Annotated in this window: 43 protein-coding genes and 2 riboswitches (2 of these 45 cut by a window edge); of the genes, 18 read left to right on the top strand and 25 right to left on the bottom strand. The window is 71.2% G+C overall.

Features of this window, described 5'->3' with window-relative positions:
- Positions 1-701 carry the 5' portion of an extracellular solute-binding protein gene (locus ABZU91_RS17700; RefSeq protein WP_355241092.1) on the bottom strand. It extends 658 nt beyond the left edge of the window, so the window shows 701 of its 1,359 coding nt (coding positions 1-701); it begins with the start codon at positions 699-701; its stop codon lies beyond the left edge, outside the window.
- A 361-nt stretch (positions 702-1,062) separates the two neighbouring features.
- On the opposite strand from ABZU91_RS17700, the gene ABZU91_RS17695 reads away from it, so the two are divergent.
- A complete protein-coding gene (locus ABZU91_RS17695; RefSeq protein WP_355241089.1) occupies positions 1,063-2,088 on the top strand; it encodes a LacI family DNA-binding transcriptional regulator in 1,026 nt (341 codons plus the stop codon).
- Between the two features lie 119 nt (positions 2,089-2,207).
- Here the strand turns inward: ABZU91_RS17695 and ABZU91_RS17690 are convergent, their stop codons facing one another.
- Positions 2,208-3,887, bottom strand: coding sequence for a ricin-type beta-trefoil lectin domain protein (locus ABZU91_RS17690; RefSeq protein ID WP_355241086.1), 1,680 nt, complete (start codon positions 3,885-3,887; stop codon positions 2,208-2,210).
- A 176-nt stretch (positions 3,888-4,063) separates the two neighbouring features.
- Between ABZU91_RS17690 and ABZU91_RS17685 the strand changes: the two genes are divergently transcribed.
- Entirely contained in the window at positions 4,064-4,216 is a 153-nt protein-coding gene (locus ABZU91_RS17685; RefSeq protein ID WP_355241083.1) for a hypothetical protein, read from the top strand.
- A 124-nt stretch (positions 4,217-4,340) separates the two neighbouring features.
- Here the strand turns inward: ABZU91_RS17685 and ABZU91_RS17680 are convergent, their stop codons facing one another.
- From ABZU91_RS17680 to ABZU91_RS17655, 6 genes are all read right to left on the bottom strand, one after another.
- Positions 4,341-6,737, bottom strand: a complete 2,397-nt coding sequence (locus tag ABZU91_RS17680; protein ID WP_355241080.1) for an RICIN domain-containing protein — start codon at positions 6,735-6,737, stop codon at positions 4,341-4,343.
- Between the two features lie 82 nt (positions 6,738-6,819).
- Positions 6,820-7,671: a sugar phosphate isomerase/epimerase family protein gene (locus ABZU91_RS17675; protein WP_355241077.1), complete on the bottom strand. Its 852-nt coding sequence runs from the start codon at positions 7,669-7,671 to the stop codon at positions 6,820-6,822.
- Between the two features lie 6 nt (positions 7,672-7,677).
- Positions 7,678-8,868 (bottom strand): substrate-binding domain-containing protein, encoded by a 1,191-nt coding sequence (locus ABZU91_RS17670; protein WP_355241074.1) that lies wholly within the window; start codon positions 8,866-8,868, stop codon positions 7,678-7,680.
- Positions 8,869-8,878: 10 nt separating this feature from the next.
- Positions 8,879-9,856 carry an ABC transporter permease gene (locus ABZU91_RS17665; RefSeq protein ID WP_355241071.1) on the bottom strand — a complete coding sequence of 326 codons (978 nt, stop codon included), beginning with the start codon at positions 9,854-9,856 and terminating at the stop codon, positions 8,879-8,881.
- A gap of 2 nt (positions 9,857-9,858) precedes the next feature.
- A complete protein-coding gene (locus tag ABZU91_RS17660) occupies positions 9,859-10,833 on the bottom strand; it encodes an ABC transporter permease (protein WP_355241068.1) in 975 nt (324 codons plus the stop codon).
- A 58-nt stretch (positions 10,834-10,891) separates the two neighbouring features.
- Complete coding sequence (locus tag ABZU91_RS17655) at positions 10,892-12,403, bottom strand: sugar ABC transporter ATP-binding protein (protein ID WP_355241065.1); 1,512 nt, start codon at positions 12,401-12,403, stop codon at positions 10,892-10,894.
- A gap of 523 nt (positions 12,404-12,926) precedes the next feature.
- Here ABZU91_RS17655 and ABZU91_RS17650 point away from each other — a divergent pair.
- A complete protein-coding gene (locus ABZU91_RS17650) occupies positions 12,927-16,481 on the top strand; it encodes a ThuA domain-containing protein (RefSeq protein ID WP_355241062.1) in 3,555 nt (1,184 codons plus the stop codon).
- 86 nt (positions 16,482-16,567) lie between these two features.
- Here the strand turns inward: ABZU91_RS17650 and ABZU91_RS17645 are convergent, their stop codons facing one another.
- From ABZU91_RS17645 to ABZU91_RS17610, 8 genes are all read right to left on the bottom strand, one after another.
- Positions 16,568-17,539, bottom strand: coding sequence for an aldo/keto reductase (locus ABZU91_RS17645; protein ID WP_355241059.1), 972 nt, complete (start codon positions 17,537-17,539; stop codon positions 16,568-16,570).
- A complete protein-coding gene (locus ABZU91_RS17640; RefSeq protein ID WP_355241056.1) occupies positions 17,536-18,414 on the bottom strand; it encodes an amidohydrolase family protein in 879 nt (292 codons plus the stop codon). Before ABZU91_RS17640 ends, ABZU91_RS17645 begins: the two co-directional genes overlap by 4 nt.
- A complete protein-coding gene (locus ABZU91_RS17635) occupies positions 18,411-19,172 on the bottom strand; it encodes an SDR family NAD(P)-dependent oxidoreductase (protein WP_355241053.1) in 762 nt (253 codons plus the stop codon). The genes ABZU91_RS17640 and ABZU91_RS17635 overlap by 4 nt, the downstream gene beginning before the upstream one ends.
- A complete protein-coding gene (locus ABZU91_RS17630; RefSeq protein ID WP_355241050.1) occupies positions 19,169-20,197 on the bottom strand; it encodes an alcohol dehydrogenase catalytic domain-containing protein in 1,029 nt (342 codons plus the stop codon). Before ABZU91_RS17630 ends, ABZU91_RS17635 begins: the two co-directional genes overlap by 4 nt.
- A 138-nt stretch (positions 20,198-20,335) precedes the next feature.
- Positions 20,336-21,571: a mandelate racemase/muconate lactonizing enzyme family protein gene (locus tag ABZU91_RS17625; RefSeq protein ID WP_355241047.1), complete on the bottom strand. Its 1,236-nt coding sequence runs from the start codon at positions 21,569-21,571 to the stop codon at positions 20,336-20,338.
- 1 nt (position 21,572) lies between these two features.
- Positions 21,573-22,400, bottom strand: a complete 828-nt coding sequence (locus tag ABZU91_RS17620; protein ID WP_355241044.1) for a carbohydrate ABC transporter permease — start codon at positions 22,398-22,400, stop codon at positions 21,573-21,575.
- Complete coding sequence (locus ABZU91_RS17615; protein ID WP_355241041.1) at positions 22,400-23,380, bottom strand: sugar ABC transporter permease; 981 nt, start codon at positions 23,378-23,380, stop codon at positions 22,400-22,402. The genes ABZU91_RS17620 and ABZU91_RS17615 overlap by 1 nt, the downstream gene beginning before the upstream one ends.
- Positions 23,381-23,384: 4 nt before the next feature.
- Positions 23,385-24,653, bottom strand: coding sequence for an extracellular solute-binding protein (locus tag ABZU91_RS17610; protein ID WP_355241038.1), 1,269 nt, complete (start codon positions 24,651-24,653; stop codon positions 23,385-23,387).
- 150 nt (positions 24,654-24,803) lie between these two features.
- Here ABZU91_RS17610 and ABZU91_RS17605 point away from each other — a divergent pair, with 150 nt between their 5' ends.
- Positions 24,804-25,574, top strand: a complete 771-nt coding sequence (locus ABZU91_RS17605; RefSeq protein ID WP_355241035.1) for a FadR/GntR family transcriptional regulator — start codon at positions 24,804-24,806, stop codon at positions 25,572-25,574.
- A gap of 491 nt (positions 25,575-26,065) precedes the next feature.
- Positions 26,066-27,805, top strand: coding sequence for a family 43 glycosylhydrolase (locus tag ABZU91_RS17600; protein ID WP_355241116.1), 1,740 nt, complete (start codon positions 26,066-26,068; stop codon positions 27,803-27,805).
- A 147-nt stretch (positions 27,806-27,952) separates the two neighbouring features.
- Here ABZU91_RS17600 and ABZU91_RS17595 read toward each other — a convergent pair whose 3' ends face one another.
- Together ABZU91_RS17595 and ABZU91_RS17590 are read right to left on the bottom strand one after the other, a co-directional pair.
- Entirely contained in the window at positions 27,953-28,948 is a 996-nt protein-coding gene (locus tag ABZU91_RS17595; protein WP_355241113.1) for a ribonucleotide-diphosphate reductase subunit beta, read from the bottom strand.
- A 50-nt stretch (positions 28,949-28,998) separates the two neighbouring features.
- Positions 28,999-31,317: a ribonucleoside-diphosphate reductase subunit alpha gene (locus ABZU91_RS17590; protein ID WP_355241110.1), complete on the bottom strand. Its 2,319-nt coding sequence runs from the start codon at positions 31,315-31,317 to the stop codon at positions 28,999-29,001.
- A 191-nt stretch (positions 31,318-31,508) separates the two neighbouring features.
- Positions 31,509-31,727: riboswitch (cobalamin riboswitch) on the bottom strand.
- Between the two features lie 154 nt (positions 31,728-31,881).
- A riboswitch (cobalamin riboswitch) is annotated at positions 31,882-32,021 on the top strand.
- Between the two features lie 34 nt (positions 32,022-32,055).
- Here ABZU91_RS17590 and ABZU91_RS17585 point away from each other — a divergent pair.
- Genes ABZU91_RS17585 through ABZU91_RS17575 form a run of 3 tightly spaced genes read left to right on the top strand, consistent with a single transcriptional unit; the run spans position 32,056 to position 33,652 of the window.
- Positions 32,056-32,259 (top strand): CbtB domain-containing protein, encoded by a 204-nt coding sequence (locus ABZU91_RS17585; protein WP_355241032.1) that lies wholly within the window; start codon positions 32,056-32,058, stop codon positions 32,257-32,259.
- Positions 32,250-33,026, top strand: coding sequence for a CbtA family protein (locus ABZU91_RS17580; RefSeq protein WP_355241029.1), 777 nt, complete (start codon positions 32,250-32,252; stop codon positions 33,024-33,026). Before ABZU91_RS17585 ends, ABZU91_RS17580 begins: the two co-directional genes overlap by 10 nt.
- Entirely contained in the window at positions 33,023-33,652 is a 630-nt protein-coding gene (locus tag ABZU91_RS17575; protein ID WP_355241026.1) for a histidine phosphatase family protein, read from the top strand. The genes ABZU91_RS17580 and ABZU91_RS17575 overlap by 4 nt, the downstream gene beginning before the upstream one ends.
- A 185-nt stretch (positions 33,653-33,837) precedes the next feature.
- On the opposite strand, the gene ABZU91_RS17570 is transcribed toward ABZU91_RS17575, so the two are convergent.
- From ABZU91_RS17570 to ABZU91_RS17555, 4 genes are all read right to left on the bottom strand, one after another.
- On the bottom strand, positions 33,838-39,459 hold the full coding sequence (locus tag ABZU91_RS17570) for a GH92 family glycosyl hydrolase (RefSeq protein ID WP_355241023.1): 5,622 nt from the start codon (positions 39,457-39,459) through the stop codon (positions 33,838-33,840).
- Positions 39,460-39,690: 231 nt separating this feature from the next.
- Positions 39,691-41,151: a hypothetical protein gene (locus ABZU91_RS17565; protein ID WP_355241020.1), complete on the bottom strand. Its 1,461-nt coding sequence runs from the start codon at positions 41,149-41,151 to the stop codon at positions 39,691-39,693.
- Complete coding sequence (locus tag ABZU91_RS17560; protein ID WP_355241107.1) at positions 41,148-43,001, bottom strand: dynamin family protein; 1,854 nt, start codon at positions 42,999-43,001, stop codon at positions 41,148-41,150. Before ABZU91_RS17560 ends, ABZU91_RS17565 begins: the two co-directional genes overlap by 4 nt.
- 115 nt (positions 43,002-43,116) lie before the next feature.
- On the bottom strand, positions 43,117-44,019 hold the full coding sequence (locus ABZU91_RS17555) for an IniB N-terminal domain-containing protein (protein ID WP_355241018.1): 903 nt from the start codon (positions 44,017-44,019) through the stop codon (positions 43,117-43,119).
- Between the two features lie 297 nt (positions 44,020-44,316).
- Here ABZU91_RS17555 and ABZU91_RS17550 point away from each other — a divergent pair, with 297 nt between their 5' ends.
- The 8 genes from ABZU91_RS17550 (at position 44,317) to ABZU91_RS17515 (ending at position 53,217) form a co-directional block, all read left to right on the top strand.
- A complete protein-coding gene (locus ABZU91_RS17550; protein ID WP_355241016.1) occupies positions 44,317-45,588 on the top strand; it encodes an Hsp70 family protein in 1,272 nt (423 codons plus the stop codon).
- Between the two features lie 5 nt (positions 45,589-45,593).
- Positions 45,594-48,167: a LuxR C-terminal-related transcriptional regulator gene (locus ABZU91_RS17545; RefSeq protein WP_355241013.1), complete on the top strand. Its 2,574-nt coding sequence runs from the start codon at positions 45,594-45,596 to the stop codon at positions 48,165-48,167.
- A 25-nt stretch (positions 48,168-48,192) separates the two neighbouring features.
- The gene (locus ABZU91_RS17540) at positions 48,193-50,193 is read left to right on the top strand and encodes a nitrate- and nitrite sensing domain-containing protein (protein ID WP_355241010.1); all 2,001 of its coding nucleotides are present in this window, start codon (positions 48,193-48,195) and stop codon (positions 50,191-50,193) included.
- Positions 50,190-50,639 (top strand): roadblock/LC7 domain-containing protein, encoded by a 450-nt coding sequence (locus tag ABZU91_RS17535; RefSeq protein WP_355241008.1) that lies wholly within the window; start codon positions 50,190-50,192, stop codon positions 50,637-50,639. Before ABZU91_RS17540 ends, ABZU91_RS17535 begins: the two co-directional genes overlap by 4 nt.
- Complete coding sequence (locus ABZU91_RS17530; RefSeq protein WP_355241005.1) at positions 50,617-50,997, top strand: DUF742 domain-containing protein; 381 nt, start codon at positions 50,617-50,619, stop codon at positions 50,995-50,997. Before ABZU91_RS17535 ends, ABZU91_RS17530 begins: the two co-directional genes overlap by 23 nt.
- A 104-nt stretch (positions 50,998-51,101) precedes the next feature.
- Positions 51,102-51,803 (top strand): cellulose binding domain-containing protein, encoded by a 702-nt coding sequence (locus tag ABZU91_RS17525; protein ID WP_355241002.1) that lies wholly within the window; start codon positions 51,102-51,104, stop codon positions 51,801-51,803.
- A 124-nt stretch (positions 51,804-51,927) separates the two neighbouring features.
- On the top strand, positions 51,928-52,308 hold the full coding sequence (locus tag ABZU91_RS17520; RefSeq protein WP_355240999.1) for a YccF domain-containing protein: 381 nt from the start codon (positions 51,928-51,930) through the stop codon (positions 52,306-52,308).
- A 111-nt stretch (positions 52,309-52,419) separates the two neighbouring features.
- Positions 52,420-53,217 (top strand): SAM-dependent methyltransferase, encoded by a 798-nt coding sequence (locus ABZU91_RS17515; protein ID WP_355240996.1) that lies wholly within the window; start codon positions 52,420-52,422, stop codon positions 53,215-53,217.
- Between the two features lie 31 nt (positions 53,218-53,248).
- Here ABZU91_RS17515 and ABZU91_RS17510 read toward each other — a convergent pair whose 3' ends face one another.
- A complete protein-coding gene (locus tag ABZU91_RS17510; protein ID WP_355240993.1) occupies positions 53,249-53,983 on the bottom strand; it encodes a cellulose binding domain-containing protein in 735 nt (244 codons plus the stop codon).
- Between the two features lie 363 nt (positions 53,984-54,346).
- Between ABZU91_RS17510 and ABZU91_RS17505 the strand changes: the two genes are divergently transcribed.
- Together ABZU91_RS17505 and ABZU91_RS17500 are read left to right on the top strand one after the other, a co-directional pair.
- Positions 54,347-55,414 (top strand): hypothetical protein, encoded by a 1,068-nt coding sequence (locus tag ABZU91_RS17505; protein WP_355240990.1) that lies wholly within the window; start codon positions 54,347-54,349, stop codon positions 55,412-55,414.
- Positions 55,415-55,509: 95 nt separating this feature from the next.
- Positions 55,510-56,436, top strand: a complete 927-nt coding sequence (locus ABZU91_RS17500) for an acetamidase/formamidase family protein (RefSeq protein ID WP_355240987.1) — start codon at positions 55,510-55,512, stop codon at positions 56,434-56,436.
- A 25-nt stretch (positions 56,437-56,461) separates the two neighbouring features.
- On the opposite strand, the gene pdxY is transcribed toward ABZU91_RS17500, so the two are convergent.
- Entirely contained in the window at positions 56,462-57,313 is an 852-nt protein-coding gene (gene pdxY / locus ABZU91_RS17495) for a pyridoxal kinase PdxY (RefSeq protein WP_355240985.1), read from the bottom strand.
- Between the two features lie 160 nt (positions 57,314-57,473).
- A protein-coding gene (locus ABZU91_RS17490) for a serine protease (protein ID WP_355240982.1) crosses the window boundary here: on the bottom strand, positions 57,474-57,671 show its 3' end. 588 nt of this gene lie beyond the right edge of the window; 198 of the gene's 786 nt are visible here — the last part of the coding sequence; the start codon falls outside the window, past its right edge; its stop codon occupies positions 57,474-57,476.

The raw sequence follows: 57,671 nt of genomic DNA, 5'->3' as shown, positions 1-57,671 counted from the left end.
GGGTCGCCGAACTGGTTCTGCAGCGCCTGGTGCGGGAAGTTGATGCCGGCGGTGTTCTTGTTGAACTGCATGATCGGCTGGATCCCGCTGGTCTTCGCCTTCGCGAGCAACTGCTCGAACTCCGCGACCGTGGCCGGCGGCTGGGTCATGCCGACCTGGCTGGCCAGCTTCTTGTTGTAGAACACGCCGGTGACGCTGTAACCGAGCCCCATGCCGTAGAGCGATCCGGTCCCCCGGGTCTTCTGGTCGCCGACGCGCAACTGCACGAGCTGCGACGCGGGGAACCTGTCCCAGCCGTACGCGGTGACGTACGGGTCGAGGTTCTTGAGCAGGTCGTCCTTCACGAGGTCGACCATCGTGGGGAGCCGGATGATGTCAGGCGCGTTGTCCGAGGCCATCACGCGCGGCGCGTTCTCCACGATGACCGTGAACTGGTCCTCGCGGATGGTGAACGTGACGTTCGGGTGCTGCTTGGAGAACTCGTCGGCCAGCGCCTTGGCCAGGGGGAAACCGGTCTCCGCGTACATCTGGAGGGTGACCGGCCCGGTGCCCAGGTCCGTCTTGACGGCGGCGTCGGGCCCGGCGGTCGACGAACGGTCGGCCCCCGGCGCGCTGCACGCCGTCGCGGCGAGCCCGAGCACCAGCAGCGGCGCGAGGACCAGCGCGCCGCGTCGCGGGAATGTCGTCAGGGTTTCTGCCATGTCATGACTCCTATGTTCCTCCGCGCGTCGGGCGGCCCATGGCCGCGCGACGGCTCCACCGGGGCCCTCGCGCCGGGCGAGAGACCACGACACCAGGGCCGCGACCGTCGCGCCGCCGCGCACGTGTACGGACGTTCAGCGCGGCGACCGGCAGTGTCTCCCGACGCGCCAAAAGTGGTCGCTAAACTGATTTAGCAGAGCATGCGCGTGACACTGGAGGCTGTCAAGGACAACCTGGCAACGGTCCGGAAACATCGGGTTCACACCGCGCCCGACCCGACCGGGGGCCGGGCTCCGGGTGCCGACGCATCATGATGAGCAGGAGCGGAGCCCGTGGCACCGCGCCTGATTCGGAGGACTGATGGGCCGCAACAGAGCAACCCTGGCCGACGTCGCGCGGCGAGCAGGGCTGTCCAAGACCGCCGCGTCGATGGTGCTCAACGGCAGAGAGGGCACGCGGCTCTCGGCCGAGGCACACCAGCGCGTGTTCGCCGCCGCCGAGGAGCTGGGCTACCGGCCGAACCTCGCGGCGCGCAGCCTTCGTACCCGCAAGACCGCGACCATCGCGTTCGTCTCCGACATCGTCGCCACCACCCGCTTCGCCGGCGGTCTCATCCGCGGCGCGCTGGACGCGGCCCGGGAACGCGACCACGTGCTGCTCATCACCGAGACGCAGGGCGACGCCACGTTCGAGCAGTACGCCATCGAGGCCATGCTCGACCGGCAGGTCGACGGGGTGATCTACGCGGCGATGGCCACCCGGCGGCTGATGGTGCCGCCGGCCATCCTCGGCGGCCCCGTGGTGCTGCTCAACGCCACCAGCTCCGACGGCCTGCCCTGCGTGCTTCCCGACGACGACCGGGCCGGCCGCGCCGTCGCCACCGCCCTGTTGGAGCACGGTCACCGCGACGCCATCGCGCTCATCGGGCGCAACCGGCTCAAGGAGGGCGACCCGGAGATCTCCCTCGCCGCCCGGGCCCGCCTGCGCGGCATCCAGCAGGCGCTGGGCGACGCGGGCGTCACGCTCCTCACGGAGTCCTTCTGCACCGAGTGGCTGCCCGAGCACGGCTATGCCGCCACCCGGGCGCTCCTGAACAGGCCGCAGCGACCGAGCGCGATCATCTGCATGAACGACCGGCTGGCGTTCGGCGCCTACCAGGCACTCGGCGAGGCAGGCCTCAGCGTCCCGGACGACATCTCGGTGATCTCGTTCGACGACGACCCGATCGCGGCCTGGTTGCGCCCGAGCCTGGCGACCACAGCGCTGCCACACGAGCTGATGGGCCGGCGCGCGGTCGAGCTGCTCCTCGACGGTGGCGCCGCCGAACCGTCGTTCGTCGCCATGCCGCTGCGCCGCCGCCGGTCCCTGGCGCCTCCCGCCCGCTGACCCCGCCTCGCCCCGGCCGAGGCGGACGAACGACAGGCCCGGCCCGGGACGCTGTCGCCCCGGACCGGACCTGTCGGTACTGCTGTCAACGCCTACATCGGAGCCCCTGACCAGACCGGCTAGCGCTGCGTCCAGCGTTGGTTGGCGGCGCCGTTGCAGGTCCACAGGAGCACCGTCGTGCCGTTGGCGGTTCCGTTGTTGTTCACGTCGAGACACAGGCCGGACTGCGCCCCGCTGATCGTGCCGTTCGAGTTGAACGTCCACCGCTGGTTGGCGCCGCCGTTGCAGTCCCAGATCTGGGCCTTGCTGCCGGCTGTGGCGTTGGTGGGAGCGTCCAGGCACTTGCCGAGCGACTGGAGGGTCTGCCCGCTGGACGTCCAGCGCTGGTTGGCCGCCCCGTTGCAGTCCCAGATCACCGGCTGGGTGCCGTTGGTGGTGTTGCTCTGCGGAACGTCCAGGCAGCGTCCGGAGGCCGCGCTGGCCAGCGCGAAGGAGGTCGTCGACGGCGGCGGCGTGGTCGGCGGGGCCGTGGTCGGCGGCGGGGTGCTGGTGTCGCCGCCGCTGACCCGGTACACCACCGTGCCGTGCGCCGGGACGCTGGCGGAGATGGAGCCGGTGCTCGTGCTGGTGCTGTTGCTCCAGGCGTCCACCAGGGTGAAGGAGCTGCCGGACTTGCCGACGGCGGCGGCCGAGGTGGAGATCGTCGTCGTCGAACCGCCCTGGTTGAACAGGGCGACGGCGACGTCGCCGTTGGCCAGCCGCTTGGCCAGCACGCGGCGGGTGCCGTCGAACGACACCTGGCTGGCCTGCAACCCGAGGGCGTCCTGGTTGATGGCGATCAGGTACGGGTTCTTGAGGATCGTCTGCGTCGCGGAGTTCATGTTGCGGACGTCGTTGCCGGCGATCAGCGGCGACGCCATGATCGCCCACATCGCGAAGTGGCTGCGCATCTCGGTGTCGTTCATGCCACCGCGGCCGACCTCCATCATGTCCGGGTCGTTGAACCCACCCGGACGCGCGTACGAGGCCATCGGAACGGTCACGTTGATGATGTTCTGGATGCCCATCGGGTAACCGTTGGTCTGCCCGGTGTCCCACGCGTTGGTGATGTCCTCGGTGGTCCGCCACATGTTCGCCACGTCGCCCCAGTTGCGCTGCGGGCCGGTCTTGGCGTGGATGCTGTTGGAGTTGATGCTGTAGACGATGGGCCGGCCGGTCGCGGCCAGCGCGTCCCGCATCTTCGCGAACGTGGTGACCTGGTCGTTGATGCTGCCGTTCGGCGAGCACCAGTCGTACTTGAGGAAGTCGACACCCCAGGCGGCGAACTGCCGGGCGTCCTGCGCCTCGTGGCCCTGGCTGCCGGTCGCGCCGGGATAGCTGTTGAAGTACTGGGCGCAGGTCTTGTCGACCGGCACCTGGTAGAGGCCGAACTTCAGCCCCCGCGCGTGCAGATAGTCGCCGAGCGCCTTCATCCCGCTGGGGAAGCGGGTGGGGTCGCCCTGGAGGTTGCCGGCGCTGTCACGGTTCGGGTTGAACCAACAGTCGTCGACCACGACGTACTGGTAGCCGAGATCGCGCATTCCGTTGCTGACCATCGCATCGGCGGTCTGCCGGATCAGCCCCTCGCTGATGTTGCAGCCGAACGAGTTCCAGCTGTTCCACCCCATCGGGGGTGTCCGGGCGACGCCGTTCTCCAGCGCCTGCGCCCCGGGCGCACGTAGACCGACGAGGGCGGCGGCCACGAGCAGACCGGCCGCCGCGGCCCGCCCCCAGTAGCGGGCTCGGACGTTTCGCTTCATACGGGAGCGTCCTTTCGATAGTGCCGTCCACGGAGGACGGCCGCCCGGATGAGGCGGGCACCGTCTTGCCACTGTTAGCGTTAACAGCAGACGCCGGTCATATTACGGAGCCGTTTCGTCGAATTCAACTACTTCCATGTCTTGGCGCACCGCCGCCCGAGGTTTCGCTCTGCGCGGTGCACCCGCTGGTTCGCACGAGGGCGTCCCTCGACGACCGACCCGAGGAGGTGGTGAGCACCGAGGCGCCGATACCGTGCAGGCCGACGTACGCGGCGGGCTGGCTGCCGGCGCTGCACCCGCTGAGCTGGGTGCCGCCGCTGAAGACGTGACCTCTACGGGTTAGCGTTAACACATCCACCGGTGGATGGCCGGCATCGATGGGGGGCCGCATTCTCGCGGTTGCCGCCACCGGGGAGCCCCGGCCGGGGTGCGGCCGGCCGGGGCGAGCCCATGTCAGCTGCGCAACTGCCACTGCTGGTTGGTGCCGCCGTTGCACGACCACAGGATGAGCTTCGTGCCGTTCGCCGTGCCGGCGCCGTTCGCGTCCAGGCAGAGGCCCGACTGCACGCCGGTGATCGTGCCGTTGGCGTTGACGTTCCACTGCTGGTTGGCCTGGCCGTTGCAGTCCCAGATCACCACGGCGGTGCCGTTGGCGCTGCCCTGGCCGGAGGCGTCCAGGCACTTGTTGCCGTACACCATGAGCTGCCTGCTCGCGGTGGCGGTCCACCGCTGGTTGGCGGCCCCGCTGATGCAGTCCCAGAGCTGGGCCTGCGTCCCGTTGGTGGTGCTGGAGTTGCCGATCTCGGCGCAGCGACCCGACTGGACGCCGACGAGCTGCGCGCTCTGCGGGTTGGTGCTGCCCCCGCTCTGGACACCGGCCGCGGCGATCACGGACTGCGCGCCCGACGGCCAGCTCCCGTTGGAGACCGTGACGTTGCTGTTGACGACGTTGCCGCGGTCCCCGTTGGTCACGTTGGTGCTGCCGTTGGACGACCAGTTGTTGGTGACCGTGAAGTTGCCCATGTTCTCGGCGTAGTAGTAGTTCGCGGTGGCCCAGGTGCCGGTGGAGGAGAACACGTTGTTGCGGGCGGTGTAGTAGCGCGAGCCCTCGTCGAAGTAGAGCCCGAACCAGCCGTTGGTACGCAGGCAGTAGTTCTGGTTGATGGTCCCGCCCGGGTTCGCCGAGAGCGTGTAGATGCACCCGCCGTCGGTCATCTGCTGCATCACGTCGTGCACGTAGTTGCCGACGACCTGGTTGTTGGCCGCGGTGGTGGCCGTCGAATAGCGGGGCTGGTAGTTGTAGAGGCCCCGGTTGGCGTAGTGCTGGCTGCCGCCGGCGTCGTTGGCACCCCAGCCGTAACCCACCGACAGGCCGGTGTACGGCATGTTGTAGACCTCGTTGTGCGAGACCAGCGAGGTGTTGACGTAGGTGGTCAGGATCGACACCACGCCCCGGTACTCCACACCCAGGTCGTGCACCCGGTTGTTGCTGATGGTGACGTTCCGGTTGACCATCCGCTGGTCGCCGGGGTGGTGGGCGTCGGCGCGCACGCCGCCGACCACGATGCCGCCGGCGGAGTTACGGGCGATCTCGGAGCGGGTGACCGTGATGTTGCTGGTGCCCAGCCCGACACCGCTCGCGTGGGCGTTGGCGTCGTTGCCGATGCCGATGGCCGTCTGACCGAGGTTGACGAACTGGGAGTCAGCGAAGGAGATGGTGTTGGCGGCGGAGACCTGCACGGCGGCCGGCATCTGTGCCCAGCTCGGGCGGGTGGCCTCGAACAGGGGGCAGCCCTCCTGGCAGGAGGTCAGCGCGTCGGACGGACGGGCCCAGGTGCCGACGATGTGCGCGCCGGTCTGCTGGTCGGCGAAACCGTTGCTGCTGCTCGGGCCGAGCCAGCTGGTGCCGGTGAAGGTGATGCCGCTGAACGAGATGTGGTGCGCGGGCGCGTCGTACGTGCCACCCACGCTGACCAGCGACTGCACCTGCGGCAGCTCCACGCTCACGCTGCTCATGTTCTGCCCGGAGAGCGGGATGTAGTCGAGCTGGCCGCTGCCCGGGTTGAGGTACCACTCCCCCGGCGAGTCGAGGAACTCGTACGCGTTGGCCAGGTAGAACGGGCCGGCCCGGTGCGGGCGGGACAGGGTGTCGAAGCCGAACGTGTTGTTGTTCCAGGCCGGCTGCTGCATCGTCAGGAAGTTTCCGCTGATGCTCTGCACGGGCGAGTACCGGTCGGTGAACGAGCCGACGCTCTCCACCTCCACCCGGCTCTGGTTACCGACGTTGTTCAGGTAGCTCAGCGCGCTGTTGCTGAACCGCATGCCGCTCGTGGTGAAGGTGAAGTCGGCGCGGTTGACGGCGGTACGCGCCCGGGTGGCGATGGCGCCGTTGACGTAGAGCTGCCGGCTGTCCAACCCGGCGGGGACGCTGGCCCGCCAGATGTTCTTCCCGGAGTCGACGAGCGACCACCCGGTGACCGCCCGCGCGCCGCTGATCGTCGGGCGGGCCGAGGCTGCCGCCCGCCAGATCACCTGGTAGCCGTTGGTGCCGGAGTCGGCGGCGGTCAGGCGCAGCGGCGACGTGAGCCGGTAGACGCCGTCGGCCAACTCCACGACGATGTCGCCCGACATGGAGCTGTTGAGCGTACGTACCGCAGCCTGCGCGCCGCTCAGCGAGCACGGCTGGCTCGATGAGCAGGTGCTACCGCTGCCGGCCGGGGACGCGTAGAGGGTGGTGGTGGCCGCGGCGGCCGGTGTGGCCGAGACGGTCACGGCGACCAGAGCGGTCAGTGCCGCCGTGGCGGCGCCGGCGAGGAGCCTGCGCGCCATGGGGATGGATGAGACGGACACGGGGCGATCTCCTGTGGTGGTGGGGGTGGGGGACGTGGATCGGTGGGGTTAGCGCTAACAACGTGGGCATGCCGACGCCAGGTCAGGCGACGACCTTCCGGAGATGGTGCAGACCGTCGAGGGCGAGGCGGTCCTGGGAGGGGGCCAGGGGCCGCCAGATCGACGCGGCGGTGGCGATTGTCGCGTTGTCGGCCGTGAACGACTCGATGCAGACCGCGCCCCGATAGCCGGTGCCCCGCAGGACGGAGAAGAAGCGGGGCCAGTCGAAGTGGTCAGCCCCGGGAGCGCCCCGGTCGGTGCCGCTGACCTGGACGTGCTTGATGTGCGGGCCGGCCAGCGCGAGGGCGGCGTAGGGGTCGGCCTCCTCGATGTTCATGTGATAGGTGTCGATCATGATGCCGACGCTCGGGGGCAGGCCGTCGATCAGCTCGATCGTCTGCTCGACGGTGTTGACCACGCTCGTCTCGTAGCGGTTCAGCGCCTCGACGCCGATGCTCACGCCGCACTCGCCGGCCCGGTCGGCGACCGGCGCGAGAGCCCGCCGGAAGTCGGCGTAGCAGGCCACCCGGGCCGCCGCCGACATTCGCCAGGTACGGCCGACCGCCGCGTACACCGGGCCGCCGACGCAGGGCGCGCCGACCGCCGCCGCGCTCGCCACACACCCCATGAGGTACGCGCCTGTCGACTCGACGACGGCCGGCGTGGCATCCACCAGGTCCCGCCCGGGCGGGGTGACCGCGCAGACCCCGGCCGCGACGAGGCCGTGCGCGGCCAGCAGGTCCCGCGTGCGGGCCGGGTCCCAGTCGCCGGGCTGCTCGATCGGCAGTTCGACCGCGTCGAACCCGAAGGAGGCGATCCGCGGGATCAGCCGGGCGAGGGCCTCGTCGTCGACCGGCGAGGCCCACACCCAGGGGTTGACGCCGATGGTGTACACCGCAACCTACTTCCAGCGCTGCGGATAGCCGGGCAGGTCGCGGCAGCCGCACATCGCGTAGTGCAACGGCGGCATGCTCGCGTCCAGGTACTGGTCCAGGTTGTCCTGGGTGACCGTGGGCTGCGGCAGCTTCCACGGGTTGGAGACCTGGGTCCCGTCGAGGATGTTCAGCGCGGCGATGATCGGCGTGCGCCACTGGTACGTCGGGTAGGTCGGCGCGATGGCGGTGAGCTTCTTGTCCTTCCACAGCTTCAGGAAGTCGAGCTGGTCCTCGCCGTTCATCGGCGGTACCGGCTTGCCGGCGTCCTGGAAGGCCTCGACCGCCGCCACGGCGACCGCTCCGGCGTCCATCCAGACACCGTCGATCGTGCCGTACCGCTGGATGTAGTCGTTCACGATCTTCTTGGTCTTGGCGGGGTCGCCGTCGGTGAACTCCACGCCCACGACGTCGACCTTCGCCTTGTCCAGTGCGATCTTCGCGGCGGACCAGCGGGTCTCCAGCACGTCGACGCCGGGCAGGATACGCAGGGCCAGCACCTTGCCGCCGGGCTTCATCTTCTGGCTGACGAACTCCGCGCCCACGTGACCGAAGCCGTAGCCGCCGACCGGGTTGATGAACGTCACCGGGCAGGTGGTGTTGACGCCGCGGTCGAAGACGACCACCGGCAGGCCGGCCTTGCAGGCGGCCTCGACGGCCGGGGTGAGCGTGGCGGTGGTGTTCGGCGACACGATGAGCGCGTCGCACTTCTTGCCGAGCAGATCGTTGATGTCGGCGATCTGCTTCTGGTCCTTGCCCTCGGCGTCGACGTGCACGAACTCGCTGATGCGGGAACGCTGCGCCTCGACCTCGGCCTGCATGGTCTTGAACCCGACCTGCCGCCACGGGTTGTTCAGCGCCGCGTTGGAGAAGCAGATCTTGTGCGGACCGGCCTTCTTGAACTTCGCGGTGTCGACCATCTTCGGGTTGAGCACCTGCTCCCACGGCTTGTCGGCCGGGCCCGTCGGTGCGGCGTCGAGCAGCGCCAGCTCATTGTCGTAGTCGGCCTGCACGAAGAACTTGGACTGCTCCCCGGTGCCGGACCCGGCGGCGGCGGACGCGCTGCCGGACGGGGAGGCGGTCGGCTCGTCGGTGGCACACCCGGCGGTGGCCAGTGCCAGCACACCCACCGCGGCCAGGGCGGTCATGGATCGTCTCATCGAATCACCTTTATCTTGAGGAGGAGGAACGCGAAGCCGAGACCGCCACGGCGAGCAAAATGATCACGCCCTGGACGGTCGATCTGAGGGCACCGGAGACGCCGGTGAAGTTCATCAGCGCGAAGAGCGTCTCGAGGGTCAGCGCACCGAGCATCGCCCCGACGACCGAGCCGCGACCGCCGCCGAGGGCGACCCCACCGAGCACGACGGCGGTGATCGCCCCGAACTCCAGGCCGACGCCGGCCTGGAACGACACCCCGCTGTACCCGCCGAGCAGGATCGCCGCGATCGCCGCCGCGACGCCGCTGAGCACGAACGCGATCGTCTTGGTGAGTCCGACGCGTACGCCGCTCATCTCGGCGGTGCGCGGATTGTCCCCGACCGCGACGAGCGTGCGGCCGAAGTCCGAGCGGGTCAGCACCACGGCGATCACGGCGACCACCACCAGGACGATCAGCGCGTACGGAATCCGGCCCAGCAGTGGCACGTCCTCGATGGCCCGTCGGCCGAACCGGCGGAACTCCTCCGAGAGGCCGCCCTTCGGCGCGCCGTCGGACCACAGGTACACGGCGCCCACGAGGATCAGGAACATGCCGAGGGTGGTGATGAAGGAGGGCACCCGCAGCACCGTGGTGACCACGCCGTTGACCAACCCGACGAACGCGCCGCCGACGAGCAGCAGCGCGACCACCGGCCAGGTGCGCGACGGATCACTGTCGATGAGGCGGGCGGCGACGACGACCTGCGCAGTGACCAGGGAACCCACCGAGAGGTCGAACTCCCCGCTGACGATCACGAAGTACTGACCGGCGGCGAGCAGGATGATCGGCGCGGAACGGCCCAGGAACGACATCAGCGAACCCGGGGCGAGGAAGTCGGGTTGGACGAACGCGATGAGGATCAGCAGCACCGCAAGGAGCGCGGCGATCGGCGCGATCCCGTCGGGACGGATCCGCAGGGTGAGCGGACGACGCTCGGCGACCCGCATGGTCAGGACCCCGCCTTTCGCATGGCCCGTCGGGCGTAGACGGCGACCGCGGCGATGATGATCACTCCGCGGATCACCTGCTTGAAGAACGCGTCGACCTCGAGCTGGTTGAAGACCGCGTCGATGCTGGCGAGCAGCAGCACGCCGCCGATCGTGCCGAGGACTCCCCCGCGACCGCCCGCGAGGGCGGTGCCGCCGAGGACCACCGCGGCGATGGACTCCAGGTCGTAGAGCCCTTCGGTGCCCACCCGTGGCGCGCCGGAGCCGAGTCGGCTGGCCAGATAGACCCCGGCCAGGCCGGCGCAGAGGGAGCACAGCATGTGGGCCGTGACCAGGACCCGGTCGTTGCGGACGCCGGAGAGCCGGGCGACCTCCGGATCGCCGCCGACGGCGACCAGGTGGTGACCGAACCGGGTGCGCGAGAGTGCGAACCAGGCCGCCGCGGTCACCGCCAGCAGCAGCAGGAAGGACACCGGCACCGGACCGATCCGCTGGTATCCCAGGGTCCGCACGAGCGCGGGGGCGCTCTCGCCGGCCGGGCCGTCGTATCCGTTGTCGAGGTAGCCCTTGAGCAGCAGCCCGACGCCGAGGGTCGCGATGAACGCGTTGATCCGCAGCTTGGTGACGAGCAGCCCGTTGAGCAACCCGACGCCGGCGCTGACCGCGAGGGCGAGCCCGATCGCCGGCAGCAGCGCGCCGTCGCTGCCGTTCATCGCCTCGGCCGCCACCAGCGTGCTCAGACTGATCACGAACGCCACGGAGAGGTCGAGAGAACCACCGAGGATGACCAGGGTCTGCCCGACCGCGACGAGCCCGAGGCCGGCGGCGACGTGCAGCAGACTCACCGTCGTCGACTGGTTGAAGAGCTGACCGCCGTCGAGCATGACGATCAGCCAGCCGACGACGAGGGTGAGGGCCAGAGCCACGTACACACCCGGCACCGCGCGGCGGGCCGGACGCAGCGACAGGGCGGTCATGCTGAGCCACCTTTCGTTCGCGACTCCGGGGCTCGCAAAACCGGCTCACTCCTCGCGCTCACAAGACGACCTCTCGGACGGTGCCGACCGCCAGGGCGACCACGTCCTCCTCGGTCGCGCCGGCGGGCAGCTCGCCCGCGATCCGGCCGTCGCGCAGGACGACCATCCGGTCGCTCATGCCGAGCAGCTCCGGCAGTTCGGACGAGATCATCAGGACGGCCGCGCCGTCGCTGGCGAGGCGGCGGACCAGATCGTGGATGGCGGACTTCGCGCCAACGTCGATGCCCCGGGTCGGCTCGTCGAAAATCAGGATCCGTGGTTTCAGCGCGAGCCAACGGGCCAGGACGACCTTCTGCTGGTTGCCCCCGGAGAGGAAGCGGATCTCCTGGTCGTCGCCGGCGGCGCGGACCTCCACGGCGGCGAGCAGCTCGCGTACCCGTGCGGTGCGGGCGGCACGGCCGGACCGTGCCGCGAAGACGGCCCGGCTGGCGAGCAGCGCGTTGTCGAGCACCGACTGCCGCGCCACGATGCCCTCACCCTTGCGGTCCTCGGTGACGTACGCGATGCCGGCCCGCATCGCGGCGCGCGGTGAACGCAGCCGCACCGGCCTACCGTCGAGCTCGACGTCGCCGGTCGTGAACGGCGCCACGCCGAAGAGCGCACGGGCCAGCGCGGATCGTCCGGAGCCCTGCAGGCCGCCCACGCCGAGCACCTCGCCGGCGCGTAGTTCGAGGTCCACGTCGCGCAGCTTGCGGTTGCCGCCGCCACGGACGGTCAGCCGTACCGACCCGCGGTCGTCGGGGCCGGCCCGGTCGGGGTAGTAGCTGGACAGCTCACGGCCGACCATGTGCCGCACCAACTCGTCGGCGTTGGTCTGCGCGGTGTCCACCGTGGTCACACGACGACCATCCTTGAGCACTGTGATCCGGCTGGACAGGTCGAAGACCTCGGTGAGCCGGTGCGAGACGTACAGCAGAGCGATGCCGCGCTCCTGGAGCCTGCGTACCAACCCGTAGAGCAGCTCGACCTCCTGATCCGCCAGCGCCGCGGTCGGCTCGTCCATGATGAGCAGCCGCGCGTCCAGGGCGAGCGCCTTGGCGATCTCGACGACCTGTTGCTGGGCGACGCCCAGCCGCCCGACCCGGGCGTCGGCCGGCAACGCGGTCTCGCCGATCGAGGCGAGGAGTTCGCGGGTGCGGTCGAGCATCGCGCGACGGTCGACCAGGCCGCGCCGGACCGGCTCGTGACCCAGGTAGACGTTCTCCGCGACGGTGCGCTCGGGCAGGAGGTTGAACTCCTGGTGGATGATGCCGACGCCGGCCCGCTGTGCGTCGCGGGGGCCGTGGAACGAGCGCGGTTGGCCGGCGAACTCGATGGCACCCTCGTCCGGGGCGTACCCACCGGAGACGATCTTCATGAGCGTCGACTTCCCGGCGCCGTTCTCGCCGACGACGGCGTGCACCTCACCCGGTGCGACGTCGAGGTCGACACCCTCGAGGACGCGGACACCGAGGAAGGACTTGCCGATGCCCCGTAGGGCCAGCAGCGGTGCCGGTGGTGGGTCTGACATCCCGATAGCCCTTACAGATAGTAGTCATCGACGGGAACAGCACAACGGCCGGTAGGCCGTTCGGCGCGCTGAGCGACGCACTTTCGCAGGCTGGTGCAGAACTTGCGTTTTTATGGTGCAAACATTTCCTTGACATCGAGGAAACATCACACGTATGAAGATAGATGTTTGGATGCGGGTCCGCAATCCTCCATCTGCGGCGACTGCCAGGCCCGGCACTCGATCGGCGCGAGTGTCGACACGGACGAGTCAGGCCCGAGCACCCCTACCGAGGGGTAACATCCGACGCTCGACGTTTCATTGACACCTGTCGATGGATAGCTCATCCTGACCTCGCAGACCATGGACGAGATCACAGCCCACATCACGCTGTGTGACATCCAGCGGGGCTGACTGCCGTTTCGGCGGACGGCACGACGACCGCGACCAGCACACTCGTGGCTCCCGCGCGCCCAGACACGACCTGACGCGCTGGCGGCCCGTGCTCGCAATCGGAGTTGCCCGCCCAGACCTAGGAGACGGCATGCGTCGCCCCACATTGATCATCGGACTGATCGTCGGCCTGTTGGTGGCCCTCGGCCTGGCCCCGCCGGCGTCGGCCGCCCCGGCCTTCCGCGCCCTGTTGTTCACGAAGACCGCCGGCTACCGGCACGACTCGATCCCCGCCGGGATCTCGATGATCCAGCAGCAGGCCACCGCCAACAACTTCGAGGTGGTGCAGACCGAGGACGCCAGCGTCTTCACGGCCTCCAACCTCGCCACCTTCGACGTCGTCATCATGCTCCAGACCTCCGGCATGGTCTGGACCTCGGCCTCGCAGCGGCAGGCCATCGAGGGCTACCTCGCCAGCGGCAAGGGCATCGTCGGTGTGCACAACGCCACCGACATGGGCATCGAGTCTGAGTACCCGTGGTGGGACCAGATGATGAACGGCGGAGCCCACATGCCCGAGCACTCCCCCGGAGTGCTCGCCGGCACCGCCATCGTCGCCGACAAGCAGCACCCGTCGACGGTCGGCCTGCCGGACCGCTGGAGCCGCAGCGAGGAGTGGTACAACTTCGACTCCAACCCGCGCGGCAACGTGCACGTCCTGGTGACCGCCGACGAGCGCACGTACAACCCGGGTTCGCGGGCGATGGGCCCGGACCACCCGATCTCGTGGTGCCGCAACACCGGCGGAGGACGGGTGTGGGCCACCGCGATGGGCCACGCCATCGAGTCGTACAGCGAGACCTACTTCCGCAACCACGTCCTGGGAGGCATCAAGTGGGCCGCCGGCAACGTGCCCGGTGACTGCGGCGGCACCGTCTGGGGCAACTTCGAGAAGCGCACGCTGGACGACAACACCGCCGATCCGATGGCGATGGCCGTGCTGCCCGACCGCCGCGTGCTGTACGTCCAGCGCGGCGGCCAGGTCAAGATCTTCAAGCCGAGCACCAACAGCACCGTCACCGCCGCCACGCTGAGCGTCTACACCGGCGGTGAGGACGGCCTGACCGGCGTCGCGATCGACCCGGCGTTCGCGAGCAACGGGTACGTCTACCTGTACCACTCCCCGGCGAGCAGCTCGACCGACGTCAACCGGGTCTCCCGCTACACGCTCTCCGGTGACACGCTCAACCTGTCCACCGAGGCGCGGATCATCGACATCCCGGCGTACCGGGACCGGACCTTCGCGGAGCCCGGCCACACCGGCGGCTACATCGAGTTCGGGCCGGACGGCAACCTCTACATCGGCACCGGCGACGACACGCCACCCAACCTCGACCCCAACTGGCAGGGCTACGCTCCGCTGGACTGGCGGTCCGGCAAGGCCAACCTGGACGCCGCCCGGTCCGCCGGCAACACCAACGACCTGCGCGGCAAGCTGCTGCGCATCACGCCCTCGGCCAGCGGCGGGTACACCATCCCGTCCGGCAACCTCTACCCCCAGGGCACGGCGCAGACCAAGCCCGAGGTGTACGCCATGGGCTTCCGCAACCCCTTCCGCTTCTCGATCGACCCGGCAACTGGCTGGGTCTACCTGGCCGACTACGGCCCCGACCGCAACCCGCCGACGACCAACCGCGGCCCGGAGGGTCTCGTCGAGCTGAACGTGATCAAGGCAGCCGGTAACTACGGCTGGCCGTTCTGCCACGGCAACAACCAGCCGTACGCGCCGTTCAACCCGGACACGGGTGTCGTCGGGTCGAAGTTCAACTGCAGCGCGCCGGTCAACAACTCGCCCAACAACACCGGCCTGGTCAACCTCAAGCCGATCGTCTCGCCGAACATCTGGTACGGCTACCCGGCCTCGACGACCTTCCCCGAGCTGGGCTCCGGCGGGTCGGCGCCGATGGGCGGTCCGGTGTACCGGTACGACGCGAACAACCCGTCGGCGACGAAGTTCCCGCCGTACTACGACGGCGTGCACTTCTTCTACGAGTGGGCGCGCAACTACGTCAAGGAGGTCCACTTCGACTCCTCGACGGCGGTCACCCGGACCAACCCGTTCCTGCCCGGCGGCAACTTCAACAAGCCGATGGACATGGAGTTCGGCCCCGACGGCTCGCTGTACCTGCTCGAGTGGGGATCGAACTTCGGCGGTGGCAACAACGACTCCGGTCTCTACCGCATCGACTACATCCAGGGCGGCCGGTCACCGATCGCGAAGGCCGTCGGTACGCCGACCAGCGGCAGCGCCCCGCTGACCGTCCAGTTCAGCAGCGCCGGCACGACCGACCCGGACCCGGGTAACACCCTCAGCTACCAGTGGACCTTCGGTGACGGTGGTACCTCCACGGCGGCCAACCCGGCACACACCTACACGACCAACGGCGACTACACCGCACAGCTGAAGGTCACCGACAACACCGGCAAGACCGGCTTCGCCAACGTACAGATCACCGTCGGCAACACCGCCCCGGTGGTCACCATCAACGTGCCGCCCAACGGAGGCATGCTGAACTTCGGCGACAAGGTCTCGTACACGGTCAGTGTCTCCGACCCCGGCGGCGCGGCCATCGACTGCACCAAGGTGTTCGTCAACCCGGCCCTCGGCCACGACGACCACGCCCACGAGACCACCGAGTACCCGGGTTGTTCGGGGACCATCTCCACCGACCTGCTCGGTGGGCACCCCGAAGGCGCGAACCTGTACTACGTGCTCAACGCCCGCTACACCGACAACGGCGGCTCGGGTGGCGGTTCACCGCTGACCGGCTACGCGCAGGCGATCCTGCAACCGAAGCACAAGCAGGCCGAGTACTTCAGCAGCCAGTCCGGCGTCCGGGTCGTCGACCAGAGCGCCGCGGAGAGCGGTAAGCGCGTCGGCGACATCTCCAACAACGACTGGGTGGCGTTCAACCCGATGAGCCTGTCGGGCATCAGCACCGTCAGCTACCGGCTGTCGTCGCCCAGCGGCGGCGGTTCCATCGAGCTGCGGGCCGACTCGCCGACCGGCACCCTGCTGGCCACCACGACCGTGCCGAGCACCGGCGGCTGGGACAACTACCAGTCCACGTCGGCGGTGAGCGTCGCGGCCCTGTCCGGGACGCACACGCTCTACATGGTGTTCAAGGGCAGCACGTCCAACTGGTTCGACCTGGACGCGTTCACCTTCGGCGGCAACGGCGTGGGGGTCCCCGGCGGCGACACCGGTACCGGCGTGGCCGGGAAGACCTGGACCCTGACGGCCCAACACAGCGGCAAGCTGATGGACGTCAGCGGTGTCTCCACCGCCGACGGCGCGCAGGTCGTGCAGTGGGCGGCTACCGGGGCCAACAACCAGAAGTGGCAGGCGGTGGACGCCGGCGGCGGCGCCGTCTACCTCAAGGCGGTGCACAGCGGTAAGTGCCTCGACGTCGTCGGGGGCTCGACCGCGCAGGGCGCCTTCCTGCAACACACCACCTGCAACAACTCCAACCAACAGAAGTTCACCGTGACGTCGACCGGCACCACCGGTGTCTACACGGTCAAGAGCGCGCTGAGCGGGCTCTGCCTGGACGTCAACAGCGCCTCGACCGCCGACGGGGCCCGACTGCTGCAGTGGGGCTGCCACAGCGCCGCCAACCAGCAGTGGCGGTTCACCCAGGTCTGACCACCGGACCGTAGCGCGAACGAAGCGCCGGCCACCCGCTCCTGACGACGGGTGGCCGGCGCTCCGGCTTTTTCAGCGGCGTGTCGTCACCGGAGCAGTCCGGCGTCGCGCAGCGCCACCCAGAGCTGCTCCGGGACGTCCGCGTCGAAGCGGCGCAGGGTCTCGGTCACCTGGGCCTCGTCGCGCAGGCCGACCACCGTCGAGACCACGACCGGGTGCCGGCGGACGAACGCCAACGCCGCCTGGGGCAGCGTGACGCCGTACTCCTGGCAGACCGTCGCGATCCGCCGGGCCCGCTCGATCACCTCGGGCGGCGCCTGCTGGTAGTTGTAGGTCGCGTCGGCGGGTGGCTGGTCACGGGCCAGCAGCCCGGAGTTGTAGACGCCGGCGATCACCACGCCCACCCCCGCGGCCTGCGCCGCCGGCAGCAGGTCGTCGAGCGCGCCCTGTTCGAGGAGGGTGTACCGGCCGGCGCACATCACCACGTCGATGTCGGTCTCCTTCACGAACCGGGCCAGCATCGCCGACTGGTTCATGCCGGCCCCGATCGCGCCGACGACCCCCTGGTCGCGCAGCTCGACCAGTGCGGGCACCGCCTCGGTCGCCGCCTGCTCCCAGTGGTCGTCCGGGTCGTGCAGGTACACCACGTCCACACGGTCCAGACCGGTGCGCTCCAGGCTGGCCTCCAACGACCGGAGCACGCCGTCGCGGCTGAAGTCCCAGACGCGCCGGTGGTCGGCCGGCACGTCGAACCCCTCCGGATCGCGGTCCCCCGCGCTCTCCGGCGACGGTACGAGCAACCGCCCGACCTTCGTCGACACCACGTACTCGGCGCGGGGCCGGGACCGCAGCGCGGCTCCCAGCCGCCGCTCGGACAGGCCGAGACCGTAGTGCGGCGCGGTGTCGAAGTAGCGGATGCCGGCGTCCCAGGCGGTGTCGACGGCGGCGGCGAACGTGTCGTCCGACGTCGCCCGGTACAGGTTGCCGCCCTGCGCGGCGCCGAAGCCCAGCGTGGTGAGCCGCACCGCCGGCCGCCGGGGCAACGCCCGGCCCGTCACGGCTCCCCCAACCCGTACGCGCGGACGGCGGTTTCCCGCCAGATCGCCGCCTGTTCCCCGTCACCGAGCGGTTCCAGCAGCTCGGCGAGCACGCCGACCCACCGGCTGTACGAGCTGGCGAGCAGGCACACCGGCCAGTCGGAGCCGAACATGAGCCGGTGCGGGCCGAACGCGTCGAGCGCGTGGTCGACGGCCGGGCGCAGGTCGGACGCCGACCAGGACGGACCATCCACTTCGGTCACCAGGCCGGAGAGCTTCGCGGTGACGTTCTCCCCGGCGGCGAGCGCCCGCAGGTTGGCGGGCCAGTCGCCGAGGTCACCCGTGCCGAGCGACGGCTTGGCGAGGTGGTCCAGGACGAACGACACCTCGGGCAGGTCCCGGACGAGGCGGGTGGCCGCCGGGAGCTGGTGGTCGCGGACCAGCAGGTCGTAGGCGAGGCCGGCGGCGCCGACAGCCGCGATGCCCCGCCGGACGTCGCGCCGGTCGAGGTACGCCGGGTCGGGCTCGGACTGGACGAGGTGGCGGATGGCGACCAACCGCTCCCCTCCCCGTGCGGCGCGGAGCCGGTCGAGGCGCTCGTCGATGTCGTCGGCGGTGAGGTTGACCCAGCCGACGACTCCGCCGATGAGGGGGTCGTCGGCGGCGATGCCCAGCAGGTGTTCGGTCTCCGCCACGGAGGCGATCGACTGCACGACGACGGTCTCGGTGACGCCGGCGGCCCGCGCCGCCGGGGCGAGATCCGCCGGGGTGAAGTCGTTGTCGATCGCCGCCATCGTGTCCGGGTCGATCCAGGGCTGGGGGTGCCGTGCACGGACCCAGAGGTGGTGGTGCGCGTCGACGATGCCGGGACGCCCGTCCGGCGGGGCCCCCGTCATCGGCCCAACCAACCGCCGTCGACGGGCAGGACGGTGCCGTGCACGTAGTCCGAGGCAGCTGCGGCCAGGAACACGGTGGCGCCGGCCAGGTCGTCGGCGCGTCCCCACCGACCGGCGGGGATGCGACCCACGATGGCGTCGTTACGCGCGGGGTCGTCGCGGAGCGCCTGGGTGTTGTCGGTGGCGATGTACCCGGGCGCGATCGCGTTGACGTTCACCCCGCGTGCGGCCCACTCGTTGGACAGGGCGCGGGTCAGCCCGGCGAGGCCCGACTTCGCCGCCGTGTAGCTCGCGACGTTGATGCCGCCCTGGAAGCTCAGCAGCGAGGCGGTGAAAATGATCTTGCCGCGTCCGCGGTCGACCATCCGCCGACCGATTTCCCGGCTCAGCACGAACTGGCTGGACAGATTCACCTGCACCACCCGGTCCCACATCTCGTCGGGATGCTCCACGGCCGGCGCACGAGCGATCGTGCCACCGTTGTTCACCAGGATGTCCACCGGCGCCACCGCCTCGGCCTCCTCGGCCAACCGGTACACCGCGGCCCGGTCGCCCAGGTCCGTCCGGATGCCGGTGAACCGGCGACCGGCCGCCTGGACACGCCGCTGGACCTCACTGCCCTCCGGCTCCAACTGCGCCGAGACCCCGATGACGTCCGCGCCGGCCAACGCCAGGGCCTCGGCCATCGCCAGACCGATCCCCCGCCGGGCGCCGGTCACCAGGGCCGTACGCCCACTCAGGTCGAACAGGGCGCTCATCGCGCCTCCTCCCGCCAGTCGAGCAGCACCTTCATGACACCGCCGCCGGACTCCAGGGCCGTGAACGCATCCGTGACGCCCTCCACCGGCAGCACCCGGGAGATCAGCTCCTGGGCCGGGATGACGCCGGCCGCCACGAGCCGGATCGCCTCGACGACGTCCTCGCGCTGGTACAGCCGGGCGCCCAGCAACTGCAGCTCGCGCCAGAAGAAGCGGTGCAGGTTCACCGGACGCGGCTGCGGGTGGATCGCCACCATCACCAGCCGGCCCCGGGTGGTCAGCACGTCCACGGCCGTGCCGACGCCGGCAGCGGAGCCGGACACCTCGAACGCGACGTCCGCGCCCGCGCCGTCGGTCCGCTCGTTGACCAGCGCCACCACATCGGTCGGCCCCGGGTCCACCGCCTCGATCCCGATGCCCGACGCGACCCCGCGCCGGAAGCCGTCCGGCTCGACGAGCAGGACCTGTGCCCCGCGCTCCCGGGCGACGGCCGCGATGAGGACACCCACCGGACCACCGCCGACGACGACCACGTGCTCACCGGATGCCACGTCGGCCCGGCCGACGTCGTGCACGGCCACCGCGACCGGCTCGACGAGCGCGGCCTGGTCCAACGGCAGGTCGTCGGGGAGCGGAAGCACCAGGTCGGCCGGCACCGTCCAGGACGACTGCATGGCGCCGGGCGAGTCGATGCCGAGGAAGTCCATGGCGTGACAGACGTGCGAGTGGCCACGACGGCACGCCGGGCACCGCCCGCAGGCGCGGGTCGGCATCACCGTGACGGCCTGTCCGACACGCAGGTCGGTCACTCCGTCGCCGACAGCGGCGACGTGTCCCGACATCTCGTGCCCGAGGACCGCCGACGCGCCCACGCGGGCGTCCATGTCGCCGTGGAAGATGTGCAGGTCCGTACCGCAGATCCCGGTGTACGCCACCGCGATTCGCACCTGGCCGGGGCCCGGCGGTTCCGCGGCGCGATCCTCGACCCGCAGGTCACGTGCTCCCTGGTAGACAATCGCCTTCACTGCTGCTCCGTCTCGACGTGGGTGGTACGTACGGTGCGTGTGACAGGGCGGCCGGAGCCGCGTGCGCGGTGTCGGCGCCACGGACACGGTAATCATCCGACCAATCGTGGTCCAGTGGTGGAGTCGGCCCGTACCGGCTCAGTGCCGCAGGGGCGCCACGTCGTTCGGGGCCCGGACCGCGTCGACGAGCAGGGCCTCGACCCCGACCGGTGCGGTGGTGACGGTCGGCTCGGCAACGGCCAGGAGGCGTTTGCCCGCCCGCTCGGGACGGACGTTCGGGCTGTCGGCCGAGGGCCCGTCCGGGCGGTGCCCGACCGCCGCGATCGCCACCTCGTCCACCCGTACACCCAGGCCCGGGCTGTCTCCGAGGACGAACGCGCCGTCCTCGACGTGCAGGTCGAGGCCGATGCCCACCGGAGGTCGCAGATCCTGCAACTCACTGACCAGGTGGTTCGGCACCGAGGTCGCGGCGTGCAGGAGACCGAGTGGAATGTTGCCGATGGGGCTGACCGGCAAATCGTGGGCGTGGGCCAGTGCCGCCACCCGCAGGAAGTGGGTGACCCCCCAGACGGCGGCCGCCTGGACGATGTCGACCGCGCCCGCCGCGATCAGCGGCCGGTACTGCTCCAGCCCGGTGAGGTTCTCCCCGGTGGCGATCGACGCCCGTACACCCCGTCCGACGGCCGCCAGGCCCTCGGCGTCCCAACGGCGGACCGGCTCCTCGATCCAGATGAGATCGAGGGTGCGTTCGAGCTCGGCCACGTGGCGTACGGCCTGCTTGCGTGACCACGCCTCGTTGACGTCCAGCATCAGACCGGGCCGTCGACCGTGACCGGCCTCGGTCAGGACCTCCCGGACCAGGCCGAGCCGGTGCCGGTCCCGCTCGATGTCGAGACCGCCCTTGAGTTTGGCGGCCCGCAGGCCGTACCCGGCGTAGATCTCGTACTCCGCGACCAGCTCGTCGTCGGTCAGTCCGATGTCCAGACCGGAGGCGTACGCGGGAACGCGGCGGTCCCGCCCGCCGAGCAGCCGCCACAGCGGCTCGCCGGCCAGCTGGGCCTTGATGTCCCACAGGGCGGTGTCCAGCGCACCGATCGTTCCGAACACCAGGCCCGCGTGGCCGGCCTTGAACGTCTGTCGCAGCATCCGGTCGTACAGGGTGGACACCGCGCGGGGATCTTCCCCCTCGATGGCCGGGAAGATCTTGTCGATCTCCACGTGCGGCCCCAGGCCGATGCCGTTGATCCCCTCGTCGGTCTCGACGACGGTGATCGGCACCGTGGTGACGCCGTCGGGGAACACGCCGTTGGCGTCGCCGACGGGTCGGCCCCACTCCTGGACCGTCGTCAGGGTTCGATACCCGGTGATGCGCATGTCAGCCTTTCGTGGAACCAGCGGCGACGCCGTCGGCGATCTGGCGCTGAAGGAACAAATAGACCGCCAGGACGGGGATCGCGGCGATGAGCACCCCGGAGGCGAAGGTGGGAATGTCCTCGGAGTACTGCCCCCGCAGCGAGGTCACCCCGACCATCAGGGTCCGGTGCTCGGCCGACGGCATCAGCAGCAGCGAGATGAGCACGTCGTTCCAGCAGAACAGCGTGTTGAGGATGCCGACCGACAGCAGCGCCGGAGCACCCAGCGGCAGCATGATCCGCCGGTAGACGCCGTACACGCTGTTGCCGTCGATCCGGGCCGCGTCGACGATCTCGACCGGGATGGTCCGGTAGTAGCTGGTCATCAGAAAGACCGTGAAGGGCAGGAACTGCGCCACGTACGCGAGGATCAGCCCCGGGTACGTGTCGACCAGGCCACTGTCCGCCATGACCCGGGCCAGCGGCACCATGATCACCTGGAAGGGGACGAAGAGCGCCGCGAGGCAGCCGATGAACAGCGCCGTCGAGCCCCGGAAGCGCAGTTGGCTCAGCGCGAAGCCGGCCATCGACCCGAACAGCAGCAGCAGGAACACCGCGCAGCCCACCACGAGGATCGAGTTGGCGGCGTACCGGCCCATGCCGACGCTCGTCCACGCCGTGGTGATGTTCTCGATGCGCAGGGAGTCCGCCAGTGAGAAGCGGTCGAGGATGTACTCCCGGCGGGTCTTCATGGCGACGTTCGCCGTGAACAGGAGGGGGTAGATCGTCGCGGCCGCGAGGAGCCCCATCGGGATCACGAGCAGCCATCTGCCCAGTCGGACGCGGGACATCAGTCCTCCCTTCCCGCGCGTCGGAGCAGCTTGAGCTGCAGGAGCCCGACGACGAGCATGATGATGAACAGGACGGTGGACGCGGACGATGCGAGCGCCGGGCGGTTCATCCGCCCCTGCTGGATCCAGATGTAGTACTCCGGCAGGTAGGTCGAGCCCTCCGGACCGCCACTGGTCATGACGTAGAGCAGGCCGAACATGGACGTCAGCATCCCGATCATCGTGGTCACGAAGACGAACTGGATGGTGCGGGTCAGGCTCGGGATGATGACGTGCCAGATCACCTGTGCCAGCGACGCTCCGTCCACCCGCGCGGCGTCCAACAGGGCGGCGTCCAGGGTCGCGAAGCCCGCGAGGAAGACGACCAGGGCCATCCCGAAGGTCGCCCACATGTGGACGCCGACGACGGCGAACATGGCGACGTCCGGATCACCGAGCCAGTCCACCGGTCCGATGCCCACCGTGGACAGGACAACGTTGACAGGACCGTCAAACGAGAGCAGCAGGTTGAAGATCGCGCCGACGATGACCGGGGACAGCACGGCCGGGAAGAAGTAGACGCTGCGGTAGAACCGGTGCCCCGGTACCCGCAGGTAGATGAATGTGGCGAGCAGGCCCGGGATGGCCACCGCCACCGGCAGGAGCAGCACCAGCAGTCCCACGTTGCGCAGCGCCTGCTGGAACAGCGGATCCTGGAACAGGTCGACGTAGTTGGCGAAGCCGACCATCGCCCCGTCGCGGTCGCCGTCGCCGGTGAACGAGAAGTTGACGCCGAGTGCCAGCGGCCACAGCCGCAGCAACACGAGGATCAGGACGGCCGGGGCGACCAGCACGAAGGGCGCCAGTTGCTCGGCGCGACGGCCGCCGGCGGCACGCCGGGAGACGGCGCGATTGCGAGGCGGCGGTACGGAGGGCGGGACCCCGCCGGCCCGCCCGGCCGAAGCCGAGCGGACCGACGGGAGCGAGTTGCCGATCGTCACGAGGTCAGCCCGCCGTGTCCGAGGCGGCCATCTGCTTCACGACCTCGTCCACGCTGATCGAGCCGCTGAGCAACTGCTGCGAGAGGCGGCCCATCAGGTCGAGCGACTTCGAGGAGAGCGCCACGTGCGGCGCCGGCTTGCCGGTCTTGAGCGCGGAGACGATCGTGGTGACGGCCGGCCCGCTCGCCGACACGTCGATGGTCGTGTCCGCGGTGATCGCGCCCGCGTTGGCGTAGAACGCCTTCAGCGCCTCGGTGGAGCTCAGCGAGCGCACCAGGTCGGCGGCCACCTTCGGGTCCTTGGTCCACTTGGCGACCGCGTAACCGATGCCACCGTCGTACGGCAGGCTCGGGGTCGCGCCGCTGGTCACCGCCGGGGCCATCATCACGCCGAGCTTGTCCGGCGTGATGAACTCGTTGAAGTCCTTCCAGTGCCCGATGTCCGACATGAGCCCGATAATGTGGGCGGCCTTGCCGGACTGGAAGACAGCGAACGCGTCGTTGAACATGGCGGTGGAGTTCGCCCCGTCGTTGTTCAGCTTCGCGGTGCCGGTCTCCTTCCACAGCTCGAAGATCCGCTTCACGTTGGGCGAGTTCCAGTCACGCTTGCCGGCGATCCAGTTGTCGTACTCCTGCGGGGTCAGGACACCCGACGCCATCGCCGACAGGAAGAACTGGATGCCGTAGCCCTCCTTGTTGCCGAGGGCGAAACACTTGGCGCCGCTGGCCTTGGTGATGGCAGCGCAGTTGGCGACGAACTCCTGCCACGTCGTGGCGGGCTTCGCCGGGTCGAGACCGGCCTTCTCGTAGAGCGTCTTGTTGTAGTAGATCGGGTGACCCTGGAGCGTCACGGGAGAGGCGTAGGTCTTGCCGCCCTTGGCGAACGCCTCCCAGCCGGCCAGCCGCTGCCGGTCCTCGCCGACGTACTCGTCCAGTGGCTGGAGCGAGTCGACCCGGTCGCGGATCTGGCCGCCACCGTTGAACAGGATGACGTCCGGTCCCTTGCCCGACTGGATGGCCGCGCCGAGCAGCGTGTAGTACTCCTCGAACGGCTGGGCGACGAACTCGACCTCGACGTCCTTGTGCTTCTTGGCGAAGTCGGCCTTCGCCCTCTCCACGTACTGGGCAGAGCTGGCCTCGCCGGACTTCCAATCCCAGACGACCAGCTTCTTGTCCGAGCCTCCGGACGATGAACCCGATCCTGTCGCGCTTCCACAGCCTGTCAGGGCCAGCCCTGCAACGAGGACCGCGGACCACACTGCTCGTTGCTTCATCGTTGCTCACCTTCATATGGGGAGTGGCCTGAGAACGGCCGTCGATGCAAGATTGACGAGAACGTAACTCGTATGACGTCTGACGTCAACGGTTGCCCTTACACTGGGGCGGACTCGTGGGCCCGCTCCCGCGGCTACGCGGAGGTGAACGTGACGACATCGAACCGGCCGGCCGTCAACGGCGCGACGGCGCAGACCTGGACGCGTCGCCCGGCGAATCTGGCGCGGGCGATCACCGCTGAGTTGGTGACCCGAATCGTGCAGGGAGCGCATCCCTCGGGCACTCCGCTGCCCCCCGAGCCGGTGCTCTGCGAGACCTTCTCGGTGAGCCGGACCGTCATCCGGGAAGCGGTGAAGATCCTGCAGGAGAAGGGGCTCGTGCAGGTCCGCCAGGGCAGCGGAACGCTTGTCACCCCACCCTCGGCGTGGGACATGCTCGACGAACTCGTCCTCGCGGCGACCATCGCCGAGGACGACTCCCTGGCGATACTGGACGACCTGGTGGTCACCCGTCGGGTGCTGGAGTCCGACATGGCCAACGTGGCCGCCCGACTCGCCGACCCGGCCACGGTCGACCGGCTGCGCGCCCTGGTGGACCGCATGGACGAACTGGTGGACGACCACGTCACCTACCAGGAGCACGACCGCGCCTTTCACGACACGGTCATGCAGGCGTCCGGGAACCGCATCGCCAGGGGCGTCGTCCGGTCCCTGGAGAGCCAGGTCGTCAACACCGCGCGGTACATGGGCCAGCCCGAGCGCGCCATGTGCGTGGCGTCGAACCAGGGCCACCGACGCATCTACGAAGGCATCGCCGCCCACGACCCCGAGGGCGCGGCCCAGGCGATGTTCACGCACATCACGGAGGCGTGGCTCGTGCGTCGCAGCGGACCGGGAAGCCCGACCCGCCTGCAGCGCTGACCGCCCTGTCGACCACTGCGTACGCCCCTGCGCCGACCCGTCCGTGAGGCCGCGCGAAATCCAGGTCCATCCATCGCTTGAGAATGTTAGCGATAACAGACTACCCTCGGGCCGCAGAGGCGAAGGGCACGCTTCACCGCTCCAACCGATCCGTCGGGATCGATGGGGCAGTGCACGACCAACGCCCGCTGGTGGGTGTCCGGGCCTCCCTCAGGGACGTTGACCACCGCCGTCGACAGCGGCGGGCCGCCGCACGCGGGAGCCACGGCAGACGACCAACTCCCTCCCGCCGTGCCCGCGGCACCGCCGCGGCCGCCCCGATCGACACGCGACGACACACGCGACACGCCACCAGCGCACGCGGCGAGCCGCCCCGCCCGTCGTGACCCACCCTGGAGGTACCGATGCACCCCACACCGCCACCACGGACCAAGACCCGGCTCCGGCGCGGCCTCGCCTGGCTCACGAGCCTGCTGCTCGTCTCGACGCTGATGCCGGCCACGGCCGCCCGCGCGGACAACCCCATCGTCCAGCACATCTACACCGCCGACCCGGCACCCCTGGTCCACAACGGACGGGTCTACCTCTACACCGGCCACGACGAGGACGGCTCCTCGTACTTCACGATGAAGGACTGGCGGGTCTGGTCGTCGGCCGACATGGTCAACTGGACCGACCACGGCTCCCCGCTGAGCCTCGCCACCTTCAGCTGGGCGAGCGCCAACGCCTGGGCCGGCCAGGTCGTCGCCCGCAACGGCAAGTTCTACTGGTACGTGCCGGTCACCGCCCGGGCGACCAACTCGATGGCCATCGGCGTCGCCGTCGCCGACAGTCCCACCGGACCGTTCCGGGACGCCATCGGCCGTCCCCTGGTGGGCAACGGCGAGATCGACCCCACGGTCTTCGTCGACGACGACGGCCAGGCGTACCTGTACTGGGGCAACCCGAACCTGTGGTACGTCCGGCTGAACGCGGACATGATCTCGTACAGCGGCAGCGCCACGAAGATCCCGCTCACCACCGCCGGGTTCGGCACCCGGACGGGCAACGCGAGCCGGCCCACCCTCTACGAGGAGGGTCCGTGGGTCTACAAACGTAACGGCATCTACTACAACGTGTTCGCGGCGGAGTGCTGCTCCGAGTTCATCGGTTACTCGACCGCGACGGGCCCGACCGGCCCCTGGACCTATCGCGGAACGGTCATGCCCCGCCAGGGCGCGAGCTTCACCAACCACCCCGGGGTCATCGACTTCAACGGCGGATCGTACTTCTTCTACCACAACGGCGCGCTGCCCGGCGGCAGCGGTTACACCCGCTCGGTGGCCGTGGAGAAGTTCACGTACAACACCAACGGCACGATCCCGACGATCAACATGACCACGACGGGCGCGCCCCAGGTCGGCACGCTGAACCCGTACGTGCGGCAGGAGGCCGAGACCATCGCCTGGGGCTCCGGCATCGAAACCGAGCCGGCCAGCGGGGGCGGCATGAACGTCGGGTGGATCGAGAACGGGGACTACATCAAGGTCAAGGGCGTCGGCTTCGGTACGGGCGCGACGTCGTTCTCCGCGCGGGTCGCCTCGGCCGCGTCCGGCGGCACCGTCGAACTGCGCCTCGGTAGCCCCACCGGCACCCGGGTGGGCAGCTGCGCGGTGCCCGGCACCGGCGGTTGGCAGGCGTGGCAGACCATCTCCTGCCCGATCTCGGGCGCCACCGGCACCCAGGACCTGTACCTGCGGTTCACCGGCGGCAGCGGCACCCTGTTCAACCTCGACTGGTGGCAGTTCCAGGCCAACGGCACCACGCCCACGCCGACCCCCACCCCGACGCCCACTCCGACGCCTACCCCGACCCCGACCCCGACGCCCACTCCGACGCCGACCCCCACCACGACGCCGACACCGACGCCGACCGGCCCGGGTGGGCCGTCCTGCGGGGTCACCAACACCGTGGTCAACACCTGGCAGGGCGGGTTCGAGGGGCGGCTGTCGGTCACCAACTCCGGATCGTCCACGCTCAACGGCTGGCAGGTCACCTGGACACTGGCCAGTGGACAGACGGTGTCGCAGGTGTGGAACGGCACACTCGCCCAGTCGGGCAGCCAGGTGAGCGTCGCGAACGCCAGTTACAACGGCCAACTCGCGCCGGGCGCGTCGACCACCGCCGGCTACCTCAGCTCCATCACCTCAACCAGTCCCCCGGCCAGCACGCCGACCTGCACCCCCGCCTGATCCACCGTCCCACCCCCAAGAACACCCCCACCCCATCCCCACACCCCGTCCGCCGCCGACGTCGATCATGAAGCTGGGGCCCCCGAACGCCGATAGGGAGCAACAACGTCATGCTCGACGGGGCGGGGAGGGGGTGGGGTGGGGGTCCTAGAAGTCGTCGTCGAAGGCGACCGCGCCGCTCACACCGACCTGGTACGCCGACACCCGCCGCTCGAAGAAGTTGGACAGCTCCTGCACGTCCTGCAACTCCATGAAGGCGAACGGATTGGCCGACCCGTAGTGCGGTGCGATCCCGAGCTGGGCCAGACGGCGGTCGGCGACGTGCTGGAGGTACTCCCGCATGTCCACGAGGGTGAGACCGGGCACCCCCTGACCCACCAGGTCCTCGGCGAACCGGACCTCGCACTCGACGGCCTCGGTGAGCATCCGGCGAACCTGTTCGGCGAGGTCGTCGTCGAACAGGTCGGGTTCCTCGGCGCGGACGGTGTCGACGACGTCGAACGCGAACGCCATGTGCATGGACTCGTCGCGGAACACCCAGTTGGTCCCGGACGCCAGACCGTGCAGCAGGCCACGCGAGCGCAGGAAGTAGACGTACGCGAACGCGCCGTAGAAGAACAGGCCCTCGATGCAGGCGGCGAAGCAGATCAGGTTGAGCAGGAACGCCCGCCGGTCCTCGCGGGTACGCAGCTCCCGCATCTCCTGCAACGAATCGATCCACCGGAAGCAGAACTCCGCCTTGCGACGGATCGACGGGATGTTCTCGATGGCCGCGAACGCCGCGAACCGCTCGGTCTCGTCCGGCACGTACGTGTCGAGCAGGTTGAGGTAGAACTGGACGTGCACGGCCTCCTCGAACAGTTGCCGCGACAGGTAGAGCCGACCCTCGGGGCTGTTGACGTGCTGGTACAGGTTGAGCACGAGGTTGTTGGCGACGATCGTGTCGCCGGTGGCGAAGAACGCCACGAGACGGCTGACCAGGTGCCGCTCGGCCGGCGACAACCGGTCCAGGTCGGCGAGGTCGGCGTGCAGGTCGACCTCCTCCACCGTCCACGTGTTGCGGATGGCGTCCCGGAACCGGTCGAAGAAGTGCGGGTAACGCATCGGACGCAGCGTGAGGTCCATCCCGGGGTCGAGCAGCATGTGTGTGGTCCTCGCGTCGGCGGTGCTGTCGGTGGTGGGGTCGGCGACGGTCACTGGCACGCCTCGCACGACTCGGGGTTCTCCAGCGAGCAGGCCAACGCCTCGGCGTCGCCCGTCGACGGCGTGACCACCGCGACGGTCGCCTGCTGGATACGCGTGGCGGGGCGCGAGCGCAGGTAGTAGGTGGTCTTCAGGCCGGACTTCCAGGCGTACAGGTACATCGAGGAGAGCTTGCCGATGGTGGGCGAGGCCAGGAACAGGTTCAGCGACTGGGACTGGTCGATGAACGGGGCGCGGGCAGCGGCCAGGTCGATCAGCGCCCGCTGCGGCAGCTCCCACGCGGTGCGGAACAGCTCCCGCACGTCGGCCGGCAGCTCCGCGACCGACTGCACCGAGCCATCGGCCCGCTTGATCGCCGACCGGATCTGCTCGGTCCACAGACCACGGGCCTTCAACTCGCGTACCAGAGCGGTGTTGACCTGGAGGAACTCCCCCGACAGGGTCTCGCGCTTGAAGAGGTTGGACACCTGCGGCTCGACGCACTCGTAGCAGCCGGCGATCGAGGCGATCGTCGCGGTCGGGGCGACCGCCACCAGCAGCGAGTTGCGCAGCCCGTACTCCTCGACCTCCTGGCGCAGCGCGGCCCAGCGCGCGGTCTGCGTACCCTCGACACCCCACAGGTCCGGTTGCAGGCGCCCCCGCGCGGCACGGGTCTGCGCGAACGCCGGGTGTGCCCCGAACCGGCGGGCCAGGTCGGCGGAGGTCTCCAGCGCGGTGAGGTACAGCTCCTCGCTGATCCGCGTGGACAGCTCCCGCGCGGCCGGCGAGTCGAACGGCAGCCGCAGCGCGAAGAACACGTCCTGCAACCCCATCAACCCGAGCCCGACCGGACGCCAGCGGGGGTTGCTCGCCGCCGCCTGCGGCGTCGGGTAGTAGTTGATGTCGATGACCCGGTCGAGGAACGTCACGGCGGTACGGACCGTGGCGCGCAGCCGTTCCCAGTCGATGCCGTCGTCGCTCAGGTGGGCGGCGACGTTCACCGAGCCGAGGTTGCACACGGCGGTCTCGGCGTCGCTGGACACCTCGATGATCTCGGTACAGAGGTTGGAGAGGTGCACCACGTTGCCCGGCTCGGCCGTCTGGTTGCACAGCCGGTTGGCCGCGTCCTTGAAGGTCATCCAGCCGTTGCCGGTCTGGGCCAGGGTCCGCATCATCTTCCCGTACAGCTCACGCGCCGGCAGCTGCCGCACGTACCGACCCTGCGCCTCGGCCGCCCGGTACGCGGCGTCGAACCGCTCCCCCCACAGGTCCGGCAGTTCCGGCACCTCGTCGGGGTCGAACAGCGACCACATCTCGTCCGCCTCGACCCGGCGCATGAACTCGTCCGGAATCCAGTTGGCCAGGTTGAGGTTGTGGGTACGGCGGGCGTCCTCGCCGGTGTTGTCGCGTAGCTGGAGGAACTCCTCGATGTCCGGGTGCCACGGCTCGAGGTAGACGCAGGCCGCGCCCTTGCGTCGACCGCCCTGGTTGACCGCGGCGACGCTCGCGTCCAGTGTGCGCAGCCACGGCACGATTCCGTTGGACTGCCCGTTGGTGCCCCGGATCAGCGCACCGCGGGACCGGACCCGGGAGTACGCGATGCCGATGCCACCGGCGAACTTGGACAGGTTGGCGACCTGGGCGTAGCGCGCGTAGATCGAGTCCAGCTCGTCGCGCGGCGAGTCGACCAGATAGCACGAGGACATCTGCGTGTGCCGGGTGCCGGAGTTGAACAACGTCGGTGAGCTGGGCAGATAGGCGAGGCTGGACATGAGCCGGTAGAAGTCGATCGCTTCGTCAGGCGTACGCGACAGGCCGCAGGCCACCCGCAGCAGCCAGTACTGCGGGGTCTCCAGCACCAACCTTGAGGTGGGGTGACGCAGCAGGTACCGGTCGTAGACCGTGCGCAGGCCGAAGTACTCGAACCGACGGTCACCGTCGGCGTCGACGGCGTTGTCGAAGGTCTCGGCGTGCGCGTTGACGAACGCGGCGGTCTCGTCGCCGATCAGGCCCACGGCGTGGCCGGCCCGGATCGCCGCGCTGAACGAGGCGATGCCCTGCCGACGGACCTCCTTGTCGACATAGCCGGCCAACAGGCGCGCGGCCAGGCGCGAGTACTGCGGTTCCGCGCCGATCATCTCGGCTGCCGTCTGGATGGACAGCCGGTCCAGCTCCGCCGTCGTCGCGCCGTCGTAGAGGCCGCTGATCGTACGGGTGGCGACCCGCATCGGGTCGACGTCGGTCAGGTCGTCGGCCCACCGCTCGACCGCCCGCACGATCCTGTTGACGTCGACGGCCTCGGTGCCGCCGTCGCGTTTGCGGACCTGCATCGGTGTCCGCCGCAGGGCTTCGCCGCTGACCGGTACCACCTCGGTGACTGTCACCACTCACTCCTCGGGAGTTCGAGACCTCACGGTCCTCGGACGCGAGGAGACGGACACCGTCGGACGCCACGCCGGCGCGGCGTGGGTCAGGTGGCGTCAGCCGTCCCACGCGGCCTCGGACCGCCGCACACCCGGGGTCGGGTACGCGGCGCGCTGGCAGGTCTTCGGACTCGTGGGCGCGACCGGGACTAGCCGGTCTCCTACTGGCCGTCGCTTCCCAGGCCGATTGGTGGCCCAGTGCTGATGGCGGCGCTCGTTCCCACTCACCGCTGCGGGACAGTCCCGGATTCCCACCGGGTTCCCTCTTGCCTCGACCACTCGGGATGAGCGGCCGAACCAGCTGCGGTCGACACCATATATAGGGGGGACCACGTTTGTCACACCCCACATGTCGGGTCCGGGCGTGTCGCGGTCAACGGTGATGGTCACCGTCGACACCTTCGAGTCGGCCGGTGAGCGCACGTCGGGCGGCAGCGCGTCCGGCTGTCGCCGCCGGCTTGACTGAGCCGAACCGGCACCGATACGGTCGATCCACTATCTGCGGCGACGCGAGGGAAGCCGGTGAGAATCCGGCGCGGTCGCGCCACTGTGAGCGGTCCCCACTCGGGGGTCGCGAGCCAGGACGCTCGGTCGTCCGCAGCCTTGCGATGGGGACGCGTCATCCCCGAGGAGGTTCGTGCACGCATGTCCAGCTCCACGTCCAGCCAGCCGCTGGTGCACCCCGCTGTCCCGACCCGTCTGCTGTGGGCGGTCCTGGCCACGGTCGCCGCGCTCGCCCTGCTGACCTACCTCGTCGCCTTCGACCAGGGGGCCGTCTCCCGCAGCGGCATGTACCTGCACGAGTTGATGCACGACGGTCGGCACCTGCTCGGTGTCCCGTGCCACTGACCGGCACCGGCACCGCACCCTCGTTCGTCACGGTCCTGCTGCGCGGCCTGCTCGCCGGCCTGGTGGCAGGCCTGCTCGCCGGAACGTTCGCCTACGTCGTCGGCGAACCGCACGTCGAGGCGGCCATCGCCATCGAGGAGGCGGCGGCTGCCACGCACGCCGAATCCCCCGTCGACGGGCACCAGCACGACGAGGACGCCCTGGTCGGCCGCAACGGCCAGCGCGGCGGCCTGTTCCTGGCCACCGGCCTGTTCGGCGCCGCGATGGGCGGCCTGCTGGCCACCGCGTACGTCCTGCTGAGCCGGCGACGCAGGGCCGTCGACGACGGGCGGGGCGGTCTGCTACTGGCCGGCGGCGCGCTGCTCGGCGTGGTGATCGTGCCGTTCCTCAAGTACCCACCGAACCCTCCGGCCGTCGGCGACCCGTCCACCATCGACCAGCGCACGGTCACCTACCTGTTGATGGTGGTACTCGGCCTGGTCGCGGTCTGGTCGGGCTCGCTCGGCTACCGTTCGGTCGGCGAGCACTCGCCGGTGTGGCTCCGCGCCAGCGCGGCAGTCGGCGGTTTCCTGCTGGTCACCGTCGTCTCCTATGTGGTGCTGCCGTCGTTCCAGGAGGTCCCCGGTGACTTCCCCGCGACGCTGCTGTGGAGTTTCCGCCTCGCCTCCCTGGGCACCCAGGTGGTGCTGTGGACCGGGCTCGGTCTGCTCTTCGCCGCTCTGATGCACCGCCAACGCGCGGTCGCCGAGGCACGACTGGCCGGGTGAGCGCCACCAGCCTGCGGTTGGTCGCCCACGGGCACACCGCCGCCCTGCGGCAGGCCCGGTTCGGCGGGAACGACAGCCTGGACGAGGGCGGCCGGCGCGCCGCCCTCGCCCTGTCCCCCGTCGACCCGGGCCGGCGGACCGGCGACGGCCACGCCTGCCTGTCCAGTCCCGCGACGGCGGCCGTGCAGACCGCGTACGCCCTCGGCCTGACGCCCGCGGTCGAGTCGGCGCTTGCCGACTGCGACTACGGGCAGTGGGCCGGTCGGTCCCTTCAGGACATCGCCGCGACGCGGCCCGCGGCGCTGCATGAGTGGCTGACCAGCCCGGACGCGGCACCGCACGGTGGCGAGTCGGTCGCGGCGCTACGCCAGCGCGTCGGTCGGTGGCTGGACGCCCAGCGTGGCGTCGGTCGACGGGTCACGGCGGTCACTCACCCGCTCGTGGTCCGCGTCGCGCTGGTGCACGCCCTGGATCTGCCACTGGCGACGTACCGGCAGTTCGACGTCGCGCCGCTGGCGATCGTCCGGCTCACCGACCACGGCCGACGATGGCAGCTCCGGCTGAGCGCGCCCCCGTCACCCTCGGCAGGCGACAGAGCCGGTGAGCGACATACCACAGAGGTATGAATATGACTCTGAGGTATGTGCCGCACAACCGACATGCCTCGCCGGCGGCGAGGAGCGCCAGTGGTGGCCGCCGCACGAGGGGCGACCCGCGAAGCACGTGCATCTCGGGGTCGAGGCCGGGTGGACCCGGAACCGCAGTCGGGCGGGCCGTGTGTCACGGCCCGCCCGACTGCGTCGTACCCGGCCTACTTCGCGCCGGTGACCGTGAACGGTCGGGACACCGGCGTCGCCGACGTGCCGCCGGACAGCGTCACGCTGGTCACGCCCGGCCGCGCCGAATCCGGAACGCTGACTGTCGCGCCGGCGACGACGCCGTCACCGTTCGCGCGTACCGTGCCGACCCCACGGCCGTCGCCGAAGCTGACCGCGATCGCCTCGTTCGGCGTGAAGCCGGAGCCGTCGACGGTGATCGACGTGCCCCGCGGTGCGGACGCCGTCGGCAACGACAGACGCGGCTGGTAGGTCGGGCCCGTCGGCGGGGCGGTCACCTGGACGGTGGCCGTCGCCGGCGTGCTCGAGGACGCGCCGGTGGCGCTGACCGCGTACCGGCCCGGTGTCGTGTTCCCCGAGGTCGCGACGACCGCGCGGATCGTGCCCGTCGCGGACGCCGAGACCGTCACGTCACGGGTCGTGCCGGCCGCCAGGCCCACCGTCACCCGCTCGCCGGCGGCGAACCCGCTGCCGACGACCGTGACCGCGTCACCGGCAAGGACCGGCTGCGTCCCGGACACCGCGAGAGTGGTGCGCGCTCCGGCCCGCCGGACGGTCACGGTGAAGCTGGCGGTGCTGCTGGACAGCGTGTCCCACGCGGTGACGCGCACCGTGTAGGTGCCCTCCGCCGCGTAGGTGTGCCGACCGCTCAACGCGCCGTCCGCGCCGACCGTGGCGTCGTCCGGAACCGTGCCGTCGCCCCACTGGACGCGGGCGCGGTAGCCGGTCGCGCCGGGGACACCGCCGCTGACCGACCCGAGGTTCGCCGCGAGGACCTGCCCGGCGTCGACGCTCTGGCCGCTCGGGGCGGTGGTCGCCAGCGCGGCGGCCGGCGTGCCGTCGTCCGCGACGGCGAACACGTGAATCCGGCCCGCCGAGCGGGGATCGCCGGTCTGCGTCGGCAGGGTCACCGAGACCAGCGTCTTACCCGCAGGGATCTGGTACGGCGCGGTGGCGAACAGGAACGGCTGGGCGCCGTCGCGGCTCGTGCCACTGAGCCGGTACGCGGACTTCGCGACAACGATGTTGCCGTACGACGGGGTGCCGTTGGCGTTGCCGCCCAGCGTCCAGTCACTGAACTGGATCGGGATGCCGGCGGTGCTGCCGTCGCTGAACGTCGCCGTGCCGGTGGTGCTCTGGTTGCCCTGCGTGCCGGCGCCGACGAACGAGATCGTCCGGGCATCGGACGGTAGGCGCAGGTCGATCGTCGCGCCGTTGCCGGTGGCGTTGTCCGGCTGCCCGGCCGGGATCTGCGGCAGGGTGAAGCCCAGCGCCGTGCCCGGCACCTGCTGCCGCTGCCCCTGCGTCACACCGGCCGCCGCGAGCGCGGCCCGCGAGTACGCCCACGACTTCGCGTCGCAGTCCGCCGCGAGGGTGCCCTCGTCGCCGACGCACACGGTGTCGAACGCCGCGGCGAGGCCGTTCGCCGGCGCGTACGCGACGTCGACGCCGACCGTCACCGAGCCCTGGCCGACGCCGTCGGTCACCGTGACGGTCGCCTGGTGGTAGCCGGGAGTGGCGTAGGTGTGCTCGCCACTGATCCGGTAGACCGCCCGGGAACTCAGGGTCAGGGTGCCCGCGGTGGCCGGTGAGCCGTCACCCCAGTCGATCGTCGCGCGGTAGTCGTCGGCGACGCCGCCGGTGACGGTGGCCAGCGCCACAGTCGCGGGTGCGCCGGAGAGCGCGTGCGCGCCGTCGGTGGCGGTCACCGTGATGTCGCCGCCGGCCAGGTCGAGGTCGCCACCGGCGAGCAGTTCGATCTCGGCGAGGGTCGGCCGCTCCCCGCCGACCGTCCTGGTCACGACGAGGCGGAACTGCGCGTACCGCCCGGGCTTGTCGATCCGGAACGGCCGGGTCTGGTTGCGCCAGGCGAACACCTCGCCCGCCCGGGAGTCGAGGGTGCTCCAGGTGAGGCCGTCGGTGGAGCCCTGCAACCGCCAGTCCGCCGGATCACCTGCGGCAGCGCCGGAGGTGAGCGTGTAGTAGGTCGGCTTCTGCCGGCCGCCGCGGGCGGTCCAGCCGATCCGCGGCGTACCCGTCGACGCGGTGAGCTGGGTGGTGGACGAGTCGTCGAACAGCGTGGACGCGTCCTGCCCGCCGCTGACGGTGGCGGTGCCGAGGCCCGGTCCGGTGACGTCCTGCAACGGCTCGGGCACGGCATCACCCTTGGTCAGTGACGGCGGCACGTCGTTGCGTCCGGCGCCCCAGGACGACGGGTTCGGTCCCATCTGGAAGTCGATCGTGCCGCCCCTGGAGAGCGCGGACACCTCGACGGAGACCCCGCGCTGCTTCTTGCCGTTGACCTTCACGCTCTGCACGTACACGTTGCGGTCGTTGTTGTTCGCGGCGTTGACCACGATGTCGCCGGTCGGTCGGTGCACGGTCATCCGGGTGAACTGCGGCGAACCGATCGCCCAGTGGGTCGACCCGGCCTGCAACGGGTAGATGCCCAGCGAGCTGAGGACGTACCAGGCCGACATCTCGCCGTTGTCCTCGTCGCCCAGGTAGCCCTGGCCGATCTCGCTGCCCACGTAGAGACGCCGCATGATCTCGCGCACGACCGCCTGCGTCCTGGCGGGAGCGCCGGCGACGTCGTACAGGTACGGGATGTGGTGCGAGGGCTGGTTGCTCATGCCGAGCTGGCCCAGTCGCACCGCGCGGGCTTCGAGCATCTCGTGGATGACGCCGCCGTAGCCGCCGGGGCGGTCGGCGTTCTCCGGCGTGGCGAAGAAGGTGTCGAGCTTGTCGCGCAACGCCTTCTGCCCGCCGTACAGGTTGATCAGGCCCTGCGGGTCCTGCTGCGCGGTGAACGCGAAGTTCCAACCGTTGGTCTCGGTGTACACGCCGCCCCAGTCCAGCGGGTCACCGGCGAGGAACGTGCCGGAGGCGTCGCGGCCCTGGAAGAGCTTCGTCCTGTCGTCGAAGAGGTGGACGTAGTTGCGCGCACGCTCCAGGAAGTACCGGGACTCCTCCGTGAGCCGGTCGCGCCGCGACTTCGGGGTGGCCGGGTCCTTGGCCAGGGCTGCGGCCATGTTGCCGATGCCGTAGTCGTTGATGTAGCCCTCCAGCGCCCACGACACGGACTCGCCCGTGGAGGTCGGGGTATAGCCGAGGAACAGCGACGTCTCGATGCCCTTGCGGCCGACCGCGCCGCGCCCGGATGCGACGGTCGCGTCCTTCACCGCCGCGTCGTACGCCGCGAGCGGGTCGGGCAGTTTCACCCCGCTGAGGTACGCCTGCGCGAGGGCCACGTTCGCGCTGGTGCCGGTCATCAGGTCGGCGTAGCCGGGCGACGACCAGCGGGCGATCCAGCCGCCGTCGCGGTAGTGCTGGACGAACCCGTCCGAGATCTTCGCGGCGACGTCCGGGTAGAGCAACGCGTACGCGGGCCACACCGTGCGGTAGGTGTCCCAGAAACCGTTGTTGACGTAGATCTGCCCGTCGACGATCTTCGCGCCGGTCCGGGTGGCGGTCGACGTGCCGGCCGGCGCGGACACCGGGCTGGCGTACTGCCAGCGGGGGGCGGCGGCGGTGCCGGTGTTCTCCGACTGGGAGTTCGGGTAGAGGTTCAGCCGGTACAGGTTCGAGTACATGGTGACCAGTTGCGTCTCGGTCGCACCCCGCAGCTCGACCCGGCCGAGCCGGTCCTTCCAGGCGGCGGTGGCGGCGTCCCGGATCGCGTCGAAGCTGCGGCCGGTGACCTCCAGGTCGAGGTTGCGACGAGCCTGGTCGACGGAGAGGAACGAGGTCGCGATCCGCATCGTCACCTGCCGGTTCGCGGACACGTCGAAGGTCGCGGACGTCGCGGTGGCCGCCGTCGGCACCCGGTCGAACTCGCCGGACACGAACATGCGGCTACGCCCGGCCGAGAGGCCGCTTCCGTTGTCGACCCAGCCGGTGAACGTGCTGTCCGTCCCGAGGGTGAAGGTGCCCTTGGTGAAGACGAGACTTCCGGTCGCCGGTCCGGGACCGAAGGTGAACCGCATGATGCCGGCGTGGTCGGTGGGTGCCATCTCCGCGACCAGGCCGTTCTGCAGCGCGACCCGGTAGAGGTCCGGACGTGCCGTCTCGTCCTCGTGGCGGAAGGCGAGCGCCCGGCTGGCGGGTGCTCCGGTGAGGGGGCCGTCGCCGGCCACCGGCATCACCGACATCTGGTTGCGGTCGCCCATCCACGGGCTGGGCTCGTGGGAGATCGCGAGGCCCTGCAACGTGGGCAGGTTGGCGGCGTTGTTGGCCCGGTGGTAGTCGTACTCCCAGGAGTCGGAGGTCGCGTCGGTCACCGGGGTGAAGAAGTTGAACCCGTTCGGCACGGCCGTGATCGGCAGGTTGTTGCCGCGCGAGAACCCGCCCGTGGAGTTGGTGCCGCGCCGGGTGTCGACGTAGTTGGTCAGGCGGGAGCCGTCGACTGCCGTCGGCGTGCCCGTCAGCTCGATGTCGTCGAGCCATCCCTGGAACCGGGTCTCCCCGGTGGCCTGCGGATTGTCGTAGGCGAGCAGGACCCGGTCGATCGTCTTGCCGCGCGCGACGACGCCGAGGTCCGCGCTCACCGCGTTCCACTGGTCGGCGTAGAGCACCTTCGACGCGCCCTGGCCGGCCGGCGTCAGCGGGTAGCCGTGCTGGTCGACTGCCGACCGTCCACTGAGGTAGCTGCCGTCGGTGAAGCGCAGGTCGACGGACGCGTAGGTGGACGGGTACCGGGCGTCCTGACCGGTGAACTCGGGGAAGATCCGGTACGACAGGCGGGTGTGCGGTCCGACCGGGATGTCGACGTCGAACAGCCGGTTCGTCGCGTACGAGCGACCGGCGGCCTGGGCGCCACCGGAGTACCGCAGCGCGGCCAGCCCGGTGAAGCCGACGCTCGGCTTCGTCGTGTAGCCGCCGACCGGCCCGGGGCCGACGTCGGTGACCATGGGCGTCGCCGGCGGCCGGACGTCCGAGCCGTCGCTGATGTCCCAGCTGGCGAGCTGGGTGAGGGACTCGCCGGAGTTGGCGGAGATGGACAGTCGGTACCAGCCGTAGGCCGTCGTGTTGGTGACGCCGTACGTGTTGGTGGCGAACCGCTTGGCGAAACGCTGCTGCGTCTGGCGGTCCAGGTCGACCCAGGTGCTGCCGTCGGTGGACCCCTGGAGGGTGAAGTCGCGGGGGTCGCGGCCCGGCTCGTCGTCGGCCGAGGTCAGCGCGTACCGCTTGACGACCGCGGGCTTCGCCAGCTGGTACGTCACCCACGCGGCCGATTCGAACGCCAGCCACTTGGTCGACGGGTTCCCGTCGGCGAGGTTCGCCGCGATCTCGTTCGGCGGGTTCTGGGCGCTCGCGGTGACGGCCTCGACCTGACCGAGCAGGCTGCCGGGCAGGTTGGCGCTGCTCGACCCGCTCAGGTTGCCCTGCACGGGTCGACCCGAGCGGTCCACCTCGACGGTGCTCGCGGCGGGCTTCGGGTCGGCCGACTCGAACGAGGATCGGAAGGCACCCGGCGGGGCGCTGGGCGCGGCGCTGGCCAGGGGCGCGCCGACGACCAGCCCCAGGGGCAGCAGGATGGCGGTCGTCGCGGCGGCCATCCGCAGGGAGACGGTGCGCGCACGGGGGAGATACGGCATGGGGGCGGGACCTTTCGACTCGATCCGGTCGAGGACGTCGAGCGGATGGGCGAAGGGGGTGGTGGTAGTGGACGGTCAACCGGGCCTGACATCGTTGTCATCGGGCGTGCCTGACAAGCGAGGGCAGATCCGGTGGATGTTGGGCAGATGCTGCCGGGAGACCACGGCCGTGTCAATGGGTTGATCGCGGGGAAACGCGCGCCGCAGCGTCCCGGTTGGACTCGTGACCGCTCAGCGACCGTCGGCGGTCAACTCGGCCAGCATGCCCTCGCAGCTGCGCACGACGACCTCCGCCCCGCGCCGCTGGGTCAGCGGTAGCAGCGGATCCTCGGCCCGGTCCCGCCACCGCCACTGGGCGTCGGCGGCGACCTCCCACAGCCGCTGCGCGGTCGCCCCGTGCTCGACACCGAGCCGGGCGGCCAGGGAGACCCCGTCGCCGCCGACCAGACGCTGTGCCTCGGCGGCCAACTCGGCGTCGAAACCGGGACGCGCATTGCGCAACGCCACCAGCAGGCGTAACTCACGGAACTCGTGCGCGCCCGCCAGGATCTGCTCGATCGCGCCGACCAACTCGTCGCTGCCCCGGACCGGCTCGTCACGCACCAGGGACTCCACCGCCGCCAGCGCCGAGCGCGCCTTGAGCGCGTCGCGGCGATCGACGAAACAGCGGGTCATCGACTCGCGCAGCTCGGTGAGCCCACTGCGCCGGATCAGCTCGGCCGACATCGTCACCCGGGTGTCGAACCCGCCGCGTACCAGGGTCGTCGCGAGCCGGATACCGAAGAGGCCGAACCGTTCCAGCAGGCCCGCGCGCACCTCGGGGTCGAGGCGTACCGGAAGCTCGCCACGGACGAAGCGGTCCGCGGAGAGCAGGTGGGCCTCCATCTCGGCGCGGGGCACCCCGGCCAGCGTCGCGAGGGCGACGAAGTCGGACTCGCTGAGCAACCGGCCCGCGAGGCCGATAGCCCCGCTGCACGCCACCACGTTGACGGCCAGCGCGCCCACCCGGGGATCACGGTGGTGCCGGCGGGCCAACTGACGGGCGGTGAGCAACCCGTCGACCCGGCCACCGCCGACCTCGTCCGCCCGGGACAACACCATGATCACGTTCACCGGGGCGGCCTGCGCGACGGCGCTGTCCCGACCGGACTCCACCACCCGCAGATCGCTGTCGCGGCCGTCACGGGTCAGGAACAACACCGCGTCCGCGTCGGCCAGGACGCGATCCAGCACCGGCGTGTGCCCCTGGTCGTCGACCGCCGTGAGCGCCGGGGTGTCGATCAGCGTCACCTGCCGCAACGCCCGTGTCGGCCACCGCACCACGATGTCGCGTACCTCCCCGGCCCGCCAACCGAGGTCCACCCGCATACCGGTCGCCGACTTGACCACCGTCAACTCCTGCGGAGGCTGCCCCACCAGGTAGGCGGTGGCCGCCGGCGACGCGCCGTCCTCGTACCAGGTGAACGCGCCGTCGGCACCCTCGACCGGTGCGACCTCCTCCCCCATCAGCGCGTTGAGCACCGTCGACTTGCCCGCCCGCCACGGGCCGGCGACAGCGATCCGCAGGGGCTGCTCGAACCGCGCGATCTGGTGTCGCAACCGTCCGACGGCCCGCGCGTCGTGCTGGTAGACGTCCAACGCCTGGTGCAACAACCCCCAGGCCGCCTCGTCCAACCGCACCCCGACCGTCATGCCCCGGGCTCCAGCAGCACCGGCCTCGACCGGGTGGCGGTCAGTTGCTGGGACTGCTCGTAGAGCGCGGCGAGGCGGGTCATCTTCGACCGGATCTCCCGCTGTCGCTGCTCGCGCAGGGCGACGTCGGTGTCGGCCTCCTGCTTCGCGCTGCGGAACGACTGAACGATGGCCTCCTGCAACTCCTCGGTCAGGGCCGTGAAGTGATCGCGCAGCATCCGTTGCACCTGTCGGGTGGTGTCCCGGCACTCCCGGACCATCCGGACGAAGAACTCGTCGACATGCCGCTGGATGGCGGTCTTCACGGTCGCCTGCCGGCGGCGCAGCATCTGCTTGCCCTCGTCGCGGATGCTCTTGCCGCCGAACAGGGCGCCGATCCCGACCGAGACCGGGTTGATCATCGGCATCCCGGCCAGGGTGGTCGCGAGCCCGAACATCAGCATGCCGCCGTACGAGCCCTTCATGCCGGTGAACAGCTTCTGGCCGGTCGTGAACCGGTCGACCCTCGGCCGTTCCAGATCCGGCAGCCGGTCACCGAGATCCTCCGGCATCGTCATCGACCAGGGCGGCAGCACGTCGTAGCCGTACCTGTCGAAGTGGGCGGCCACCCGGCGGGCGATCCAGTCGCAGCGCTGCACCAGCCACTCGCGGTTGGCTTCCGCGGCCTCGACGAGACTGCGCGCCAACCACTCGTCGAAGGTGTCCCAGGCGACGAGGGGGTCGGCCGTGTCGAACGCCTCGTCCACCGCACGCAGAATCTGGCGGGTCCGGTCACGCAGGTCGTACTCGATGTCGGAGAGCAGGTCGGCGATCTCGTCGGTGAGGGTGTTCTGCCAGCGGGTCGAGCAGCGACGCAGCTCGTCGACCTCCCGCTGGGCCGCGTGCAGCCGTGAGATCGGCCCGGACTGCTCCTCGGCCTCCTGCGTCGCCAACTCGGCGCGCAGCGGCGCGGCCAGTTGCTCCACCACCGTACGCGCCACCGCCTGCACCGACGCCCGCGCCAGGTGGTCGGCCTTGCCGGCCAGATCCCGTTGCAGGCGGGCGATCAGTACGGGGAAGCCGGACTCGGCGTTGAGGCCACGGTCGTCGGCCGCCGCCGCACGCAGCCGCAGCGTCGCCGACACCGGGACCAGCGGCGCCGCCACGCCCGCGTCGGCGAGGTGTTGCCGGTTGCGCTCGGCCACCGTCCGCCAGTCCGCCACCAGGTCGGTCTTGCTCTGCACCACCACCACGTTCGGTTGCGAGCGCATGACGTGCAGCAGCATGTTCAGCTCGGCCACCGAGAGTTCCCGGGTGGAGTCCGAGACCAGCAGAACGGCGTCCGCGCGAGCCGAGGCGGCGACCTCCGCGGCGGCGCCGAGCGCGGAGACCTGGTCGGTGCCGGGAGTGTCCACCAGCACCAGTCCGGCGGCGAGCAGCGCGCGGGGCAGGCCAACCTCGACGTACGCCGGACCGCCGCCCGGCCGACGCCCGACGGTGCCGGACACCCCGGCCGCGACCTCATCGAGCGCCAAGGGTGTGCGCTCGGCGAGCGTCGCCGGCGCCCCGGCGGGTCGTCCGGCCGGCGGTGGCGGCGCCTGGACGATTGTCGCGCTGGCGGCTTCGGCGTGCTGCACCACTGTCGGCAGGACGGTCGTCCGGCCGTCACCGACCGGACAGGCCGGCGCGTTGATGATCGCGTTGATGAGCTGACTCTTGCCCTGGTTCGGCTCACCGACGACCAGGACACGCAGCCTCGGGTCCAGCAGTTGGGCACGCTTCTGCCGAACCGTCTGGAGCAGGTCGCCGCGACCGTGTGTTGTGCACGTCCGGGCGATCTCGTCCAGTACGTCCAGCCAGATCCCCGCCATCACCGCACCAAGTGTGCGGATTTCGGCTCAATTAGCAAGAGGAGCCGGGAGGGAAACCCGCAAGGGCCGGGCCGCATGACGCGACCCGGCCCCCCGCTTCCGACGGAAACTACCGTCAGAGCAGACCGCCGGTGATGCCCAGCAACCCGTGGTCCGACGAGGCGGGCCCCCCGTCGTGCAGGTCGCCGGTCACACCGTCGGTGAGCCCACCGGTCACGTCACCGACCGTGCCGGTGACACCGGGCAGAACACTGTCCACGTGGTGCGTGACACCGCCCACAACGGACGGAACGTCCACCGGCGGGACCACACCGCCGACAGCGCCGTGACCGAGGCCCAGGCCGCCCAGGGTGTCGTGGACACCGAGGGAGCCCACGATGCCGTCGACCTGACCGTGCACGCCGGAGAGGACCCCGCCGGTCACGTCGCCGCCGAGCAGGTCGCCGCCGAGCACCGGGTCGGTGACGCCGAGCACACTGGTCGGGTCGCCGACGGTGCCGGTCACGCCGCCCAGCACCGGGTCGGCGATGCCGTCGACCGGCTGCACCACGTCCGCGTCGAGCGTGTGCGCCACGTCGGCAACCCCGGTCAGGTTCGTGTCGAGGCCACTCGGACCGATGCCCAGGCCGACACCCGGAAGCACGGTCACGCCGGCGGCGACGGTCGACGGGTCGACGGCGATGGCGCCGAGCACACCGGCCTTGACGTCCACACCGGTGGGCGTGCTGGTGATGCTGATCTGCTGCGCCACGCTCTGCAGCTGACCGACCACGTCGGTGGCGTCGGTCACCAGCGGGTCGAAGCCGAACTGCCCGACCACCGGGGCGAGCGGCGCGAGGCCCGCGCCCGGCGCGTAGTCGACCACCAGCGGCACGACGTCCTGCACGTCGGCGGCGGTGATGTCGCTGAGCCCCGCGGCGTGCAGCGCGCCCTCCGGGTCGAGGTCGAAGGCCGACCGTGCATCGGGGTTGGTCAGCATTTCGAGCACGAAGTCGTGGAGGGTCTGTTGCGAGTTCATGTGCCGGTTCTCCTCGGATTGGCGTCGGCGACCGTCGTTCGTCGAGGGAAACGCTATTGCGGGGGCCGGCCCCGGACATCGGGGCTCCGCCCGCAATCGATCACGCCCCGTTAGGGGCCTCCGCCCGCTCCACCGTTAGGGGGACTGGGGGAAACCGTCCCGGTCAGATTAGGGTGCCGACCACGCAGTGATCTCTGGTACGAACGTAGGGGCCCGCGGGTTTCGCCGGGGGTGGGTCGCCGGGCAACGCCGACGCCATCGCCATCAGCCGGCCAGTCGCGGAAAGAGAAGAGACGGATGCCGTACGTCCTGGGGATAGACATCGGAAGCACCAACACCGCCGCCGCCGTCGCACGGCGGGACGGCCGGGCCTGGACGCGTCCGGAGGCTGTCCCGCTGAACGCCGGCTCGCCGCTCGTACCGTCGGTGCTGCACCTGGCCGAGGACGGGGCGCTGCACATCGGCGCTCCCGCCACCGACGACGGCAGCCGTACCACCAGGGATTTCGTCCGCCGGATCGGCGACGACGTGCCCCTGCTGCTGGGCGGCGAGGCGTGCGCGCCGCAGACGCTCACGGCGGAGTTGGCGGCCTGGGTGGTGGAGCAGGTGCACGCGGCGGAGGGCGGCCCGGCCGAGGCGGTCGTGCTGAGTCACCCGGCCGGCTGGCGGCCGTACCGGCGGGAGCTGCTGCGCCGGGCGCTCGCCGACCTCGGGTTGCGCGCCGTCACGCTGCTACCCCGAACGGTCACGGTTGCGGAGAGTCACGCGGCGCGCGGATTCGCGGGCACCACGGCGGCCGTCTACGCGTTGGGCGGCGCCAGTTTCGAGGCGGCCCTCGTGCGGCGCACCGCCCGCGGCACCTACGAGAGCTTCGGCACACCGCAGGGTCTCGACCCGGTCGGCGGCGCCGACTTCGACGAACTGCTGGCCAGCCACGTCCGCACCGTGCTGTCGCGGGAGCTGGCCGCCATCGGCCGTCGGGACCACCACGCCGCCCTGCGTGACCTGCCGGTCGAGTGTGACCGGGTCAAGCGGGCGCTGACCGTCGAGCCAGCCGCCGACGTGGTGCTGAACATGCCGACCGGTCCGGCGCGGATACCGGTGACCCGCGCGCAGTTCGAGGCCATGATCCGCCCGACGGTGCAGGCCACCGTGGAGCTGCTGCTGCGTAGCGTGCACGGCGCCGGCCTGGCCCCGACGCAGCTCGACGGCGTCCTGCTGGCCGGTGGCTCGACCCGCATCCCGCTGGTCACCGAGCTGATCGGCACGGCGCTCGGTGTGCCGGTCGAGGTGGAGCCGGACGCGCAACTGACCGCCGCCACCGGCGCCGCGAGCGCCGCCTGCCAGGTGGTGTCGCCCCGACCTCGACCCCAGTCCCCGGCCCCGGTCCGCGATCCGGCGCCGGTCGGCGGCGGCGTACGAACGGCCCTCCCGGCCCTGCGCCGGCCCCGCAACCACGCCACCGATCCGGGTGACCCGCCACCCCGACCGCCGGTCCGGATACTGCCCCTCGACCTGCCGAAGGCGTCCCGCCTGGCACTGACGCTCAGCCGGGGACGCGAAGGATGACCGCAATGATCATGAAACACCTCGTGGAGTCCCGACTGGTGCTGGGCCGGGCGCCCAGGGCCCTGCTGGACAGGGTCGCCGACGATCCGACCGCGCCGCTCACCGTCGGTCTGGCCGGTCCCGCAGGGCACGGCAAGACCGCTCTGCTCGCCGAGCTGACGCGCGTCCAGCAACAGGCCGGCAGCACCGTACGCACGGGCGCACCGGGACCGGACGATGTCGTCGACCCGGACGACCTGCTGCTGGTCGACGACGCGCACCTCCTCGACGACGAGCGGATCGGCGTGCTGCTGCGCCTGGTCGCCGCCCGCCGGCACCGGCTGGTCATCGCCCACCGCCCCTGGCCCCGGTCGGCGGCACTCACCGAACTGGTCGACACACTGCGCCGCGACGGGCAGGCCGTGCTGCTCGGGCCGTTCACCCGGGAGCAGACCGCAGCCTGGATCGCGGGCGTACCCGAGCTGACCCAGCGCGGCGAGCTGGTCGACTTCGTGCACGCGCAGACCGGTGGCGTACCCCGCGATGTCGAGCGGCTGACCCGCGGCCTGCGCGCGGCTCCGAGCCTGACCACCGTCCCGGCCGAGCCGCCCCGGTCGGTCGTCCTCGAGTTCGCGCCGGAGTTGGAGATCCAGCCCGCCCCCGTACGACGGCTGCTGCTCGCGGTCGCGGCCGGCGTACCGCTGCCGGTGGCCATGCTCGGCCCGCTCCTGGACCAGGAGCCGGAGACGGTCGACGAGCTGATCGCCACGACCCGGTCGGCCGGCCTGATCGGCGCCGACGGGCGGCTCACGCCGCTGGTCCGACGGGCCGTCACCACGCTCAGCCCGGCCACCGAGCGCAGCGCCGTCTGGCGTCGCCTCACCGAGTTGCAGCTCGCCCGGGGTGGCCCGGTGCTGCCGCTGGTCCGCTCGCTGCTCGCGGTGGGTGTCCTCGCCGACTGTCCTGCCCCGACGTTGGCCGCGGCGGCGCAGGAGGCGCTGGCCGACGAGCCGGCCTTCGCCGCCGACCTGTTCGCCGCCGCCACCGCGGCCGGCCATCCGACGGGCGCCCGGCAGGCTCTCGCCGCCGCGCTCGCCGGCAATCTCGACGACGCGCTGCGCCTGGCGGACCGGCTGCTGACCGCCACCGAACCGGCGGACCGCGCCGAGGCGGCGGTGGTGGCCGCGACGGCTCTGGCGCATCGCGGCCACACCGGCCGCAGCGTCGAGCTGTACCGGTGGTCGGGCACCGCCTCGTCGGTGGCGTTCGCCGCCGTGGGCGGGCTCGCCACGGGCGAGCTGAGCGCCGCCGCGAAGCCCGCGGGCGAGCCGGCCGGCGCGCCGCCCACGCTGCACGCCAGCGCCGCCCGGCTGATGGCCGAGGGGGTACGCGAGAGCGTCACCGGTACGCCGAGCGCTGCGCTGTCCGCGCTCGTGCAGTCCGCCGCCCTGCTCGAGCCCGACGGTCGGGCGGTGCTCCTGCCGGACAGCCCGGCCGCGCTCGCCGCCCTGACCGCCGTGCACTGTGGCGAGCTGGACATCGCCGAGCGGGTCCTGCACCGGGCGCAGGCCGCCGGTGTCGGCGGCCCGCTGATGGCCCGCCGGCACCGGCTGTTGCAGGCCTGGATCCTCATGGTGCGGGGCCAGACGCTCGCGGCGGCCGAACGCCTCGCCACGGTCACCGCCGACGAGCGTCCACTGGAGTCCCGCGACCTGCTCTTCGCCGCCGCGCTGCGGATGGGGATCGCCCGGCGCACCAGCGACCTCGGCGCGCTCAAGAGGGAGTGGGGGCCGGCGCTGGAGGCGGTGGTACGCCATCGGGTCGACCTGTTCACGCTGCTGCCGCTGGGCGAACTCGCCATCGCGGGCGCACGGCTCGGTGACGTGGCCCGGTTGGCGCCGTACCTGCGGGAGGGCCGTGCGCTGCTCGACCGGCTCGGCGCGCCGACCCTGTGGAGCGTCCCGCTGCACTGGAGCGGGTTGCACGCCGCCATCCTGACCGGTGAGCCGGCGGCCGCCGACGACCACGTCGCCGCCCTGCTGGCCGCCGCCGAGCACAGCCGCTACGCCGGCGTGGTCGCCGCGGCCGCGGAGAGCTGGGTCGAGGTGCTGCGAGGTGTGGTCGACCCGGTGCGGGTCGAGGCCGCCGCCCGTGGCCTGCACGACACCGGACTGTGCTGGGACGGCGCCCGCCTGGCCGGGCAGGCCGCGATCCGCACCTCGGACCGACGGGCGATGACCACCCTGCTCGAGTGCGCCCGGGTGCTACAGGGCCGGTCGACCGGCGGGACCGGCGGGCAGCGCCCGAGCGACGGCGAGACCGCGACGCCCGCCGCCGACGCCATCGCCGCCCCCACCCAGCAGGGGCTGAGTGACCGCGAGTACGAGGTGGCCGAGTTGGTGCTGGCCGGCCTGACCTACCGGGAGATCGGTGATCGGCTCTTCATCTCGGCCAAGACGGTGGAGCACCACGTGGCCCGTATGCGCAACCGGTTGAACTGCGCCAACCGGGCGGAACTGCTGGCGCTGCTGCGGACGATGGTCGCCGACCGGGCCAGCGACGCCGCCGGGCAGCCGTGGCCGCAACGGTCTGCCCGATGAGCCGGCGCAGCGGACGGAGGGCGACGTGACGCGCGGACGACGGGCACGCGTCCGGTTCGTCGCGGCAGCGGCGGTACTGCTCACGCTCTGGTCGTACGCGGCCTATCTGACCTGCCAGGACGCGGTCGACCTGCTGCGGGTGCGGGCCCTGGCCGACACCCTGGGCAAGCCCATCGACCGGCTGGTGCTCAGCCTGCAGACCGAGCGCCGGGCGACCGCCGAGACGCTGGCCGGCGCCGTGCCGGCACGGCCCACGCTGGCCGGGGCGCGGGAGGCGACCGACCGGGCGGCGGCGGACGTCCGGGCGTTCCCCTCCAGCCGCGACCTGCGCCTGCTCAGCGCGGACGCGGTCCGTGACCGGGCCGACGGGCTGATCCGACGGCTGAACGGACTGGGGGCGATCCGGTCCCGCGTGGACGACGGGCAGGTCGATCCCGCCGGGGCGGTCGACGGGTACGACCAGCTCGTCGACGCGGCCTTCGACGTGTACGGCCCGGAGTGGGGCGCGTACGAGAGCAGGCTGGCCATCGACACCCGCGCGGTGATTTCGCTGGCCCGTGCCCGCGAGCTGCTGGCCCGGGAGGACACCCTGGTCACCGCAGCCGTCGCGAGTGGCCGGATGAGCGTCGAGGAACGGCGGCGGCTGGTCGAGCTGGTGTCCGTCCAGCGGTACGCCCGCGCCGAGGCGACGGCCGGCCTGCCGGCCGGCGGCCGGAGCGAACACCAGCGGCTCGTGGCAGGCCCCGAGTTCGCGGGTGTGCTCGCCGTGGAGGACACCCTGCTGCGCACGGACCGGGCCGACGCGCTGCGCGGGGTCAACCCGCAGGACTGGCGCTCGGCGGCGGATGCCGCGCTCGGTGCCCTGCACGAGCTGGTCACGAGCACCGCCCGCGCGAGCGTCGAACGGGCCACGCCGGGCGCCGCGGTGCTCGTCGGGCGGACCGGCGTCGTGGTCGGGCTCGGGCTGATCGCCGTCCTGGCGGTACTGCTCGGCTGGGCCGCCACCCTGCGCCGCCGGCCCGACGACGAGGGTGCTCCGGCGGGCGGCGGCCAGCGCCGGCACGAACCGCCGGCCCCACCCGTCGACCCTCAGCCACTCGCCGACGAGCCTCGCGGCCGGACCGCCGCCGACCAGACCGCCGCCCCGCAGCGCGGCGGTCCGGTGGGAGACCGCCGCACCGGGGAGTTCTTCCTGCGGATCAGCCGGCGCAACCAGGTCCTGCTGCGCGACCAGCTCGACCTGCTGGACGCGATGCAGCGGCGCGAGCGCAGCGCCTCGGAGGCAGACGAGCTGTTCCAGCTCGACCATCTCACCACCCGCGTCCGCCGGAACGTGGAGAAGGTGATCACGCTGGCCGGCGCGCGGCCCGCGCGCCGCTGGCGACGACCGGTGCCCCTGCTCGACGTCGCGCGTGGCGCGGTAGCGGAGGTGCCGGAATACCACCGGGTCCTGGTGGCGCCGCACTGGCCGTGGTCGCTCGCCGGCCCCGCCGTCACGGACGTCGTGCACCTGCTGGCCGAGCTGATCGAGAACGCCCTGACGTTCTCGGCCACGGACACCACCGTCCGGGTGGCCGGCGAGCACCGGCCGCAGGGCTGCGTGATCGTGGTGGTCGACGACGGCCCCGGCCTCGACGCCACCACGCTCGACGAGGTGAACGACCTGTTCGCCAGGCCGCCGAGCGACCCGCCGAGCGGGGCCGGAGGGCTGTACGCGGTAGCCCTGCTGGCCGCCCGGTGCGGTGCGCGGGTCACGATGCGGCCCAGCCAGCGCGGCGGGACGGCGGCCATCGTGCACCTGCCGGCGGAGCTGGTCACCGTGACCGGCAGCGGCCCGGCGACCGCAGGCCCCGCGTACCGGCCGACGCCCGACGGGCCGCACACGCCCGGCGGGGCCGAACAGGGCAACGCCGGCGGGCTACCCATGCGGGTCCGCCAATCCGGGCCGGTCGGACCCGGCCCGGGCAGCGCCGGCCCCGAGACCGTCGAGCTGCCGGTCACGAGAACAACGAGGAGACATCGATGACGCACGCAGTGGTCACCGCGGACAGCCTGACCGGTGCCCTGGACCGCCTGGTCGACCGGGTGAGCGGGGCGGAGTTCGCCGTGGTGCTCTCCCCCGACGGGCTCCCGCTCGGCGGTTCCCGGGGGGTGGAGGCGAAGCTGGCGGAGCAGATCTCCGGCGTGGTCGCCGGTCTGCTGGCGCTGGGGCTGGCCGCCACCCGGACCTGCGACGCGGGCGGGCTACGCCAGATCGTGGTGCAGATGTCGCGAGCGTTCCTGTTCGTCGCCACCATCGGGAACGGGACCATCCTCACCGTCCGGATCTCGGGCGACGAGGTCGAGGTGGGCGACATGGCGTACGAGGTCGCGCTCTTCGTCGGGCAGGCCGAACGGCACCTGCCGATCCGCCTGGAGACCGCCTCCGTGGCGAGGAGCGGAGACTCTGGTGCACAGCGCCGGCTCCGCTGACGAGGCGTGGTACGACGACGACGCCGGCCCGGTCGCCCGTCCGTACACGATGACCGGTGGGCGTACGACGTCCGACCGGGGCCGGTTCGACCTCATCTCGCTGGTCGTCGCGCGGCGGTCGGCGACATCGCCCACGTCACTCTTCCCCGAACAGGCGCGGATCGTCGAGCTGTGTCACCATCCAGTGTCGGTGGCTGAGGTCAGCGCCGAGCTGGATCTGCCCCTGGGCACCGTCCGGGTCCTCCTCGGTGACCTGCTCGGGGCGGGGTTGGTCGAGACGCACGAACCACCGACGCTGTCGGAGCTGCCGTCGCAGGAGCTGCTCGAGTCGATACTTGTCGGGCTGCGCGCCCTGTGAGCGCTCGGGTGCCACCGCGACCCAGCGGTCGCGGGCAGGCGTCCGGTGACGAAGTGAAGGGGAGAGAGGCAGTGCCGGCAACACCGCCGCAGCCACGGCGTACTGTGGCGATCATTCTGCTGGACCGGATCGTGGCCGCTGCCGCAGCCGTACGGCGGGTGGTCACCGGCCAGGCCGACGTGTCGCGGGCCGCCTGGGTCGCTGTGCTCGCCGCGCTCGGGGTGGTGGTGGCGACGGTGGTCTCGATCATCAGTGTGGTGCGCACCCCGGAGCAGCTCGCGCCGGTGACCCTCGACGCGCCGCCGTCGGTGGATCAGTTGGGCACCCCCACGCCCGGTACGCCCCGGGGGCAGGCGCATCCGGCCGCCACCAGCCCGACCACTGCCGCGTCGCCGTCGGTCAGCGCGGCCCCGCCGCCCGTCGAATCACCGACGAGCGCTCCGGCCGCCACCCCCTCGTCGGCCTCGCCGACCCCCGCCGCCCTCGCCGCCGACTTCGCGATCGAGGACAAGGCGCTGCTCAGCTACGGTGCCGCCGTGACGATCGACAATCCCGGCCCGGTGCCGGTGGCGCAGTGGACGCTGGCGATCACGTTGCCCCGGGAGTCGCTGCGGGTCAGCGCGGTCCAGGGCGCGCGGGCCACGCAGGACGGCGCCGTGTGGACGTTCGTACCGGACGGCAGCGCGGGGCAGGTGCCGGGCAGCGCATCGGCGCGGGTGACCTTCCGGGTCAACGGCGCGGCGGTCGGCGCGACTCCCACGGCGTGCACGATCGACGGCGTCACCTGCGGCGGCCTGTCGAACTGACGCCCGGCCGCCGGGCCGATCCCGCCGCGGAACCAACCGTGGCTGGCGGCGGCCCGGACCGGCTGTCCACTCGACCCCGGCCGGCGGCCCGGACCCGGTGGCGGGCATCGCTCATGCTGAAGGGGTGATTCGCTTCGTCCTGAACGTCCTGTGGCTCGTCTTCGGTGGCGGCCTCGTGCTGGCGATCGGCTACGGCTTCGCCGCGCTGATCTGCTTCCTGCTGGTCGTCACCATTCCGTTCGGCGTCGCCGCGCTGCGCCTCGCCGTCTACTCGCTGTGGCCCTTCGGTCGGACCCTGGTGCCCAAGCCCGGCGCGGGTGTCGGCTCCGGGCTGGCGAACGTGTTGTGGGTGGTGCTGGCCGGTTGGTGGCTCGCCCTGTCCCACATCCTCGCGGGCATCGCGCTCTGCGTGACGATCATCGGAATCCCCTTCGGCGTCGCCAACTTCAAGCTCGTCCCGGCCGCGTTCTGGCCGCTGGGCCGGGAGGTCGTCGACGCGCCGTGACGGGTCGCCGGGTCGCCCACGCAGTGGTCGGCGACCCGGCCGTGGTCCGTCCGGTCGATAGTGGACAATCCGGGATGCGACCCTCGACGGACCCCTCGATAGGAGCCTGGCATGGCCGGCCCGGATGCCGAACTCACCGCGACGCTGCAACCCGACGTGCCGCACGCGGCGCGGATCTGGAACTACTGGATGGGCGGCAAGGACAACTTCCAGTCCGATCGGGCGGCCGGTGACGCGGTCGCCGAGGTCTACCCGGAGATCGTCCTGATGGCGCAGCAGTCCCGCCGTTTCCTGGTCCGGGCGGTCCGGTACCTGGCCGCCGAGGCGGGCATCCGGCAGTTCCTGGACATCGGCACCGGCCTGCCGACCATGCAGAACACCCACGCGGTCGCCCAGGGCATCGCGCCCGACGCGCGGATCGTCTACGTCGACAACGACCCGATGGTCCTCGTGCACGCCCGCGCGCTGCTGGCCAGCACGACCGTCCAGGGCGTCACGACGTACGTGCCGGCCGACTACCACGACCCGGAGACCATCCTCGCCGAGGCGGCGCGGACGCTCGACTTCGACCAGCCGATCGCCGTCATGTTCATGGGCGTGCTCGGGTACGAGCCGGACCTCGAGGTGGTGCGTTCGATCGTCGGGCGGACGATGGACGCGACCGCGTCCGGCAGCCACCTGGTGCTCTGGGACGGCACGAACACCAGCCCGGAGGTGGTGTCGGGCGCGCAGCGGCTGGCCGAGAACGGTGGTGTCCCGTACATCCTGCGCAGCCCGGAGGACCTCGCCGGTTGCTTCGCCGGGCTGGCGATGGTGGAGCCCGGTCTCGTGCCGATCCCACTGTGGCGTCCGGACGAGGCGGACGCCCGGGGGATCGACGCCTACGGTGCGGTGGCCCGCAAGCCCTGACCGACGCCGAACCCCCGGAGCGTCCCGCCGGTCAGCGCGCGCAGTTCAGCGTGAGCCCGGCCGGCGTCGTGCTGGTCGTCACCAGCAGCCCGAACGTCGTCGTCCCGTCCGGCGCCACCGTCCCGTTGTACGGGGCGTTGCGCACCACCACGTCGGTGCCGGCCGGGTCGACGATCCCACCCCACACCGCCTGGATCCGCTCGTCCCCGGCCCAACGCCAGGAAACCCGCCACTGGTCCAACGGCTGCGCGCCGACGTTGCGGACCGTCACGGTGGCGACGAAGCCGGTGCCCCAGCGGGAGTCGATGGTGGCGGTCGCGCGGCAGGACGCCAGCGCTGTGGTCCGACCGGTCCCACCGTAGTAGGGCTCCCACCGGCCGTCGGAGTCGCGGAACCCGAACCAGTACTCGGTGTCGGGCGTCAACCGCTCGAAGGTGACGCTGCCGTCGCGCTCGGGGCCGGAGACCGTCTCCGCGACCGGGTTCTGCCACGCGAAGGCGTCCTCGCGGCTGGTGAAGAGACGAACGGTGATCGGCGGCCGGTAGCCGCACGGCGGGCTGACCGCGATGAAGTAGTCGATGGTCAGGCTGGTCGTGGTGGCCACGGACACCCGACCGCCGATCGGCGTCACCGGCGGGCAGACCGGTGTGGGTGTCGGCGCGGCAGTGACCGACGGCGTGGGTGTCGGCGCCGCCTGGGCGACGCCTGTCGTGGCGGCCCAGCCGGTCATGGCGATGGTCGTGAGAGCCAGGAAGATGCGACGCATCGGTACCTCCGAGAGACCGTCGCCGTCGCGGCCCAGGGTGAGGGACCGGCCGTACGGGTCCGGATGAGCGCGGCGGCCGCCCGACGGCGATCGGCATGCGGCCGCTGACGAGGACTGCCCGGCGCGGGTGGCGGGCCACCTCGCGCGTCCCCGACTCCGGAACAGACGTCGACCGCGCCGGCTCCCGAGCACGGCCGAACCACAGCATTGCATTCGATGAATGTCAATACAAGCGTGATCTTGGGGCGCCCGGCGCGCACCCGTCGAACATCCGCTGCCTTCCCGTCGCCGCAGGGACACGCGCCAGGCCCCCGGACCGACGATCATCCATAGTGGTCTGTCAATTCGACGCGGGAGGACATCATGCGCGACAGAAGCAGCACGAACCGGCGGATGGCGAGGGCACTGACGGCGGCGGCCACGGTGGCGGCGCTGACGCTGACCCCACTCACGACGCCGTCATCCGCCACCGCCGCGGTCAGCCGGGCCGAACTGGCCCTACGCTGGGCGCCCATCCACTACCAGGACGTCGACGCCACCGGCACCCACGCACTGGGCGGTCGGAGTGACTACATCACCGCGGTGGACTTCGACGGGGACCTGAACGGGCGCAACAACTGGGACCGCACCGGGGCGTCCGGCACGTCGCTCGCCGCGCACGCGTACTACTCCGTCGTGGAGACCAGCACGCACTGGTACATCACCTACCTGTTCTTCCACCCTCGGGACTGGACCGACCACCCGTTCTTCGAGACCGAGCACGAGAACGACGGCGAGGGCGTCCTCTTCGCGATCGAGCGGGACGGCTCCGCGTACGGCGTCCTGCGCGGGGCGGTCACCGTCGCGCACAGCGACTTCTACTCGTACACCCCGGCCGGCAGCACCTGGAGCGGTGGTCGGGAGGGCGTCGACGGCACCCTGCAGTTCCAGTCCTCGCCGCACGACTCCTTCACGCACCCGGTCACCGCGCAGGAGGCGCAGGGCCACGGCCTCAAGGCGTACCCGCAGTACGCCATCAACGGCGACGGCGTCGTCTACTACCCGTCCACGGTGGCCGAGACGCCGGAGAGCGGCGACGACCGGGACGTCCGCTACCAGCTCGTCGACATCTTCGCCGCCGGCGGACTGTGGGCGCAGCGGACCAACGCCAACCTGTTCGCCAGCCTGGGCTCCTTCGCCGGAGACACCTCCGGCGACTGCGGCGTCGGCACCTGGAGCTGCTCGACGAACTCCGCGAACGCGCCGTGGGGCTGGGACGACGGCAACGACGTCCCCGCCCGTGGCGAGTTGGCGAGTGACCCGGCGAAGCTGTCGGTCGAGTACTTCACCGTTCCGGCCGGGTTGGCGCGCACCTACAGCTACAACCCGTACGCCACCGCCGCCGCCGCGCTGGCCGAGGCGGCCCGGACGGCACCGCCGACCGTCGACTGACCCGATCCGCGAAGGTGCGCGGCCGACCCGTTCGGCCGCGCACCCACATCCCGGCGGCGGTCGCGTCACGCCGGATCGACACGTAGCCTGCGCAGATGCGACACACCCTCGCACCGGACGACACGACCCTGCACGGTCACTTCTCCCCCGACCTCACGCCGGTGCTCACGATCGATTCCGGCGACAGCGTCACCTACCGCACGCTGGACTGCTGGTGGTCGGCCGGCCCGTACCCGGGCGGCGCGAACCGGGACCGCCCCCGGGTCCCGCAGCGCCGGCCGGAGGACGGGCACGCGCTCATCGGGCCGGTCGCGGTCCGCGGCGCTCGCGCCGGCCAGACCCTCGCGGTACGCGTCGACGCGATCGTCCCGGGCACCTGGGGTACGACGGTGGCCGGCGGGTGGCCGAGCGCCTTCAACAAGCGGTACGACGTCGAGTCGACGCAGGTGGTGCACGCCTGGGAGTTGGACCCGGTGACGATGACGGGCCGCAACCAGCACGGTCACACGGTGACGCTGCGCCCCTTCATGGGGGTGCTCGGCATGCCGCCGGCGGAGCCGGGACGGCACTCCACCACCCCGCCTCGCGAGTGTGGTGGCAACCTCGACTGCAAGGACCTGACGGCCGGCAGCACGCTGCTGCTGCCGATCCCGGTAGACGGAGCGCTGTTCTCGGTCGGGGACGGGCACGCCGCGCAGGGCGACGGCGAGGTCGGCGGCACGGCGATCGAGTGCCCGATGGACGAGGTGACGCTGACCTTCGACGTGCGCGACGACTTCCCGGTCACCGGCCCGGTGGCCCGTACCGCCGACGCCTGGCTGACGCTGGGCCTGGGGGCATCCCTCGACGAGGCGACGTTCCGGGCCCTGGAGGAGATGCTGACCCTGCTGCAACGGCTGCACGGCCTCAGCCGATCGGACGCGGCGGCGCTGGCCAGCGTCCTCGTCGACGTACGGGTGACCCAGATCGTCAACGAGACCGTCGGCGCGCACGCGGTGCTACGCGACGACGCGCTGCGCTGAGGCGGCCCATCGGCCCGGAGCGTCGTCAGCGCAGCCGGCGGGCGGTGAACCGGGCCGGCGGCTCGGCGATGGCGTCCTGCGCCGCGATCAGTTGGATCTCCCGGGTGCCCGCCGCGACTGTCGCTTCGAGGACGGTGAAGACGGAGGCGACGGTACGCTCCAGCGCGGTGGCCGGTGAGCCGGTTGTCGACAGGTGCGCCAGGTACAGCGCGGCGGTCACGTCGCCCCCGCCGTTCGGGTTGATGGGCAGCAGCGGGGTGGTCACCGCCCAGGCGCCCTCGTCGGAGACCGCCACCACCTCCAGCGAGCCCGCCGGCGCGTCGTCGTGCAGCACGCTGGTCACCAGGACGTGCCGCGGCCCGGTGGCCCGGACGACGTCGACCGCGTCCAGCACCTGCGCGAGGGTCGTCGTGGTGCGGCCGGCGAGGAAGTCCAGCTCGAAGTGGTTCGGCGTGATGATGTCGGCGCGCGGCACGACGGTGTCGCGCAGGTACTCCGGGATACCGGGCCGGACGAACATCCCCCGGCCGACGTCGCCCATCACCGGGTCGCAGCAGTAGACGGCGGCCGGGTTGGCGGCCTTGACCTGGGCCACGGCGTCCAGGATCACGGCACCCATCGCCGGGTCACCCTGGTAGCCGGACAGCACCGCGTCGGCGCTGCCGAGGACGCCCCGGTCGGCGATGCCCGCGATCACCTCGGCCACGTCGGCGGCAGCCAGCATCGGGCCGCGCCATGCGCCGTACCCGGTGTGGTTGGAGAAGTGGACGGTCAACACCGGCCACACCTCGTGCCCGAGGCGCTGGAGGGGGAAGACGGCGGCCGAGTTGCCGACGTGGCCGTAGGCGACCGACGACTGGATGGACAGGATCTGCACGGACCCATCATGGTCGCCGGCGGCGGGACCGGGCACGCGGCCCACTGTTTCTGTCGACTGGCCCACTGCGCCGGGGTGAGCCCACCGGAGCGCCAGGGACGCTGGGCACGAGCGGGCGGCCCGGACCGCCGTCGTCCGGGCCGCCCGAGATGGCGTACGGTCAGCCGCCGAGGCTCGCCGCAGCCGAGGCGATCGACGAGGCGAAGTAGCTCACCTGCGTGTAGACGCCCGGGTAGTTGGGTCGGGCGCAGCCGTTGCCCCAGCTGACGATGCCGACCTGGACCCAGGCGTTGGCGGCGTCGCGGCGGAACATCGGGCCGCCCGAGTCGCCCTGGCAGGTGTCCGTGCCGCCGCTGGC

The organism is Micromonospora sp. NPDC005174 (assembly GCF_040608495.1).
GTDB lineage: Bacteria > Actinomycetota > Actinomycetes > Mycobacteriales > Micromonosporaceae > Micromonospora.
Note: the sequence above shows the minus strand (reverse complement) of the source record. Positions and strands in the feature narration are given on the sequence as shown.

What these genes read in the sequence shown, in the direction of transcription:
- ABZU91_RS17660 (WP_355241068.1), bottom strand. Translation starts at nt 10,833, where the DNA reads ATGACCGCCCTGTCGCTGCGTCCGGCCCGCCGCGCGGTGCCGGGTGTG.
- ABZU91_RS17640 (WP_355241056.1), bottom strand. Translation starts at nt 18,414, where the DNA reads ATGACGGGGGCCCCGCCGGACGGGCGTCCCGGCATCGTCGACGCGCAC.
- ABZU91_RS17590 (WP_355241110.1), bottom strand. Translation starts at nt 31,317, where the DNA reads ATGCAGGTCCGCAAACGCGACGGCGGCACCGAGGCCGTCGACGTCAAC.
- ABZU91_RS17510 (WP_355240993.1), bottom strand. Translation starts at nt 53,983, where the DNA reads ATGCGTCGCATCTTCCTGGCTCTCACGACCATCGCCATGACCGGCTGG.
- ABZU91_RS17550 (WP_355241016.1), top strand. Translation starts at nt 44,317, where the DNA reads ATGCCGTACGTCCTGGGGATAGACATCGGAAGCACCAACACCGCCGCC.
- ABZU91_RS17635 (WP_355241053.1), bottom strand. Translation starts at nt 19,172, where the DNA reads ATGAGCGCCCTGTTCGACCTGAGTGGGCGTACGGCCCTGGTGACCGGC.
- ABZU91_RS17695 (WP_355241089.1), top strand. Translation starts at nt 1,063, where the DNA reads ATGGGCCGCAACAGAGCAACCCTGGCCGACGTCGCGCGGCGAGCAGGG.
- ABZU91_RS17620 (WP_355241044.1), bottom strand. Translation starts at nt 22,400, where the DNA reads ATGTCCCGCGTCCGACTGGGCAGATGGCTGCTCGTGATCCCGATGGGG.
- ABZU91_RS17570 (WP_355241023.1), bottom strand. Translation starts at nt 39,459, where the DNA reads ATGCCGTATCTCCCCCGTGCGCGCACCGTCTCCCTGCGGATGGCCGCC.
- ABZU91_RS17625 (WP_355241047.1), bottom strand. Translation starts at nt 21,571, where the DNA reads ATGCGCATCACCGGGTATCGAACCCTGACGACGGTCCAGGAGTGGGGC.
- ABZU91_RS17690 (WP_355241086.1), bottom strand. Translation starts at nt 3,887, where the DNA reads ATGAAGCGAAACGTCCGAGCCCGCTACTGGGGGCGGGCCGCGGCGGCC.
- ABZU91_RS17650 (WP_355241062.1), top strand. Translation starts at nt 12,927, where the DNA reads ATGCGTCGCCCCACATTGATCATCGGACTGATCGTCGGCCTGTTGGTG.
- ABZU91_RS17555 (WP_355241018.1), bottom strand. Translation starts at nt 44,019, where the DNA reads ATGAACTCGCAACAGACCCTCCACGACTTCGTGCTCGAAATGCTGACC.
- ABZU91_RS17655 (WP_355241065.1), bottom strand. Translation starts at nt 12,403, where the DNA reads ATGTCAGACCCACCACCGGCACCGCTGCTGGCCCTACGGGGCATCGGC.
- ABZU91_RS17560 (WP_355241107.1), bottom strand. Translation starts at nt 43,001, where the DNA reads ATGGCGGGGATCTGGCTGGACGTACTGGACGAGATCGCCCGGACGTGC.
- ABZU91_RS17670 (WP_355241074.1), bottom strand. Translation starts at nt 8,868, where the DNA reads ATGAGACGATCCATGACCGCCCTGGCCGCGGTGGGTGTGCTGGCACTG.
- ABZU91_RS17595 (WP_355241113.1), bottom strand. Translation starts at nt 28,948, where the DNA reads ATGCTGCTCGACCCCGGGATGGACCTCACGCTGCGTCCGATGCGTTAC.
- ABZU91_RS17585 (WP_355241032.1), top strand. Translation starts at nt 32,056, where the DNA reads ATGTCCAGCTCCACGTCCAGCCAGCCGCTGGTGCACCCCGCTGTCCCG.
- ABZU91_RS17545 (WP_355241013.1), top strand. Translation starts at nt 45,594, where the DNA reads ATGATCATGAAACACCTCGTGGAGTCCCGACTGGTGCTGGGCCGGGCG.
- ABZU91_RS17515 (WP_355240996.1), top strand. Translation starts at nt 52,420, where the DNA reads ATGGCCGGCCCGGATGCCGAACTCACCGCGACGCTGCAACCCGACGTG.
- ABZU91_RS17505 (WP_355240990.1), top strand. Translation starts at nt 54,347, where the DNA reads ATGCGCGACAGAAGCAGCACGAACCGGCGGATGGCGAGGGCACTGACG.
- ABZU91_RS17600 (WP_355241116.1), top strand. Translation starts at nt 26,066, where the DNA reads ATGCCGGCCACGGCCGCCCGCGCGGACAACCCCATCGTCCAGCACATC.
- ABZU91_RS17535 (WP_355241008.1), top strand. Translation starts at nt 50,190, where the DNA reads ATGACGCACGCAGTGGTCACCGCGGACAGCCTGACCGGTGCCCTGGAC.
- ABZU91_RS17500 (WP_355240987.1), top strand. Translation starts at nt 55,510, where the DNA reads ATGCGACACACCCTCGCACCGGACGACACGACCCTGCACGGTCACTTC.
- ABZU91_RS17610 (WP_355241038.1), bottom strand. Translation starts at nt 24,653, where the DNA reads ATGAAGCAACGAGCAGTGTGGTCCGCGGTCCTCGTTGCAGGGCTGGCC.
- ABZU91_RS17665 (WP_355241071.1), bottom strand. Translation starts at nt 9,856, where the DNA reads ATGCGGGTCGCCGAGCGTCGTCCGCTCACCCTGCGGATCCGTCCCGAC.
- ABZU91_RS17565 (WP_355241020.1), bottom strand. Translation starts at nt 41,151, where the DNA reads ATGACGGTCGGGGTGCGGTTGGACGAGGCGGCCTGGGGGTTGTTGCAC.